General features: G+C 58.1%; 50 protein-coding genes and 1 tRNA gene (2 of these 51 cut by a window edge). 25 read left to right on the forward strand and 26 right to left on the reverse strand.

The window, feature by feature from the left end; translation table 11 throughout:
• The 5 genes from AACZ86_RS00570 to AACZ86_RS00590 form a co-directional block, all read right to left on the reverse strand.
• Positions 1-2,499, reverse strand: partial view of a TonB-dependent receptor gene (locus AACZ86_RS00570; RefSeq protein WP_339688587.1) — the 5' portion only. 18 nt of this gene lie to the left of the window's left edge; the window shows 2,499 of its 2,517 coding nt (coding positions 1-2,499); the start codon lies at positions 2,497-2,499; its stop codon lies beyond the left edge, outside the window.
• Positions 2,500-2,761: 262 nt separating this feature from the next.
• Entirely contained in the window at positions 2,762-3,373 is a 612-nt protein-coding gene (gene udk / locus AACZ86_RS00575) for a uridine kinase (protein ID WP_339688590.1), read from the reverse strand.
• Positions 3,370-4,314: a 2-oxoglutarate and iron-dependent oxygenase domain-containing protein gene (locus tag AACZ86_RS00580; RefSeq protein WP_339688592.1), complete on the reverse strand. Its 945-nt coding sequence runs from the start codon at positions 4,312-4,314 to the stop codon at positions 3,370-3,372. Before AACZ86_RS00580 ends, udk begins: the two co-directional genes overlap by 4 nt.
• Before the next feature lie 44 nt (positions 4,315-4,358).
• A complete protein-coding gene (locus AACZ86_RS00585; RefSeq protein ID WP_339689354.1) occupies positions 4,359-5,591 on the reverse strand; it encodes a NupC/NupG family nucleoside CNT transporter in 1,233 nt (410 codons plus the stop codon).
• Between the two features lie 40 nt (positions 5,592-5,631).
• Entirely contained in the window at positions 5,632-6,201 is a 570-nt protein-coding gene (locus tag AACZ86_RS00590) for a TIGR00730 family Rossman fold protein (protein ID WP_339688595.1), read from the reverse strand.
• A gap of 127 nt (positions 6,202-6,328) precedes the next feature.
• Between AACZ86_RS00590 and AACZ86_RS00595 the strand changes: the two genes are divergently transcribed.
• Positions 6,329-6,970 (forward strand): queuosine precursor transporter, encoded by a 642-nt coding sequence (locus tag AACZ86_RS00595; RefSeq protein ID WP_339688597.1) that lies wholly within the window; start codon positions 6,329-6,331, stop codon positions 6,968-6,970.
• Between the two features lie 18 nt (positions 6,971-6,988).
• On the opposite strand, the gene AACZ86_RS00600 is transcribed toward AACZ86_RS00595, so the two are convergent.
• The 5 genes from AACZ86_RS00600 to AACZ86_RS00620 form a co-directional block, all read right to left on the reverse strand.
• Entirely contained in the window at positions 6,989-7,591 is a 603-nt protein-coding gene (locus AACZ86_RS00600; protein WP_339688599.1) for a nucleotidyltransferase family protein, read from the reverse strand.
• Positions 7,588-8,052 (reverse strand): c-type cytochrome, encoded by a 465-nt coding sequence (locus AACZ86_RS00605; RefSeq protein ID WP_339688601.1) that lies wholly within the window; start codon positions 8,050-8,052, stop codon positions 7,588-7,590. Before AACZ86_RS00605 ends, AACZ86_RS00600 begins: the two co-directional genes overlap by 4 nt.
• A 13-nt stretch (positions 8,053-8,065) precedes the next feature.
• Complete coding sequence (locus AACZ86_RS00610; protein ID WP_339688604.1) at positions 8,066-10,273, reverse strand: molybdopterin cofactor-binding domain-containing protein; 2,208 nt, start codon at positions 10,271-10,273, stop codon at positions 8,066-8,068.
• 3 nt (positions 10,274-10,276) lie between these two features.
• Positions 10,277-10,756, reverse strand: a complete 480-nt coding sequence (locus AACZ86_RS00615) for a (2Fe-2S)-binding protein (protein ID WP_339688606.1) — start codon at positions 10,754-10,756, stop codon at positions 10,277-10,279.
• Positions 10,757-10,858: 102 nt separating this feature from the next.
• Entirely contained in the window at positions 10,859-11,617 is a 759-nt protein-coding gene (locus tag AACZ86_RS00620; protein WP_339688609.1) for a hypothetical protein, read from the reverse strand.
• A gap of 47 nt (positions 11,618-11,664) precedes the next feature.
• Between AACZ86_RS00620 and AACZ86_RS00625 the strand changes: the two genes are divergently transcribed.
• The 9 genes from AACZ86_RS00625 to AACZ86_RS00665 all read left to right on the forward strand — a co-directional run bounded on the left by AACZ86_RS00625 (position 11,665) and on the right by AACZ86_RS00665 (position 21,896).
• Positions 11,665-12,408 (forward strand): hypothetical protein, encoded by a 744-nt coding sequence (locus tag AACZ86_RS00625; protein WP_339688612.1) that lies wholly within the window; start codon positions 11,665-11,667, stop codon positions 12,406-12,408.
• The gene (locus AACZ86_RS00630) at positions 12,405-13,685 is read left to right on the forward strand and encodes a DUF4350 domain-containing protein (protein ID WP_339688614.1); all 1,281 of its coding nucleotides are present in this window, start codon (positions 12,405-12,407) and stop codon (positions 13,683-13,685) included. The genes AACZ86_RS00625 and AACZ86_RS00630 overlap by 4 nt, the downstream gene beginning before the upstream one ends.
• Entirely contained in the window at positions 13,682-14,638 is a 957-nt protein-coding gene (locus AACZ86_RS00635; protein WP_339688616.1) for a MoxR family ATPase, read from the forward strand. Before AACZ86_RS00630 ends, AACZ86_RS00635 begins: the two co-directional genes overlap by 4 nt.
• Positions 14,635-15,957, forward strand: a complete 1,323-nt coding sequence (locus tag AACZ86_RS00640; protein WP_339688618.1) for a DUF58 domain-containing protein — start codon at positions 14,635-14,637, stop codon at positions 15,955-15,957. The genes AACZ86_RS00635 and AACZ86_RS00640 overlap by 4 nt, the downstream gene beginning before the upstream one ends.
• Positions 15,954-16,976: a stage II sporulation protein M gene (locus AACZ86_RS00645; protein ID WP_339688621.1), complete on the forward strand. Its 1,023-nt coding sequence runs from the start codon at positions 15,954-15,956 to the stop codon at positions 16,974-16,976. The genes AACZ86_RS00640 and AACZ86_RS00645 overlap by 4 nt, the downstream gene beginning before the upstream one ends.
• Positions 16,973-17,920 (forward strand): RDD family protein, encoded by a 948-nt coding sequence (locus AACZ86_RS00650; protein ID WP_339688622.1) that lies wholly within the window; start codon positions 16,973-16,975, stop codon positions 17,918-17,920. Before AACZ86_RS00645 ends, AACZ86_RS00650 begins: the two co-directional genes overlap by 4 nt.
• Positions 17,921-18,040: 120 nt before the next feature.
• Positions 18,041-19,237, forward strand: coding sequence for an acyl-CoA dehydrogenase family protein (locus AACZ86_RS00655; RefSeq protein WP_339688625.1), 1,197 nt, complete (start codon positions 18,041-18,043; stop codon positions 19,235-19,237).
• Positions 19,238-19,261: 24 nt separating this feature from the next.
• Entirely contained in the window at positions 19,262-20,395 is a 1,134-nt protein-coding gene (locus AACZ86_RS00660; RefSeq protein WP_339688627.1) for an acyl-CoA dehydrogenase, read from the forward strand.
• Between the two features lie 199 nt (positions 20,396-20,594).
• The gene (locus tag AACZ86_RS00665) at positions 20,595-21,896 is read left to right on the forward strand and encodes an MFS transporter (RefSeq protein ID WP_339688629.1); all 1,302 of its coding nucleotides are present in this window, start codon (positions 20,595-20,597) and stop codon (positions 21,894-21,896) included.
• Here AACZ86_RS00665 and AACZ86_RS00670 read toward each other — a convergent pair.
• Positions 21,885-22,625: an SDR family oxidoreductase gene (locus AACZ86_RS00670; protein ID WP_339688632.1), complete on the reverse strand. Its 741-nt coding sequence runs from the start codon at positions 22,623-22,625 to the stop codon at positions 21,885-21,887. The two genes, AACZ86_RS00665 and AACZ86_RS00670, sit on opposite strands and share 12 nt — an antisense overlap.
• A gap of 88 nt (positions 22,626-22,713) precedes the next feature.
• Here AACZ86_RS00670 and AACZ86_RS00675 point away from each other — a divergent pair, with 88 nt between their 5' ends.
• Positions 22,714-23,484 carry an SDR family NAD(P)-dependent oxidoreductase gene (locus AACZ86_RS00675; protein ID WP_339688634.1) on the forward strand — a complete coding sequence of 257 codons (771 nt, stop codon included), beginning with the start codon at positions 22,714-22,716 and terminating at the stop codon, positions 23,482-23,484.
• Positions 23,485-23,553: 69 nt separating this feature from the next.
• Positions 23,554-24,867, forward strand: coding sequence for an MFS transporter (locus tag AACZ86_RS00680; protein ID WP_339688637.1), 1,314 nt, complete (start codon positions 23,554-23,556; stop codon positions 24,865-24,867).
• Between the two features lie 4 nt (positions 24,868-24,871).
• Here AACZ86_RS00680 and AACZ86_RS00685 read toward each other — a convergent pair whose 3' ends face one another.
• The 4 genes from AACZ86_RS00685 to AACZ86_RS00700 all read right to left on the reverse strand — a co-directional run bounded on the left by AACZ86_RS00685 (position 24,872) and on the right by AACZ86_RS00700 (position 29,615).
• A complete protein-coding gene (locus AACZ86_RS00685) occupies positions 24,872-25,645 on the reverse strand; it encodes an SDR family oxidoreductase (protein ID WP_339688639.1) in 774 nt (257 codons plus the stop codon).
• 25 nt (positions 25,646-25,670) lie between these two features.
• Positions 25,671-27,296 (reverse strand): FAD-dependent oxidoreductase, encoded by a 1,626-nt coding sequence (locus AACZ86_RS00690; protein WP_339688641.1) that lies wholly within the window; start codon positions 27,294-27,296, stop codon positions 25,671-25,673.
• A gap of 87 nt (positions 27,297-27,383) precedes the next feature.
• Positions 27,384-28,304, reverse strand: coding sequence for a hydroxymethylglutaryl-CoA lyase (locus AACZ86_RS00695; protein WP_339688644.1), 921 nt, complete (start codon positions 28,302-28,304; stop codon positions 27,384-27,386).
• A gap of 192 nt (positions 28,305-28,496) precedes the next feature.
• On the reverse strand, positions 28,497-29,615 hold the full coding sequence (locus AACZ86_RS00700; protein ID WP_339688647.1) for a glycosyltransferase family 4 protein: 1,119 nt from the start codon (positions 29,613-29,615) through the stop codon (positions 28,497-28,499).
• Between the two features lie 256 nt (positions 29,616-29,871).
• On the opposite strand from AACZ86_RS00700, the gene AACZ86_RS00705 reads away from it, so the two are divergent.
• Positions 29,872-30,918, forward strand: a complete 1,047-nt coding sequence (locus tag AACZ86_RS00705; protein WP_339688649.1) for a DUF1702 family protein — start codon at positions 29,872-29,874, stop codon at positions 30,916-30,918.
• Between the two features lie 50 nt (positions 30,919-30,968).
• Here AACZ86_RS00705 and glk read toward each other — a convergent pair whose 3' ends face one another.
• Together glk and AACZ86_RS00715 are read right to left on the reverse strand one after the other, a co-directional pair.
• The gene (gene glk / locus AACZ86_RS00710; RefSeq protein ID WP_339688652.1) at positions 30,969-31,940 is read right to left on the reverse strand and encodes a glucokinase; all 972 of its coding nucleotides are present in this window, start codon (positions 31,938-31,940) and stop codon (positions 30,969-30,971) included.
• A 79-nt stretch (positions 31,941-32,019) separates the two neighbouring features.
• Positions 32,020-34,554, reverse strand: a complete 2,535-nt coding sequence (locus tag AACZ86_RS00715; protein ID WP_339688655.1) for an exo 1,3/1,4-beta-D-glucan glucohydrolase — start codon at positions 34,552-34,554, stop codon at positions 32,020-32,022.
• A gap of 330 nt (positions 34,555-34,884) precedes the next feature.
• Between AACZ86_RS00715 and AACZ86_RS00720 the strand changes: the two genes are divergently transcribed.
• Both AACZ86_RS00720 and AACZ86_RS00725 read left to right on the forward strand, forming a co-directional pair.
• Positions 34,885-37,875 (forward strand): TonB-dependent receptor, encoded by a 2,991-nt coding sequence (locus tag AACZ86_RS00720; protein WP_339688658.1) that lies wholly within the window; start codon positions 34,885-34,887, stop codon positions 37,873-37,875.
• A gap of 119 nt (positions 37,876-37,994) precedes the next feature.
• Positions 37,995-39,551 carry a tryptophan halogenase family protein gene (locus AACZ86_RS00725; protein ID WP_339688660.1) on the forward strand — a complete coding sequence of 519 codons (1,557 nt, stop codon included), beginning with the start codon at positions 37,995-37,997 and terminating at the stop codon, positions 39,549-39,551.
• A 27-nt stretch (positions 39,552-39,578) separates the two neighbouring features.
• Here the strand turns inward: AACZ86_RS00725 and AACZ86_RS00730 are convergent, their stop codons facing one another.
• On the reverse strand, positions 39,579-40,868 hold the full coding sequence (locus AACZ86_RS00730; protein ID WP_339688662.1) for an MFS transporter: 1,290 nt from the start codon (positions 40,866-40,868) through the stop codon (positions 39,579-39,581).
• A gap of 10 nt (positions 40,869-40,878) precedes the next feature.
• Positions 40,879-41,904 (reverse strand): LacI family DNA-binding transcriptional regulator, encoded by a 1,026-nt coding sequence (locus tag AACZ86_RS00735; RefSeq protein ID WP_339688664.1) that lies wholly within the window; start codon positions 41,902-41,904, stop codon positions 40,879-40,881.
• 183 nt (positions 41,905-42,087) lie between these two features.
• Between AACZ86_RS00735 and AACZ86_RS00740 the strand changes: the two genes are divergently transcribed.
• Positions 42,088-43,413, forward strand: coding sequence for a mannanase (locus AACZ86_RS00740; protein WP_339688666.1), 1,326 nt, complete (start codon positions 42,088-42,090; stop codon positions 43,411-43,413).
• Positions 43,414-43,492: 79 nt separating this feature from the next.
• Here AACZ86_RS00740 and AACZ86_RS00745 read toward each other — a convergent pair whose 3' ends face one another.
• From AACZ86_RS00745 to AACZ86_RS00755, 3 genes are all read right to left on the reverse strand, one after another.
• Entirely contained in the window at positions 43,493-44,179 is a 687-nt protein-coding gene (locus tag AACZ86_RS00745) for a DUF4386 domain-containing protein (RefSeq protein ID WP_339688668.1), read from the reverse strand.
• Between the two features lie 144 nt (positions 44,180-44,323).
• A complete protein-coding gene (locus AACZ86_RS00750) occupies positions 44,324-45,487 on the reverse strand; it encodes a helix-turn-helix transcriptional regulator (RefSeq protein WP_339688670.1) in 1,164 nt (387 codons plus the stop codon).
• Positions 45,488-46,010: 523 nt separating this feature from the next.
• A tRNA-Leu gene (locus AACZ86_RS00755) sits at positions 46,011-46,099 on the reverse strand.
• A gap of 241 nt (positions 46,100-46,340) precedes the next feature.
• Between AACZ86_RS00755 and AACZ86_RS00760 the strand changes: the two genes are divergently transcribed.
• Positions 46,341-46,595, forward strand: coding sequence for a hypothetical protein (locus AACZ86_RS00760; protein ID WP_339688672.1), 255 nt, complete (start codon positions 46,341-46,343; stop codon positions 46,593-46,595).
• Between the two features lie 32 nt (positions 46,596-46,627).
• Here AACZ86_RS00760 and AACZ86_RS00765 read toward each other — a convergent pair whose 3' ends face one another.
• Positions 46,628-47,434 carry an MJ0042-type zinc finger domain-containing protein gene (locus tag AACZ86_RS00765; RefSeq protein WP_339688674.1) on the reverse strand — a complete coding sequence of 269 codons (807 nt, stop codon included), beginning with the start codon at positions 47,432-47,434 and terminating at the stop codon, positions 46,628-46,630.
• A 147-nt stretch (positions 47,435-47,581) separates the two neighbouring features.
• Here AACZ86_RS00765 and ftsE point away from each other — a divergent pair, with 147 nt between their 5' ends.
• The 7 genes from ftsE to AACZ86_RS00800 all read left to right on the forward strand — a co-directional run bounded on the left by ftsE (position 47,582) and on the right by AACZ86_RS00800 (position 52,807).
• Positions 47,582-48,295: a cell division ATP-binding protein FtsE gene (ftsE, locus tag AACZ86_RS00770; RefSeq protein ID WP_339688676.1), complete on the forward strand. Its 714-nt coding sequence runs from the start codon at positions 47,582-47,584 to the stop codon at positions 48,293-48,295.
• 12 nt (positions 48,296-48,307) lie between these two features.
• Entirely contained in the window at positions 48,308-49,204 is an 897-nt protein-coding gene (locus AACZ86_RS00775; protein ID WP_339688679.1) for an FtsX-like permease family protein, read from the forward strand.
• Positions 49,205-49,213: 9 nt separating this feature from the next.
• Complete coding sequence (locus AACZ86_RS00780) at positions 49,214-49,747, forward strand: YdcF family protein (protein ID WP_339688681.1); 534 nt, start codon at positions 49,214-49,216, stop codon at positions 49,745-49,747.
• A 1-nt stretch (position 49,748) separates the two neighbouring features.
• Positions 49,749-50,438, forward strand: coding sequence for a lysophospholipid acyltransferase family protein (locus tag AACZ86_RS00785; RefSeq protein ID WP_339688684.1), 690 nt, complete (start codon positions 49,749-49,751; stop codon positions 50,436-50,438).
• A 202-nt stretch (positions 50,439-50,640) separates the two neighbouring features.
• Positions 50,641-51,615, forward strand: coding sequence for a hypothetical protein (locus AACZ86_RS00790; RefSeq protein WP_339688687.1), 975 nt, complete (start codon positions 50,641-50,643; stop codon positions 51,613-51,615).
• Between the two features lie 144 nt (positions 51,616-51,759).
• Positions 51,760-52,365: a hypothetical protein gene (locus AACZ86_RS00795; protein ID WP_339688690.1), complete on the forward strand. Its 606-nt coding sequence runs from the start codon at positions 51,760-51,762 to the stop codon at positions 52,363-52,365.
• Positions 52,366-52,411: 46 nt separating this feature from the next.
• On the forward strand, positions 52,412-52,807 hold the full coding sequence (locus AACZ86_RS00800; protein ID WP_339688693.1) for a cupin domain-containing protein: 396 nt from the start codon (positions 52,412-52,414) through the stop codon (positions 52,805-52,807).
• Positions 52,808-52,891: 84 nt separating this feature from the next.
• On the opposite strand, the gene AACZ86_RS00805 is transcribed toward AACZ86_RS00800, so the two are convergent.
• The 3 genes from AACZ86_RS00805 to hisC all read right to left on the reverse strand — a co-directional run bounded on the left by AACZ86_RS00805 (position 52,892) and on the right by hisC (position 56,914).
• Positions 52,892-54,376 carry an MFS transporter gene (locus tag AACZ86_RS00805; protein WP_339688695.1) on the reverse strand — a complete coding sequence of 495 codons (1,485 nt, stop codon included), beginning with the start codon at positions 54,374-54,376 and terminating at the stop codon, positions 52,892-52,894.
• 529 nt (positions 54,377-54,905) lie between these two features.
• Positions 54,906-55,814: a prephenate/arogenate dehydrogenase family protein gene (locus AACZ86_RS00810; protein WP_339688697.1), complete on the reverse strand. Its 909-nt coding sequence runs from the start codon at positions 55,812-55,814 to the stop codon at positions 54,906-54,908.
• Positions 55,814-56,914: a histidinol-phosphate transaminase gene (gene hisC, locus AACZ86_RS00815; RefSeq protein ID WP_339688699.1), complete on the reverse strand. Its 1,101-nt coding sequence runs from the start codon at positions 56,912-56,914 to the stop codon at positions 55,814-55,816. The genes AACZ86_RS00810 and hisC overlap by 1 nt, the downstream gene beginning before the upstream one ends.
• Before the next feature lie 115 nt (positions 56,915-57,029).
• Between hisC and AACZ86_RS00820 the strand changes: the two genes are divergently transcribed.
• Positions 57,030-57,671: the 5' portion of a homoserine O-acetyltransferase gene (locus AACZ86_RS00820; RefSeq protein WP_339688702.1), read on the forward strand. It continues 483 nt past the right edge of the window; the window shows 642 of its 1,125 coding nt (coding positions 1-642); the start codon lies at positions 57,030-57,032; the stop codon falls past the right edge of the window.

Here is a 57,671-nt window from a genome sequence, read left to right on the forward strand (position 1 = left end):
CGAGATGCTTGCCGCGCGTGGCGCACCGATTTGGACAAATGGCGAATTGCCGTCCAGATCGCCACCAAAGCCGCCTACATATAGCTTGTCGAGCAGGTTGGTCACGTTCAGCTGGACTGCAACATCGTCGCCGAACTGGTTCTGCGTGATGTTCCACCGCAGGTCGAGGTCGACCAGCGTGTAGCCGCCAACAGACCGTGTGTTGGTGTCATTGACCCAGCGTTTGCCGGTGTGCTTGACCTGGGCACCCAGTTCGAAGTCGCCGAACTGCTGCTGAACACGAGCACCAACGGTCCAGAGCGGGGCTCCGCTTTCATTCTTGCCGGCAGTAAGAGCAAAGATCGGATCGCCAACCGCGGTGCACTGGGCAACGCCGTTTGTAATATCAGCGGCCGAGCAAACGTCGGTCTGAACATTGTCCTGGATATCCGATTCATTGATCGAACCGAAAACATATACCATTGTTTCAGGCGTTGGTGACCAAGCGATCGAGGCATCGAGACCATATTTGTCTACACGGCCGAGGTTCCGGAATACCGATTCATCAAGGATCGGATCATAAGATGACGCGAGCCGGTTATTGTAGCGGGTATACCATCCAGCGAACTGGGCCTGGATGTTGCCGGTCCGATACCGAAGGCCCAAATCGAGACTGTCGGTTGTTTCGGGAACTGGCTGAACGCCCGGTGCGTTCTCCGGGAAGTAAAGCGAGTCATAAAGCGGATCGGTAGCCGGTACCGAAAGCCCCTTGGCATAGTTTGCAAATACGGATGCGCTGCCGAAAGCATAGGTCAGACCGATGTTTGGCAGGATGTCATCATATTTATAGGTACGTGACTGAGGAATTGCAGAGCCGGTAACGGTGTTGGTTGCTGCATCATAGCTGTATGGATTCGCCGCTTCATAGGCTGCGCTGACGCCGCCAACGCAATCGAGAAAACCGCTTGCAGATGTGGTGTAGCAATTCTGGTTCAATTCGCGCTTGAAGAACGGTGCCCGCAAACCGAGCACTGCGGTCAGACCGCCAAATGTACCGCGATATTCGCCTGAAATCTGATGCAGTGTCGCGTAGGACTGGCGATCGCGTTTGTTGAGTTCAAAACCGTCTACCGTAACCAGTCCGTTGTTAACCGGGAACACGTCGGCAATTTCGCCGTTGAGAAGCGCAACCGAGGTCTGGCCGGTCTGGCGATGGTTGGCATCGTCATAAGTATAGGCCAGACGGAAACGGTGGTCCGGGTTGAGCTCGTAAGAGAGGTTTGAAATAACACCGAAACGCCGGGTGCGGGTCTGGCTTGGATCGTGACCCGTTACTTCGTCGAGCGTATCGCCGTCACCGTTGAGGTCACGACCGAAATAATAGCGCCCGCTAATGAAGCCGGTCATTTCAACACCGCCAACGTTGCGGGTCTGCTCGAGCAGTTCTTCGTCGCCGCCGCCATTCGCCTTCACATACTGGTAGCTCGGATCGACCGAAAGAACCAGACCGTCCGTCAAGGTGAAGCGCGATGCGCCACGGATGTTACCGGTATTCGACGGGTTGTATCGGCGATCAAATTCCGCGCCGCAATTGTTGTCGCTCTGGGCGGTTCCGGCTTGAGGAGCCTCGACCGTGCAAGGGAAGTTGATGTCGTAAAAGCGGTCCGCTTTTGTCGCCGGGAAACTGTCCAGCGAGAAGGAACCGAAGAAGTTGTTGCGGTTTTCGTTATAGTGACCCGCGACAGCGATGAAGTCGCCATTGCTGCCGATATCCTGCCAGATGCGGCCGTTATATTGCTGCTTTTCGACAATGCCGTAGTTGTTGAACGGGTTGTTGTAACGCGTGTAGCTGGCGGAAACGAAAGCCTTGGTGCCGAAACCGGTGATGTCGCCGGTGTCGATCATGCCGAAGCCGCGCATGTAAAGCCGGCTGCGGTTGTCGGTGTCGCCATTGGCAAAGGTGCTACCGGCTGAGAGCGTGCCGGTCAGCTTGAAATCGTCGCTGGGCTGGCGGGTACGAAGGTTGATCGTGCCGCCCACAGCGGAAGCGGTCGGGCTGTCGACGTCGGTCACGCCGAGGTTGACGTTGACCTGCTCGATGATTTCCGAATCGACCTGCTGGTTGGTGTACAGCGCATAGTTGCCCGAATCGTTGAGTGGCAGACCGTCAAGCGTCTGCGAAATGCGATCATCGCTGAAGCCGCGGATCGTGAATGAACCGCCGGAAGAACCCCATGGGTCATTGTTCTGGAAGCTGACACCGGGAACGAGATTGACGATATCATTGACCGTCTGGCCGGGGCGTTGACGACGGATGATTTCTTCGTCGAGAACCTGCTTTGCCTTTGGCGTGTTGGGAATTTCAACGCCACCGACATCGACGGTTCTTCCGCCGGTTACGATGATGACATCATTCTCAAAATCGACGGTACCGGTCGACTGGGCCGAGGCGGATGTTGCCATCAGGCCCGCCGTTGAAAGGCTGACTACGCTGGTAGCCAAGAGATATTTAATCTTCATGATAAGAATTCCCCGTTGTGCGCCGCAATGGTTTGTGCACCGCAATAAAAAAACTGTCTAAAGCCTGAGCGACGGCACATCATGTGCACCGCCGGATCAACGCCGGTCGTCTGTAGGTGCCATTAATGACAGTTTTGTCTCAATTGAAACGTCATATGCCGCACTGCAGCATTTTTATTATTTTCCGGTTCGCGAATTTGCCACGATATTGGTCGAAAAGAAGTGGTTTGGGGACCGAATATCCAAAATTAGAATATTGTTTTCAATATTTTATTAGCGAAGCGATCTTCTCAAACAGCGCACCGAAAGCGGCTTCGCACTGTTGCGAATTTATCACAATGTCGGCGTGGGTTTTGGATGGTTCGACATGGAGATCGTGCATCGGACCGACCTGTTCGGCGAATTGGTCGTGCACCGACCGGGCTGTGCGCCCTCGTTCGCGGACATCGCGTTCGAGTCGGCGGGCAAAACGGGTTTCGGAATCGCATTCGACGAAAATGCTCAAATCCAGCAACTCGCGCAACGGCTGGTGCTGCAGGATCAATATGCCGTCGATCAAGATTAGCGGCCGCGGTTCGGTCCGCTCGGTTTCCGTCTTCGGCAAATGGGTGGGAAAATCATAAAGCGGCCGGTCAATCGCCTCGCCGCTCTTCAACTGGCGCAATTGCGAGCACATTTGGTCGAAGTCGACGGCATCGGGGTGATCAAAATTGGGACCGCCCTTGCCTTTTGGCGCATCGCCAAAGCCGAAAAAATAGTCATCCTGCGGCAGAACGACGCATTGATCCGGTCCCAGCTTCTCGAAGATTTTGCGGGTCAGTGTTGTTTTTCCGGAACAGCTGCCGCCGCTGATGCCAACCACCTTCGGAGTCATATGAGGCCGATCTCGCGCAGGCGCTGCATCAGATAGTCATGCGCGGTGATTGGTTCCGGATAGAGATCGGGGTGGGTGTCATCGATGCAGCTTGGCAGGGTGTCGATCGCATAATCGGGCCGGAAGTGGAGGAAGAAGGGCATCGAGTAGCGCGAATGGCCACGCCGTTCCGGTGCGGGATTGACCACGCGGTGGGTCGTCGAGGGCAGGCGGTTGTTGGTCAGCCGCTGCAGCATGTCGCCGATATTCACCGCCAGCTCGCCCGCCTTCGGGGTCACCGGCCGCCAATGGCCATTCCTGTCGAGCAGTTCCAGACCGGCCTCTTCGGCGCCGATCAGCAAGGTGATCGTGTTGATATCCTCATGCGCTCCGGCCCGGACGGCTGGCGAATCTTCGGGGACCGGCGGATAGTGGATCAGCCGCATCACCGAATTGCCGTCGCGTACCGTATCGACGAAGAAATCCGGGGCGAGTCCGAGAAAGCGCGCGATCGCCTCCAGAATACGCGCGCCGGCTTTGTCGAAGGCGGCGAACATTTCGAGATAGGTTTCGCGGAACCCGTCGAGTTCCTTTGGCCAGATATTGGGCGGCATGAAGGGTTCGAAAGCGTGGCCAACTGGCAGGTCGCGGCCGATATGCCAGAATTCCTTGAGATCGCTGATATTGCTATCCTTGGCGCTTTCGGTGCCGAACGGCGTGTAACCGCGAGCACCGCCGCCGCCGGCTATGTGATAGGATCGCTTCACCTCTTCGGGCAGGGCAAAAAAGGCGCGCGACATGGCTTCGGCGCGTTCGATCAGTTCGTCGGGGATGCCATGGTCGGCGACTACGGCAAAGCCCCAGTCGGAGAAGCTGCGGCCGATCTGTTCGGCAAATGCGTCGCTATCTTCGTCCGCCATGGCGAGCGAGACGGCGGCCAATGTGTCTGGGTTCTGGGTCATGCTCTTAAAATGCGCTCCGGTGCTGCTTTGTCAATCGGGATGAATCAGCCGAGCGACAGCAATATGCCGGCGAGCGCCGCGCTCATCAGATTGGCGAGCGAGCCTGCGGCCAGCGCGCGCAGGCCGAGCCGGGCGATGACCGGACGCTGATTGGGTGCAAGGCCGCCGGTCACGGCAAGCTGGATGGCGATGCTGCTGAAATTGGCAAAACCGCATAGCGCGAAGATGACAATGGCATTGGTCAGCGGGGAAATGCCGTCCTGGATCTTGCCCAGTTCGATGAAGGCAACAAATTCGTTGAGCACGACCTTGGTCCCGAACAGGCCGCCCGCTCCGAGGGCTTCGTTCCAAGGGACGCCGAGCAGGAACATGACCGGCGCAAAAATATAGCCGATGATCATCTGGAAGCTGAGATCCGGCATGCCGAACCAGCCGCCAATGCCGCCGAGCAAGCCATTGGCCATGGCGACCAGCGCGACAAAAGCGAGCACCATCGCGCCGACCGCCACTGCCAGTTTGACGCCGGTTTGCGCGCCCATGGCCGCCGCCATAATGATATTGGCAGGCTTTTCCTCTTCATATTCGACCGCGACCACCAGCTCCTCCGGAGCGGGATCAGCGGGATTGTCCGGCATGATGATCTTGGCCATCAAGATGCCGCCGGGTGCCGACATGAAGGCAGCAGCGAGCAGATAGTCGATGCGGATGCCCATTGCGGCATAAGCAGCCAATATCGTGCCCGCGACACCGGCCATGCCGACGCTCATCACGGTGAACAGCTGCGACTGGGTCAGGCTGGCGAGATAGGGGCGGATGACCAAAGGCGATTCGGACTGGCCGACAAAGATATTGGCGGCTGCACAGAGCGATTCGACCTTGGAGATGCCGGTGATCTTCTGGATGCCGCCGCCGACCCATTTGATGATGAACTGCATCACCCCGAGATAATAGAGGATCGAGATCAGCGCCGAGAAGAAGATGATCACCGGCAGCGCGGCAATCGCGAAACTATTGCCGCCAATCGACGGGTCGGCGAGCGGGCCGAAGATGAAATTGGTGCCGGCCGAAGCATAGCCGAGCAGGTTGGATACGCCGAAAGCCATGGCTTCGATGATCCGCTTTCCGGCCGGTACATAAAGCACGATCACGGCTATCCCGGCCTGCAGCGCAAAGGCGGCCCCCACCACCCGGAACCGGATGTTCTTCCGCCCGGTCGAAAGGCCAAAGGCGATCAGCAGGATCAATGCCATGCCGGCCATGCTTGTCAGGATCGGTATCATCGGACTCTTCCAGTCAATATTTCGGGCCGGATCTGGCTCACCAGGTGAAACTGCCGGTTTCGCTATTGCAGGCGGCAGCCAAGCGGTCGAGGCAGTCGTCGATATCGTCGGAGACGATCAGATGTTTGCGCCGTTCTGCGGACACGAAACCCTGTTCCGACATTGTGTCGAGAAACGCGATCAGTGAATCCCAATAGCCGGCGATATTCAAAATGGCGAAGGGCTTGTTGTGATAGCCGAGCGCGTTCCAGCTCCAGGCCTCGAACAGTTCGTCCATCGTGCCGACGCCGCCCGGCAAGGCTACGAAGGCATCGGTCAGATCGGTCATCTTTGCTTTGCGCTCGTGCATATTCTGGACGATGTGCAGCTCGGTGACGCCCTGATGCGCGACTTCCAGATCTTTCAGCATCTCGGGAATGACACCATGAACCCGGCCACCCTCGGCGAGCACCGTGTCGGCGATAATCCCCATCAGACCAAGCCGCCCGCCACCATAGACGAGGTCAACATGGCGTGCCGCCATGGCCTTGCCGAGCAATATAGTCGATTCGGCATAAGCCGGGTCCTGCCCGGCATTGGCGCCGCAATAAACTGCCAGTCTCTGCAAACTATCCCCCGATCGCGCGACACAAGGGGCCGCGATCTGCTGCGTTCAATATTCTTTGTCCCTATAGAAAAAATCACACTTGTGACTATTTCTTTTTTTTCGTCGCAGACCGCGCTAGGCAATCGCGATGAACGAAATTTCCAAAACCAACCTTATCCCGCGCTCCCTGTTTGTGTTCGCGGTCCTCTATGGCGGGATGACCTGCATCGCCGGAATCCTGGGCGCGAAGCAGGTGGCGCTCGGGCCGCTGGCCGTCGAATCGGGGATTTTCCCGTTTCTGCTGCTGGTCGTATTGTCGAGTTCGGTCGCCGAATTGCATGGCCGGGATGTCGCCAACCGGCTCGTCCGCTTTGGTTTCATTCCGCTGATCACCGCGATCATCCTGATCCAGATCGTATTGGCGCTGCCGACCGATCCGGGCATGTACGAACCGGCGAAAGAAGCTTTCCCGATCATATTGTCGCAAGGCGCGCGGCTGATGTTCGCCGGAATCATCGCTTATGGCGTGTCGCAGTTCCTCAACGTCTATATCTTCTCCCGCCTCGCCAATATGAAGGGCGCGATGCTGGCCTTGCGCGCCGCCATTGCCAGCGCATTGTCGCAGATTGTCGACACGCTCATTTTCATCACCATCGCCTTTTACGGCGAGCGGCCGATCGGACAATTGTTGCTCGGTCAGGGTTCGGCCAAAGTGGTATTGTCCTTCCTGCTGGTGCCCTTCCTGATCATATTTTTCGTGAAACTGGGGCGGAGACTGGATCGCGACTGACGCCTTTTTGGCCAATAGCTATTCGTTCTGTTTTGCGATTCGGTTAGCTTCTGCCAAATCTTCCGGTGTGTCGATATCCGTCAGCAGATGATCGCTGCCCGCAATTAGAAGAGCATCGCCCAGCAGCTTTCTGGCGCCAGTATCGCCTGTTAGTCCCAATAGCGTTTCCAGCGCGCCGGAGGGAAAAATTGCCGGTGGCATCGGTTGTTCGTGGCGGGTGGATGCAGTGGTGCGGGTCCCGCCTTCTTGCTCGAAGGCAGCAATCAGTCTTCCGATATGCCCGTTTGTCACAAAAGGCATGTCGGCCAGCATGATGCACAATGCGCTGGCTCCGGATGCAATCGCCTGGGCAGCGGCGAGGCGGACAGATGTTGCCTGGCCTTGTGCGGCGGCATCATTGGCGATCATCTGATAGCCGAGCGCACCCCATTGTGGCGCGCAATCATGTTCGGGCGACCCGATCACAAGCTTTCGGGCGAAGGGAAGGCCGGCGGCGGCCTCGGCTGCGTGCAGGCCCAGCATTCTGTCGCCCAGCGATGCGGCCAGCTTGTCCTGATCGCCAAATCTGCGGGACTGTCCGGCAGCCAGCAGCGCCAGCATGATGCCGGAGCTCTCGTTCAATTGGCGGTAACGCTTTCAATATAGGCGATGACTGCCTGTCGTTTGGCCTGATCCGCAATTGTTCCGGCAACCATCGTCGTGCCGGGAATTTTTGCGGCTGGATCGGCGATATAGCTATCCAGTTCGGCTGCGGTCCAGGTGACGCCCGATGCTTTCAATGCGTCGGAATATTCGAAGCCGGCAACTTTTCCGGCCGCTTTGCCAACAATCCCGAAGAGATTGGGGCCGGCGCCATTGGGAGCGCCCTGTTGCAGCGTGTGGCAGGCGGAGCAATTGGCAAAAGCCGCCTTCCCTTCGGCGATCAGCGCATCGCCCGAATCTCCCGCGACGGCAGCGGTTTCCACCAGCGCGGCGCCCGGTTCGCGGACGATGATCTGCTCCACTGGTCCCGGCGCAGGGTCAGCGCCGCATGCGGCGAGCAGGAAAACGGAAAGGCAGGCAAGGTTTCGCGCTGTGGTCATGTCGTGACTCCGATCAGGCAAAGCTGTGTTTGGACAAAGGCAATTCGCGAATCCGCGTGCCGGTGGCGGCAAAAATCGCGTTGGTGACGGCAGGCGCGATCGGCGGCAGGCCGGGTTCGCCGCCACCGCCGAGACGCTCGTGATCGCCATTGATCAGCGCCACTTCCACCTCGGGCATCTCGTCGATCCGGAGCATCGGATAGTCGTGAAAATTGCTTTGCTGGACGGCGCCGTCCTTGATCGTGATATCGCCATAAAGCGCTGCGGTCAGGCCATAGACAATCCCGCTTTCCATCTGCGCGGTAAAGCCGTCGGGATTGATCGCAAAGCCCGGATCGGCGGCGACATAGACTTTTGTCACCCGTGGCTTGGGTCCGCTCATGTCGACTTCGGCGACCTGTGCAACGATCGACCCGAAGGACGGGACAAAGGCGATGCCGCGGCCATGTTTTTCCGGCAGAGCGCTGCCCCAGCCGGACATTTTCGCGGCGGTGTCGAGCACTTTCAGATGACGCGGCGATTCCGCCAGCAGTTCGCGGCGGAAGGCATAGCCATCCTTGCCGGCGGCATGGGCCATCTCGTCGACAAAGGATTCGATGAAGAATCCGTGCTGGCTGTGATCGACCGAACGCCACGGGCCAAAGCGCAGATGCATCGGCACGTCGACCTTGCGGATTCTGTGGCTGGCAATGTTGTAATGGGGTATGGTTGGCGCGTCTGCGGGATCGAACAGGTGGGTGTGGATATTGTCCCAGCTGACCGCCTTGCCATCCTTGTCGAGCCCGCCGCGGAAGCGACTGGTCGCCGACGGGCGATAATGATCCTGCGCCGTGTCTTCTTCCCGCGACCAGATCATCTTGACCGGATAGCCTGTAGCCTTGGCGATCCGGGTGGCCATGATGATGGCGTCACTGTCGGACCGGCGCCCGAAACCGCCGCCGAGATAGGCGTTGTGATAGGTCACATCCTCGAATGGCAGACCGGCGGCATCGGCAGCCGCCTGGCGGGCATTGACCGGCGCCTGATGGCCCGACCAGACATCGCATTTGCCATCGCGCACCCATGCGGTGCAGTTCATCGGCTCCATCGTCGCGTGGGCAAGGAAGGGCACCTTATATTCCGCTTCGACCTTGGTTGCTGCCTCGGCGAAGCCCTTGGTGACATCGCCCGCTTCGGTCTGCATGTCTCCGCCATCTTCACCGGCCTCGTCGAGATGGCTGGCATAGCGGGCGAAGATCGCGTCCTGATCAAGGCTGTCGCCTTCGGTTTTGCTATATTGGGCGTCGATCGTACCCAGCGCTTGCTGTGCCTGCCAATAGCCGTCGGCCACCACGGCGACAAAATCGCCCATGTTGAGGATCTGCAGCACGCCGGGCATGGTTTTGGCGGTGGTTGCATCCATCGATTCAACCGTGGCGCCGATCACCGGAGGGGCCTTGACCGCCGCATATTTCATCCCCGGGACATCGGCATCAATCCCGAAAACCGCGCTGCCATCGACTTTTTCGGGAATATCATGGCGGGCCTTTGGCTGACCCATGATCTTGTAATTTTCCGGTGATTTGAGCTTGGGTTTGGCGGGCAGGCTTTGCTCGGCGGCGGCGAGGGCGAATTTCGCGAAGGGTTCGGACTTGCCGCTTTTGGCATGGATGAGCATGCTGTCCGCTGTGCTGATTTCGCTCTTCGGAACCTGCCATTCGCTTGCTGCAGCTGCGACCAGCATTTCGCGGGCTGCGGCGCCGGCGGTGCGCATCGCGCGCTGGCCGGTGGCACGCACCGAGTAGCTGCCGCCGGTGAATTGCAAGCCCATGGCCTGCGCCAGTTCCAATATGCCGCCCGCGACCGTCGGTTCGAACAGCGCCGGCACCTGCAGATTGGGAAACAGGAAATCGCGACCGATCGAATCGGATACATATTGCATGTCGGCAGGCGCTTCGAGAATCTGCACCTTGTTCCAGTCGGCATCCATCTCGTCCGCCAGCATCTGGGCCAGCGCGGTATGGACACCTTGCCCCATTTCGACATGCGGAATGACGGCGGTGACGACATTGTCGGTATCGACCTTCACCCATGCATTGAGCAGCTGCTCATTCTCGCCATTAGTGAGTAGCGGGCTCAGCTTGTTGATCGGATTGCCCTGACGGACCGCTACGCCGACAACCAGAGCGCTACCGGCAACGACACCGGCGCCGATGAATGCGCGTCTTGACCATTTGCCCATGATCTAAGCCTCCACTTTCGCGGGTTGTTCGATGCCTGCAGCCGCCTTGATCGCCTTGCGTATCCGGCCATACATGCCGCAGCGGCAGACATTGCCGGCCATGGCTTCGTCGATCTGCGCGTCGGTCGGCCGGGGATTTTTCTCCAGCAGCGCAGTGGCCGACATGATCTGGCCGGACTGGCAATAGCCGCATTGGGGAACCTGCGCTTCGATCCAGGCCTGCTGGACCTTGTGCAAAGTGCCGTCTTCGCTGGCGATGCCCTCGATGGTGGTTACTGTCTTTCCGTCGGCGGCGGAAACCGGCGTCGAACAGCTGCGGACCGGTTTGCCATCCAAATGCACGGTGCAGGCCCCGCACTGGGCGATGCCGCAGCCGAATTTGGTGCCGGGCATTTTCAGATTTTCGCGGACAACCCACAATATCGGTGTCGCCGGGTCGACGTCGACCTCTCTGGCCTGGCCGTTGACGTTCAGCTTGATCATGAGAATTTCACCTGGATGATTGAATAGCAATATGCAACTTATAGGCAATTATGCGTTATATGCCAATCAATCTGTTCGCCGGTACGGGCCGCTCGGTTCCATTCAGGCAAATACATCTGCCAGTGCGTCCGTATTTCCGCCCTCTTTCGCGATGCGAAGATCGACATAGACCGCGGCAATACCGGTTCCCTGTATCGCGCCGGTCAGCGTGTTGATGACCAGACCGATGATCGTGACTCCGACGGTGCCGGCAAAGGCGAAGGGTATCATGAAAAGGCCCAGAACCGTTGCGATAACCACATAAACCACGAACAAAAGCAATATCCAGCGCTTCGAACCCTTGGTCAATTCCGCGCTGCGCTTCAGGGAATCAATGATCCCCTTGTCTTCGGCCATCATGACCGGCGAGGCAACGATCCACATCAGGGCCAATATCAGGCCGGGGATAACGAGCAATATCAGGCCCAGCATTATGCCCAATGTCATCACTATGCCCAGACCGATCAGAGGCAATATTTTGCCGATCGCCTGGCTAACGCATTCGCCCAGGCTGACTGTCTGCCCGTTGAGGTCCTTGACCGTGGCGATGATGAAGGTGGCCTGCAGCAAAATCGACAATATGATGAACAACAGCCATCCTCCGAATGCTGTTGCAATCATCGACGGGGAACTGAACATCGTCATCATTGCGGTTGCATCAACGCCAGCCGCCGATGCGCCGGTCGCCATCTGGATAAGTGCCTGTGGCAGAGCGACCATCAGGAATGACAGGCCGAGAAACATCAACGGATTGCGTTTGATCACGCCGAAAGTGTTGTTGAGTACTCGCCCAATATCCAGATGCTGTACTGTGTCTGCCATCTCAAATCCCCCCAAATTTTCTATGCCTGATCAAATTGTCACAAATTGTGCAGAAGGTAAAGCTTTACAAAACAACGATCTTCGCTCTTGCCCGATCATCGGGATTCTGCGAGACTTTGGCGGTGGTAAAAGCAGCGCAAGACAAGGGAAATGAAGTAGGCGCTTCTTTTGATGGCGCGTGGGACGACGTGCGCGCCGATGCAACGATCCAGTTTGTCCCCAGCCCGGCACCCCGGCCACCGGAAATTCCGCAATGGTGGCAGGATTTTCTCGACTGGCTTGGCGACTTGCTCAGACCGCTGTTCGAAATGGTCGCGGCGGCCTGGCCGATATTGCGTATCCTGTTGCTGGTGCTGCTTGCCGCAGCTGTGCTGACTTTGCTCTGGATAATTATCGCGCCTTATGTCGAGCAATGGCGCGGCCGGAAACGTCCGCCGGAGGATGCCTGGCAACCGCAACCGGCGGCAGCGCGGGAGCTGCTCGCGCAAGCCGAGGCACTGGCCGCCGAGGGCCAGTTTGACCAGGCGGTCCGCCTGCTGCTCCATCACAGCATCGCCGATATTGAACAACGCCGGCCAGACCTGCTGCGCCCGTCCAATACGTCGCGGGAGATCGAGCGATTTGACAGTTTGCCCGAAACCGCACGGTCGATGTTTGCGGTGATCGTCGGTCAGGTCGAGCGCGGCATATTTGCGGCTCTGCCGATTGACGAGAGCGGATGGCAGGTATCGCGCGATGCCTATGCCGGTTTTGCGCTCAAGGAAAGCTGGCGGAGCGCAGGAAAAGGATGAGCGCTCAGGCCAATCCATTCCAGCGGACCACGATCGTCATCATGTTCGCGGTCGGTTTCGCGGCGTTCGTAGCGCTGCTCTACGGGCTGGGGATGGGTGACCCTCTGGCCTCGGGCAAAAATGGCGAAGCCCACGGCGCATCCAACAGCATCGTCGGATATAAGGCCTTTGCCAATCTGCTCGAAAAAACCGACGTTCCGGTGCAATATTCGCGCTCTCCGGGGGGGATGGACAACGAGGGGCTGCTGATTCTGACGCCGGGACCGTTTACACCCACCGAAGACATTGATGCTGTCGTTCAGCAGCGTTCCTATGTCGGGCCGACGATGATAATCTTGCCGAAATGGCAAGTGGTCCAAAACCCAAAGCTGGAGAAAGGCTGGGTTACACGCGGAGACTTGTGGGGCGGCGACCCGGGAGAGGCAATGCTGAAAGACCTTGCGGACGTCAGTATCACCGTCGATGACAAGGCGCGTCCCGGAAAAGCATTGGCTTCGGCCGTTGGCGCGCGCGTGAAAACGCCGGAAATGCCAGTCACCATCAAGGGCGATTTTATCCGCACGGTGGTCCGGGGGCCGTCGTCAGGGAGTGCGCTGGTCGCCTATCGCGATGATGGCGGTGTCTATGCCCAACTGGACCGGCTCGATGAATCGCGCATTGCCGACGAAGACGAGATAGATGCATCCTTCTATCCGGTGGTGATTGTTGCCGACGCTGATCTGCTCAGCAACGGGGGCATGGCAGACAAATCGACCGCCCGCCACGCGCTCGCGCTGGTCAAGGCGGCTTCCACAGCCAGCGATGGCGGCGTGACATTCGACCTCACGTTCAACGGTCTGGGGCGTTCGGAAAATCTGCTGACTCTGGCTTTCGCGCCGCCGTTTCTGTCGGCGACCATTTGCCTGATCACAGCAGCTCTGGCTGCGGCCTGGATGGCGTTCAACCGCTTCGGGCCGCCGGTCATGGAAAAGCGCAGCCTGGATTTTGGCAAAAGCGCGCTGGTCAATAACAGCGCTGCCTTCATCAGCCGGATGCAGCGCGGATATCTGGTCACCGATCCCTATGCCGAGATGATCCGTACGCAATCGGCCGAGGCCATCGGTATCAGCCCGCATGCCGACGAACAGGAAATCCATCAAAAACTGGACGCGTTGGGGGAAAGCGGCGGCAACCGTTTCTCCACCCTGTTCCAGCAACTCGTTCGCGCCCGCAAACCGCAGGAAATTGCCGACGGGGCCGCGGCCCTCCACGCCTGGAAAAAGGAATTTATCGGATGAACATCGACGAACTCAAGACGCTGGCGGACAATATCCGTGGTCAGGTGGCCAAGGCGATCATCGGGCAGGAGGAAATTGTCGACCATCTGCTGATCGCGCTGTTCTCGTCCGGCCATGTGCTGCTCGAAGGGCCGCCGGGCACGGCAAAGACCTTTCTGGCGCAATGTTTTTCGGCCACGCTGGGTCTGGATTTCGGACGCATCCAGTTCACTCCCGATCTGATGCCCGGCGACATTATCGGGTCCAATCTGTTCAACTTCCAGACCAGCAGCTTCACCCTGACCCGGGGGCCGATTTTCTGCGACCTGTTGCTCGCCGACGAAATCAACCGGACCCCGCCGAAAACACAGGCCGCGATGCTGGAGGCTATGCAGGAGCGTTCGGTGACCATCGATGGCGAGACCCATGCGCTGGGTTCGCGTTTCATGGTGGTTGCCACCCAGAATCCGATCGAGCAGCAGGGCGTCTATCCGCTGCCCGAGGCCCAGCTCGACCGCTTTCTGTTCAAGCTGCTCGTCGAATATCCCGACGCCGAGGAAGAGAAGCGGATCGTTGCCCAATATGGCGAGCGCATCGGCGCGCCGGTGCCAAGGGACTTCGGCATCGAAACACAGGCCGACAGCGCGACGCTGACTGCCGCGACCGAGGCGGTGAAGTCGGTCAAGCTGGTCGAGGATGTGGTCGACTATGTTGTCCGTCTTATCCGGGCGACCCGCGAAACAGCCGAACTGGAAAATGGCGCCAGTCCGCGCGCCGCGATCATGCTGGCCAATGCCGCGCGGGCGCGGGCAGCGATTTCCGGCCGGGACTATGTCATCCCCGATGATGTCAAAGCGCTTGCGCCCTCGGTGCTCCGTCACCGGACCATGCTTTCTCCCGCAGCCGAGATTGAAGGCCGGCAGGTCGATAATATTATCACCGGGCTGGTCGAACGGACGGAAGCCCCTCGTTGAATTTTTACCCGACCGCACGGGCCGTCTGGCTGATCGCGCTCGGCGCGCCGATTGCCGCGATACTCGCGGCGATCATTCCGTCGCTATGGGCGATCGGTGCGGGATGGGCGGCTATGCTTTTGCTTTTGCTCATTCTCGACGGACTGGTCGCCGCGAGGGCGAACGAGGTGCGTTTGACGGTGTCTGGCAGCGCCGAGATCGGTGCACCGCTGTCGCTCGGGCTGGCTGCGGATTTCTCCGGAAAGACCGGGCCACGGAAACTGTTTGGCAATCTCGGACTGGATGAGCGGCTGGCGGAAGACGGAACGGTCGCTTTCGTCCTGGACCGCACCACCGCAGACAGCCAGGGTTTTTCCGGGCAGGCGACCACGATTCCCGTCAGACGGGGAACCGGAGAGATCGGCAAGCTGTGGCTGAGGTGGACGGGGCCGCTTGGTCTGGCGTGGCGACAGATCCAGAAGCAGAGCAGCCAGAGCGTCGCCGTGATGCCCAATATTTCGGCCGTCCGCAGTCCCTCGGTGCAAATGTTCCTGCGCGATTCCCTGTTCGGCCTGCTCGCCCGGAAAATTCGCGGCGAAGGCAGCGAATTTGAAGCGCTGGCCGAATATCAGCCGGGCATGGACCGGCGCAGCATCGACTGGAAGGGATCCGCCCGGCACAGCAAATTGCTGGCCAAGGAATATGATACCGAGCGCAACAACCAGATTGTTTTCGCGCTGGATTGCGGATCGGCCATGTGCGAGCCGATTGACGGCTTGCCGCGCATCGACCGGGCCGTGTCGGCGGCGCTGCTGACCGCCTATATCACGCTCAAGGCCGGCGACCGGACCAGCCTGTTCAGCTTTGCCGCCAAACCGGAATTGTCGACGCCTTTCCTTTCGGGCAGTCGTAACTTCTTCCGCTTGCAGCAGGAAGCGGCGACCATCGACTATCGCCATCAGGAGAGCAATTACACATTGGCGCTGTCGAGCTTGCAGAACCGGCTGCAGCGACGTTCGCTGATCATCATCTTCACCGACTTTACCGACCCGACCGCAGCCGATCTGATGCTCGAGGCGGCGGGGCGGCTGATCGACAAGCATCTGGTGCTGTTCGTGGTTTTAGAGGACCGGGAGCTGACCTCGATTATCGACAAAGCGCCCGAGAGCGCCGAGGATGTCGCGCGGGCGGTGACGGCCCGGAACCTGCTCGACCAGAAAAAACTGGTCCTGACCAGATTGCGGCATATGGGCATTGATGTGATCGAAGGCGCCCATCAGGATATCGGTACGCGCCTGATCAACTCCTATCTCAATATCAAAAGGCGGGGCGCGCTTTGAGCACAGAGCAGGCATTGAGCGCAGCGGTGTTGCGCAGCGACCGTTTCCGGCTTGAGCGGGAGGCGGACTGGATCCGGCTCGAAGACATTGTCACAAAAATGGAGAAGGGCAAGAGCAGGCGGCTGTCGGATGACGATGTGCTGGCGCTGCCGACGCTGTACCGCACTCTGTTATCCAGCCTGTCCATCGCCCGGGAAAATTCGCTCGACGCCGGGCTGATCGACTATCTCGAAGGGCTGGCGCTGCGGTCCTATTTTCTGGTCTATGGTACCCAGACCAACTTCCGCCGCTGGCTCGGCAGCTTCTTTGGCGGCGGCTGGAGCCGGGCAGTCCGGGCAATCCAGCTGGATATCTGGATCGCCTTGTCGGTGATGATCGCCGGCGCGGTGATCGGCTATATACTGGTCGCGGGCGACAGTGACTGGTTCTATGCGCTGGTGCCGGGCGGTCTTTCCGAAGTCCGGGTGCCCGGTGCGAGTGCAGAAGCGTTACGCGGAACGCTTTTCGGTACGGAGGATTCGGACGGATTGGGTGTGTTCGCTGCCTTTCTGTTCAGCAATAATGCGCAGGTCGCGATCCTGGCCTTTGCGCTCGGTTTTGCTTTCGCCATCCCCAGCATATTGCTGCTGATTCACAATATGGCGTTGCTCGGTGCGATGCTCTGGGTCTTTGCCCAGCGAGGCCTGACGGTCGATTTTATCGGCTGGCTCTCGATTCACGGCACGACCGAGCTATTTGCCATATTGCTGGCCGGAGCAGCGGGGATTCATGTCGGCCGTTCGATTGCCTTTCCGGGCGCCAGATCGCATCTCAAGGCGGCCAGTGACGCGGGCAAGCGAGCCGCTGTCGTCATGGTTGGCGTTGTCATCATGCTGATCTGCGCTGGCCTGCTGGAAGGCTTTGCCCGGCAATTGGTCAACAATACCGCTGGCCGCTTTGGTGTCGGCGGCGGGATGTTGCTGCTGTGGCTGCTCTATTTCACCGGCTTCGGGCGCGAACGGCGGAGGCCGGGCGCATGACCGAGAGCAAAGCTGTCGAGCCATGGATCCGGCGATCCGCCAATCCGAAACTCGACCGGGTCATGGTTACACCGGAAGGCGTGTCGCTCAACGTCACGGTTGCTGCCGCCGGCGCAAGAGCCGGCGCGCTTGCGCTCGATATCGTGATCATTCTCGGTTTGATTCTGGTGGTCACGATCGCCGGGTTGCTGATTCTATGGGGCTTCGGACTGACCATTGAAGGAAATCTCGATAATACGAGCGGTCCGTTGCAAATATTGGCGGTCCTCTGGATCATCTCCGTCTTTCTGTTTCGCAACGCCTATTTCCTATATTTTGAACTGGGCGATCGTGCCGCGACATGGGGCAAGCGAGCCGTCGGCATCCGCGTGGCAGCGCGAGACGGCGGACGGCTGACCGCAGAAGCGGTTATCGCCCGCAACATCGTGCGCGATGTCGAACTCTTCCTGCCGCTGATGTTTCTGACGTCTGGCGAAGCCAGTGGAACAATGTCGGACTTCACCTCCTGGGCGGGTTTCCTCTGGGTGCTGATGTTTCTGCTCTTTCCCTTGTTCAACAACGACCGGCTGCGCGGCGGTGACGTGATCGCCGGTACCTGGGTTATCCAGAATGTGAAAAAGAATCTCGGCGACATTGTCGCTCCCTCTGCAGCGCAGCTTTCGGCCGATGGCGCTCCGGCGACCGCGCGCTATCAATTTTCCGACGAGGACTTGTCGGTCTATGGCGAATATGAATTGCAGACACTGGAAAATGTTCTGCGCAGCGACCAGAATGAAGCGCTGGAAAAGGTAGCCGCGTCTATCTGCGAGAAAATCGGATGGGAACCGGGCAGCGGCGATGAACGGATCTTTCTCGAGGCTTATTATACCGCGCTGCGCGCCCGGCTGGAGCGGAGCATGAAATTTGGCAAGCGGCGCAAGGACAAGTTTTCCCCGCACGAGTAATAAGACGGGGTGGCACCGATCCGGCGGTTCCGTAGCGTCACCTTAATTGCTTGGTTAATTGCTTGTTTTCGGCGGGTTTCGCCCTATAGTCCAGCCAAATTCTGACCAAGGAGCGTTCCCATGAATCTGGAATTCACAGAAGAAGAAAAGGCCTTTCGCGCTGAAGTGCGTGAATTTATTGAAAATAACTATCCCGAAAACATCGGGACTCGCGGCGTGCAGGATGACATGAGTCCCGAGGACATGGTCGCCTGGCACAAGATATTGGGCAAAAAGGGCTGGTCGACTCCGGCCTGGCCGAAGGAATATGGCGGTACCGACTGGACGCCGACCCAGCGCTACATCTGGGGCGAAGAAAATGCGCGGAAAAGTACCGTGATGCCATTGCCGTTCGGCGTCGCGATGGTCGCGCCGGTGATCTACACATTCGGCAACGAAGAACAGAAGGCACAGCATCTGCCGGGTATCCGTTCGGGTGAAGTATGGTGGTGCCAGGGCTATTCCGAGCCTGGTGCCGGTTCCGATCTGGCCTCGCTGAAGACCACCGCGGTTCGCGACGGCGACGATTATATCCTCAACGGCCAGAAGACCTGGACCACATTGGCACAACATGCCGACTGGGGTTTCTTCCTCTGCCGTACCGACCCGGATGCGCCCAAGCCGCAAATGGGTATCAGCTTCATTCTCGTCGACATGAAGACACCCGGCATTGAAGTCCGCCCGATCAAGCTGATCGACGGCGGCTATGAAGTCAACGAAGTATGGCTGACCGATGTCCGTGTGCCTGCGACCAATTTGATTGGTCAGGAAAATCAGGGCTGGACCTATGCCAAATTCCTGCTCGCGCACGAACGCTCCGGCATTGCCGGTGTGGCGCGCTCGAAGCGCGGTATCGAACAGCTCAAGGAAATTGCGAAGGCGGAAATGCTCGATGGCAAGCCGCTGATCGAGGATATGGGTTTCGCCCAGAAGATCAGCCAGCTGGAGATTGATCTCTCGGCGCTTGAAATCACCGAACTCAGAACATTGGCAGGCGAACAGGCTGGCAAGGGTCCGGGACCGGAGAGTTCGTTGCTCAAGGTCAAGGGTACGGAAATCCAGCAGCGGCTGACAGAGCTGACACTGGAAGCGGTTGGCCATTATGGCGCACCCGATTTCCGCAGCTTCCCGGATGACGGGTCGAACGACTTCCCGATTGGTCCGGACTATGCCCATCACGCGGCACCGACCTATTTCAACATGCGCAAGACGTCGATCTACGGCGGGTCCAACGAGATCCAGCGCAACATCATCACCAAAATGATCCTCGGCCTTTAACCGGACCGACAAAGGGGAACCAATATGGATTTCGATTTTACCGACGAACAAAATATGGTGCGCGACGGAATTTCGCGCCTGATCCGCGAGCAATATGACTTTGATACGCGCCGCAATGTGATCGCCAGCGAATCCGGCTGGCGTCCGGAGCTCTGGGCGCAGCTGGCCGAGCTTGGCATGCTGGCCGCTCCATTTTCGGAAGAAGACGGCGGATTTGGCGGCGCTACCGAAGCGATGATCATCATGGAAGAATTCGGCAAGGGCCTCGCGGTCGAGCCGTTCATCCCGAGCGTGGTCTGCGCTGGCGGCTTGCTGAAACATGGCGGCAATTCTGCGCAGCGTGAAGAATATATCGGCGGGATCATTTCCGGCGAGATGATTTTTGCCTTTGCCTATGCCGAACCACGCGGCCGCTATGATCTGGCAAATCTGGAAACCTCGGCAAAGGCCGATGGCGGCGATTATATCCTCAACGGTCACAAAGCCGTCGTGATTGGCGCACCGTGGGCGACGCATCTTGTCGTGACCGCGCGCACATCGGGCGGGCAGACTGACAAGGACGGTGTCTCGGTATTCGTCGTCGACAAGGCGGCCCAGGGCGTGAGCACCCGCGACTATGCCACCGTCGACGGCCGCCGCGCTTCGGAAGTCTATTTCGAGAATGTCAAAGTCTCCGGTGATGCTTTAATTGGTGAAGCAGGTAATGGTCTGCCGTTGATCGAGAAAGTCGTCGACGAAGCAACCGCTGCGGTCTGTGCCGAAGCGGTTGGCGCGATGAAGGTGACCAACGAAACCACGCTCGACTATTCGCGCCAGCGCAAGCAGTTTGGCACACCGATCGGTTCTTTCCAGGTGCTTCAGCACCGGATGGCTGACATGCTGATGGAATATGAGCAGTCGGTTTCGATGTGCTATCTTGCCACGATCAAGCTCGATGAAGACGACGCGACGCGGAAGAAAAATGTTTCTGCAGCTAAAGTCCGCATCGGTCAGGCCGGACGTTTCATCGGCCAGTCGGCTATCCAGACCCATGGCGGCATGGGCATGACCGACGAGCTCGCAGTGGGCAGCTATTTCAAGCGTCTGTCGATCATCGAAGGCGAGTTCGGCAGCGTCGATCATCATATGCGGCGGCACATTGCGCTGACCGCGGGTTAGTCGAACAAAACCGTTCGTCCTGAGCCTGTCGAAGGATGAACGCGGCGCAGAGCGGGCTCCAATGTGCTTCGACAAGCTCAGCACGAACGGCATCGCGGGTCGATATGATTTTTGACCCTATCATTTAAGGGGATAGAGCCACGCTGGTTCTGTCCCCTTTTTCACGCTAGATCATTGCCATCCGTTGGAGAGGATGTTGATGAGCAAGTTACCCGAGCAGACTTCCGGCGGCGTCTATCGATATTATGTCCTGATCATGCTGATGCTGACCTTCATGTTCAACATCACCGACCGGCTGGTGATGTCGATCCTGATCGAGGACATCAAGGCGGAGTTCCTGCTGAGCGACACGCAGATCGGGCTGCTCGCCGGGACCGCTTTCACGATATTCTATCTGCTCCTTGGCATTCCGGCCGGTCGGCTGGCGGATCGCACCAATCGGCGGACCATGGTCGCAGTGGCCGTCTCGCTGTGGAGCATCATGGCGGCCTTATGTGGCGCGGCGACCGGTTTCTGGACGCTGTTTCTGGCGCGCCTTGGTGTCGGCGTTGGCGAGGCTGGCGGTGCGCCGCCGTCGGTGTCGATCATCACCGACTATTTCGCGCCGCACGAGCTTTCCCGCGCGATGGGCATCTTCACTGCCGGTGCTGTGCTCGGTCCGGTTCTCGGTTATTCGGCGGGCGGTTATCTTGCTGCGGAATATGGCTGGCGCTGGGCCTTCATCCTGCTCGGCCTGCCGGGCGTACTGCTTGGTATCATACTCTATCTGACCGTCAAGGAGCCGGTGCGCGGCCGGTTTTTCCCGGCCGATGCGAGCGTCTCCGGTGTCACCAAACAGGAACCGTTCAGGACCGCGATGCTCTCGCTCTGGCGCAATTCGATTCTCGCCCGGGTGATCACGGCCAATGCCTTCGCCAATGTTCCGGCCTTCGCCTTTGCCATCTGGCTGGCGCCGATCCTGATGCGCAAATTCGAGATCACCCAGGGAGAAGCGGGCTTGTATCTGGGCGCCGTGCTGTTCGTCGGCGGCGTGCCCGGGATGATATTCGGCGGTTTTCTGGCGGACCATCTGGCAAAGAGAACCCCGAAATGGCGTCCGTGGTATTGCGCTTTGGCGCTCGGCCTGACGCTGCCTTTCTGGGCCTCCTGCCTGCTCGCCGACAGTCTGCAATGGACGTTGGGACTTTATATCGTCGGATATATTCTGCTCGTTTCAACGCAAGGCGCGGCCTATTCGATGATGCAGGCTGCGGTAAAACCGACCGAGCGGGGCACGGCCTCGGCTGTGGGCAGCCTGCTCGCCAATCTGCTCGGCTACGCGATCGGGCCGGCGCTGATCGGCGTGATGAGTGACGGGTGGACCGACAAATATGGTGCAATGTCGCTGAGCTATGCCGTCATGGTCACGGCCGTGGTCAGCCTGACGATCTCGGTTAGCCTGTTCTGGTGGACCAGCAAGGCGATGACCCACCAGCCTTCCGGGCTTGCGCTACAGCAATAGCCCCCCGTCAGCGATAATCGTCTGTCCGACGATATAGCCGGCCAGTGGCGAGGCGAGGAACAGGACCAGACCCGCCATATCGTCCGTATTACCGATGCGGCCGAGCGGGATCGACCGGATCGTCGCTTCCCGCCGCTTGGGATTGTCGGTGGTGACCTTGGTCATCTTTGTGGCGATCAGGCCCGGTGCGACACCATTGACCCGGATGCCGTCCGGTGCCCAGGCCTTGCCCAGGGTGCGGGTCAGTCCGGCGGCACCAGCCTTGGACGCGTTGTAACCGGGATTGCCGACGGTTGCATGGAAGGCCGCGGTCGAACTGATGATGATCAGCGATCCCTTCGTCTCTTTCAGCAGATCGTAAAATTGTCCGGCGCAGGTCATCAGGCTGTTGAGATTGACCTGCACGACCTTGGCGAAATTTTCCGGTTCAAATTCGGCGCGCTTGTACATCACCATTCCTTGCGAACAGACCAAAATGTCGAGCCTGGTGAATTTCTGGCGCAATGCGATGATCGCTGCATCGTCACCGGCATCGAGCTGGTGATAGGTCAGGCCCGCCAGATCGGATCCCTCGTCGGCATTATAGTCGGCTTCGCTGCTTCGGGTGCCGGTGACATGCACCTCTGCACCACGGGCGCGAAAGGCTTGTGCGCTGGCATTGCCGATGCCGCTTGATCCGCCGATGATGCAAACGGTTTGGCCACTATAGTCGAGCGATGGGTCGATCATTTGTTCTTCTCCTATGCAATTGACTATTGGCCGAGCATTTGCCGATCGTCTAGAGCCTGTCTCCTAATCTAGCCGGAGCACTGACATTATGGATATCCCCTTTTCGCTTGAAGGCCGCACCGCTCTGATCGCCGGTGCCTCATCGGGTTTCGGCGCGCGTTTCGCCAAGCTTTTTGCAGCGGCTGGTGCCAATGTTGTTCTGGGCGCGCGGCGCACCGACCGGACCGATGCTTTGGCGAAAGAAATTATTGATGCAGGCGGTCAGGCACTGGCGGTTCCGCTGGACGTCACCGACGAGGCATCGATTATCGCTGCCTATGATGCGGCGGAAGCGCAGTTCGGCACGGTCGATTCGATCGTCGCCAATGCCGGTGTCGCTGCGACCGGACGATCCACCGAAGTGCCGGCGGACCGATTGCAGATGCTGCTCGATACCAATTTCAAGGGCGTCTATCTGGTGGCGCGCGAAGGGGCCAAGCGTCTCATCGCCAGCGGTAGCCGGGAAAAGGAAAACGGGCGAGTGGTGATCATCGGTTCGATCACCTCGCGGCTGACCGGCGAAGGCGACAGCGCCTATGCCGCCAGCAAGGCGGGCGTGACCCATCTCGGACGCAATCTCGCGCGCGAATGGGTGCGGATGGGCGTCAATGTGAACACGATCCACCCCGGCTATATTCCGACCGAGATCCAGGGCGACTGGTATCAGACCGCAGGCGGCGAAGCGCAAATTGCCGGTTTCCACCGCCGCCGCTTGCAGGATATCGAATCGCTCGATCCGATGATGCTCTATTTTTCCTCTGACGCATCGCGAATGGTCACGGGGTCGGATATCATCGTCGACGACGGGCAGTCTCTCTGAGAGGTCAGTCTATAAGCCCTAGCTAAACAAAGGGTGCCGCGAGCAAAATAATCCTGTCATATCTTTTCGATGGTAGAGGATATCCGCCCCAACGAGGGCATCGAGAATAAGGCAGATATTGCATCTGCTTCACGGCGCGCGAACTATGCACTCGCTGTATTGTTTGTCGTCACCATGCTCAATTTTCTCGACCGGCAGGTGATTTCGATCGTCGCCGAACCGATCAAGCGAGACCTCGGCTTGAGCGATACGCAACTCGGCCTGATGACCGGCCTGTCCTTCGCCGTCTTTTACACCACCTTGGCGATCCCGCTCGCTGCCTTGGCGGATCGCTGGAACCGCAGCCGGATTATCGCCATCGCGATTGCGGTCTGGTCGCTGATGACGGTGCTGTGCGGGCTGGCTGGCAATTTTGTGCAGCTGTTTCTGGCGCGCATCGGCGTCGGCGTTGGCGAAGCGGGCTCTTCGCCGGCATCGCACAGCCTGATCGCCGATCTGTTCCCGCCCGAACGCCGTGCCGGCGCGCTCGGCATCATGGGTGCGGCGGTTCCGGTTGGTGCGTTCATTGCTTATGCCGGTGGCGGCTATATTACCGAAATGTTCAGCTGGCGGGCCGCATTTTTGCTGGCCGGCCTGCCGGGGATTATCATCGCCCTGGTTATCTGGTTCACTGTGCCCGACCCGCGCGGCAAGGTGAGTCTGGCAAAGGCCCTGCAACCGGTGCCGGGCGAGGTGACGTTGCGCAGCGCCCTGCTCGACCTGTCGCGGAAACCGGCCTATTGGCATCTGGTTGCCGCCGGCGTGCTGGTGCAATTTGTCTCTTATGGTCTGGCCAGTTTCTATGGCAGCCTGTTCGTGCGCGTGCACGGTATGAACTATGGCGAGCTTGGCTGGAAACTCGGGGTGATGGTCGGATTGACCGGCGGCTTCGGTGCCTGGTTCGGTGGCAAGGTCGGTGATATTATCGGCAAGCGTGATCCGCTCATGTCGCTGTTGGTCAGCGGACTGGTTCTGGTTCTGGCTGCCCCGGGAATGATTGCCGCCATCTATGCGGACAATGCCAATGTCGCGATCATGCTGCTCGGCTTCCCGACCTTTGCCGCGACCTTCTATTTCGGTCCCAGTTTTGCGGCGGTGCAGACATTGGCTGGCGACCGGACGCGGGCGATGGCGGTGGCAATCTATCTGATGGTGGCCGGTCTGATCGGACTGGGTCTCGGCCCGGTCTTTGTCGGTGGCCTGTCCGACTATTTTGCCGGTGGGGCTGCCGGACTGGAAGCCAGCGCACTCCAGCAGGCGCTGATGATACTCGCTCTGTTCAACCTATGGGCTGGATTTCACTATTGGCGGGTCTGGGTGTGGATGAAACGCCAGCGGACCTAGGCAGCTATTTGCCGCCCGTCACATAGAGGCACTGGCCGGTCACCCAGTTCGACGCCGGAGACGCCATATAGACAACCGCAGCAGCAATATCCTCTTCCCGGCCAAAGCGGGCCAGAGGGATCTGGAATTGCTTGAGCAGGGCCGCGCGTTTTTCTTCGGAATCGATACCCATGGATTCGTCAAAATTCTCGGTAGGAATCGGGCCCGGAGCGACCGCATTGACCCGGATTTTTGGAGCCAGCTCGAGCGACAGGGTCGCGGTCAGGCTGTTCACTGCCGCTTTCGAGGCTCCATAGGGTCCGTTCTTGGCCTGGCCGCCGATCGCAGCGCGCGAGGAAATATTGATGATCGCGCCGCCATTATCGCTCATGTGATTGGCCGCAGCAACGGCGCCCATCCAGACGCTTTTCAGATTGAGCTCAATCTGCGCGTCCCAGCTGTCTTCAGGCGTGCGTGTCAGATAGCGCGGTGTGCCGTCGGGCAAGCCGCCGGCATTGCTGACCCAGATACTCAGCCGGCCGAGTTCCTCGACCGCCCGATTGGCAAGGTTTTCCAGCGCAGCGCGGCTGGTTACGTCGGTGGGCACCGCGATAGCGCGGCGACCCAATGCGCGGATTTCGCTGGCAACCTTTTCCAGATCATCGGCGGAGCGCGCCGCGACGGCGACATCGGCGCCCGCTTCGGCCAGGCCTAGCGCAATCGCCCGTCCGATTCCCTTGCCGGCACCGGTGACGACAGCAACCTCACCGTCGAGTTTGAATTGATCCAATATGCCCATGATCTCGTTCCCTTGAATGGTTTGTTCATTGATTGATCCGCTTGGCCGCCGCGCGGCCTGCGATATAGCCGAATGTCAGGGCAGGCCCCAAAGTACCGCCTGCGCCGGCGTAGACGCTGCCGGTCGGCGCGCTGATCACGTTGCCGGCACCGAACAGTCCGGCAATCGGCTGGCCATCGACATCCACTATCTGCGCCTGTGCGTTGGTTTTTGCGCCGCCATTGGTGCCGAGCGCGCCCATCCTGATTTCCACTGCGTAATAAGGCGCTTTGCTCAAGCTACCCAATGTGGCCCCTGCGCCTTCTCTGGAGCGGTCGCCGTAGAAGCGGTCATAGTCGGTCTTGCCGCGACCGAAATCCTGATCGTCCAGTTGATCGGCCTGTTCATTGAACCGGTCGATCGTGGCCGTTAGATTCTCTGCATCGACCTCGATTTGTGCCGCGAGCTCTTCCAATGTATCGGCTTGCGCCACCCACTCGGGCAGCGGCGTTCCGGGCATGAAGGAGGACAGCGGATAGCGTTCCCGATATTGCGAATCGAAGATCAGATAGGCTGGCAGATTGGGATAGGCATAGGTCGCCGGATCGAAGGCGTGAAAGGCCCCCGCCAGTGCCGAATAGTTCGCCGCCTCGTTGCAGAATCTCTTGCCGTCGCGGTTGACCAACATGCCGTGCGGCAGGGTGCGCTCGATCAGCACCGGCATGTTTCGTGTCTCGCCGGTCTGCCATTGTGCTTCGGGAATCGCGAGCGTCGGCACCCACCATGCGCTGGTCATATTGCCCAGGCCCGCGCCTGCCGCCATCGCCATTTTCAGGCCATCGCCCTGATTGGTCGGCGGCGAGGCTGGCGCGTCGAGCGGCCCGCGCAAAAAGGCGTGTTTCAGCGCGTCATTCCATTCGAACCCGCCGGTGGCCAGTATCACGCCCTGCCGCGCAGAGATCGTTTCTCGCTCGGTACCGCGTTCGACAATCGCACCGGTTACCCGGCCTTCTTCCACGCAAAGCCGGTAGCCGCCACAACCGAGAACCGGCTCGATGCTGCGTTCCAGACAGGCCTTGAGCAACCGTCCGACCAAAGCCTGTCCCCAGCCGCGCAAATCCGCGGCATTGCGCCGCTGCAATTCTCCCGGCTCGACAACACCGCTGCCGCCACCCAGAGGAGTCTCCCGCAGCATCATTCGCGGCGACGGACCATGTTCGAATATCCGGTCTTTCCATTCGCCGAGCGAATTAAAATCGAACAGATCGTTGTCAAGCGACCGGCCACCGGTTTTCGCGCCGGGACGATCCTCGTAATAATCCGGATAGTCCGGCATCATCGTCAGCCTGATCGCGTCGATATCGCTGAGGAAGGAGAGCATTTGCCCGGCTTCGGAGACAAAGGCCTCAAGCACCGCATGGTCCATCTCGCCGTGGTCGAGCGACAGGAAATAGGCCAGGGCTTCGGCGGCACTGTCCTCTTTACCCTGCGCCGCCATCTGCTCGTGATCGGGTAACCAGACCACGCCGCCGGAGATCGCGGCGGTCCCGCCGAGCTGGTCCTGCTTTTCGATCAGCCGGACCGAGGCACCGGATTCGTGCGCTGCCAGCGCCGCGGTCAAGCCCGCTGCACCGGCGCCGATAACCAGAACGTCTATCTCGCTGTCGACCATTAAATAACCTCTCCGTCATCGGACTGGGACAGGGTCTAAAGCCTCGCGGATATTGTCACAAACCGCACTTTGAATAGCGGAGCGGTTTCAGGCGTCGGCCCTGGCGACCAGCGATGGCAGGCGACGGCCGAGGATATTTTCGAACCAGTGGTTGGTGGCTATGGCTTTGCGCAGATCGAGATCATGGTCGATACCTGACCGGTTGAGCAGATTGACCAGATCTTCCGTTGCAATATTGCCCGTCGCATTGGGCGCAAACGGGCAGCCGCCAAGGCCGCCGAGACTGGAGTCCAAAGTCTCTACGCCGGCCTGAACCGCAGCCCAGGCATTGGCTATACCGGTGTTGCGCGTGTCATGAAAATGCGCGCGCATAGAAATTTCGGCAGGCAATATTTCCCGGAGCCGGCCGAACAGGTCGGTGACCTGAGCGGGTACGCCGACGCCGATGGTATCGGCGAGGGCGATCTCCAGGGGGCCTTCTCCTGCCATTTCTTCAGCAATATTCAAGACCGTTTCCGGATCGACCGCACCTTCGAACGGACAGCCAAAGGCCGCCGATATGGTGACCTGCGCTTTCAGCCCTTCGGCTTTGGCAAAGCGGATCATCTCCCGATTTTCCTTTATGCCCTGTTTTATGGTCTGGCCCTGATTTTTCTGGCCGAATGTGTCGCTCGCCACGACCACGCAGCCGACTTCGTCAATCCCTCGCTTTTTGCCCTCTTTTGTTGCCAGACCGCGGAGAACGCCGCGCTTGTTCAGGCACAGGCCGATATAGGACACATCGTCGCGGTCGGGCAGGCCGGCAATCACGTCCTCGGCATCGGCCATTTGCGGCACGCGCCCCGGATGGACAAAGCTCGCCACTTCGATGCGCTTTACCCCAGCATCCAGCATATGATCGATCAGACCGAGCTTGTCCGCCGTTGCGATAATTTCGGATTCATTCTGCAGGCCGTCGCGCGGACCGACTTCCAGAATATTTACAAAGCTCTGGGTTTCTTGTGCCATATTATGCGTAAACAATCATGCTCCTCCTTTGTATAGCAGAAAATTTACGCAGATGTATTTTTCGTGATGCAAGGGATATTGGCAGGGTTGCCGCTGATCGGAAAGACGGCAGTATAATTTGAAGAGCAGACCGCGGCCCCGCTCCACTGCGTGACTAGCGCAGTCAGAACGGTATATCTATGACCGGACAACCTAGGCCCGTGACGGCTGGCCATTGGCGGTGCCTTGAGCATCGTCGACAAATAATTTCTCATAGACGCGTATCGTCTGCTCCGCGATTTCTTCCCATTGCGGAAAGCGATCGCAGTCTACGCGGAAAACATCCGGATTGGCGTGCGCACGGTCCAGTGCGCTTACCATGCTCCGCATATCCTCCGGGCTAAAATAATGTTTGGCGTTCAATCGCAAATCCCGGTTTTCCGGAAGATCGCTCAGCAGGACCGGACAACCAAGGCTGATCGCTTCGAGCAGTGTATTGGAATGTCCTTCGCGGATTGACGGGTTTACGAAAAACCGCGCACCGCGATAGAGCGAGGCCAAACGCGACCGCGGCAGGCTGCCCAGCATCTTGATCCGCTCGTCCCCCAAAGCCTCTATTTGTTTGCGTCCGGCATGTCTGTCCCAATGGCCGACGATCACCAACTGCATTTGAGGATAGCTTTTGGCAAAGACCCGAAAGGCGGCAATCAGACTATGAATATTTTTCTGCTGGGAGATCTGACCGACGAAAAGAATATAGTCCCCGCCGATCGGCGCGCCAGAATCTTCCGGCGAATTCTCCGGGAGATTTTCCGCCCGGTCGAGTGCGTTACCGATGACGTGAATGTCTTTCCCGATGCCGGACGCGCGCAATTTTTTTGCCAATGCCGGTGTCACGACGATGATTTTATCCGCCCAGCGCAATTGATATTTGGCGCATCGCATGAACCATTTTCCTGTCCAGCTCCAGGGACGTTGTCGGCAATCGGCACCCAGGCGCACGACAATTTTGCAGCCGATCAACTTATAGGCCCAAAGCAGAAATACCGGTTCCAGTCCGGCCATATGGACAATATCCGGACGCATCCGCAAAGCTTTGAACCATGTCAGAATCGAATAGAGCAGCCCGTCGATTTTCCCGAAACCGGGGGTCGGCGCGCACCACAGCGATACGCCGCGAAAATCGTCGCTTTTTATATGGGGTTTCCAGCCTGCGACGCATATTTTCCAGCCCTGCGCGGCGATCAGAGGGAAGAGGCTTTCCGCGTTTTTTTCGACGCCGCCTTCCACGTCAGGCATGCCGCGGACGCCGACGACTAATATCGTTTTCATTAACGTCCCTCTGCCTGCCCCTAATAATCGAGGTCATTTGAGCCAAGCCTGGTTAACAAATGCAACTGTGATCCCGTGACTTGGCCGATATAGCCAAATTTTTACGGCCAAGCGCGGCGAACCACAGTCAGCTGATCCATTTTGGCTCATTCCGTAAAGATATTTTGCGGGAAGTGGTTGATTGGGTTATCGATATGCGATCACAGTTAATGACCTGTTGACCACGAATGCAACGAGCAAGACGGAGTGGGCTACAATGTTTGAAGATCAGACCGATCAACTGAAGCCGCTTCCTGCTGTTATCGGCAAGTTTCTGGCACTGGATCCGCGTCGCGTTGAATTCAGGATCCGGGGCTTTGACCTTGCCGAGAAAAGCCATGAAGAACGGCTGGAATCGATCGGCAAGACATTTCTGCGCGGTTATAATCTGATATTGTCGCTTCGTTCGCTTGCCGCGTTCGAACAGGCGATGGCAGAGGAGCCGGCCTTACTGCGCGGCTTTTTCGTCGAAGGTGGAGCGATGGGCAGCGCGCTGGTCGATTCCATTCCTTTTCGCCGTCCGATGCTCGGGAAATTCCGGGAACGGTTCGAGGAGCGCTATCCGCTGCTGGTCAATGCCGGCACCGGACTGGCCATGTCCAAGCTCTCCTGGCGGGAAAAGGCGATCGTTGGTGCGCTGGACCCGTTCTATCGCTGGATGGCTTATGACGGCATGGGCTATCACAATGTCTATTTTCAGCAGGAAAAGACCCTCAACAGTCCCAAGCGGATATTGGAAGGCTATGCCTCGCGCGCTTATGACCAGGGCGTCGGCCGCGGCATCTGGTTTGTCAGCGGCGCCGATATCGATAAGGCGGCGGCTCTGGCCGGCTCCATGGCGGCCGATCGGCAGGCGGATATCTGGTCGGGCATCGGGCTGGCCAGTTGCTATGCGGGCCCGGCGGACGACAGCGTATTTCTCGACGGTTACCGGCTCGCCGGACCGAACGGCGAGTGGTTTGCGCAGGGGATAGCTTTCGCCTGCAGCGCGCGCATCAGCGACCAGAGCATGCCGGAAGCCATCCGCACGGCAATCAATAGTTTGTGGGGCATGGAACCCGAAGCGCTGGCGGCGCTGGTGGACGAGTTCCGGCAAAGCAATGCAGCCGGGGCCCGATCGGATCGTCCGCGATATGAAGCATGGAGACATTGCATCGCGGAAGCTTTTGTTCAAAACATTACCGAGCGGTCGCGCGGCGACGGCGAGGGAATTTTCTCTCCGCAGGAAGCTGTAGGACGGGATATCGACAAACAGTCCGCCTGAGGGCCATGGTCCGGCTGAGGGTTGCGCCGGACAGGCAGCAATGTGGCGTCTCATGTCCGATATTCTATTGCAAAGGCCGCCGCTGCGCCGAGCAGACCGGGTTCGGGATGGGTTATCATCTTGACCGGCAGGCTTTCCATCAACCCGCGGTAGCGCCCTTTCGATACGAACCGGTCAGCAAAGCCGGAGCTGGCAATATGTTTGACCAGCCGCAGGCCCAGGCCTCCTGCCAACACAACCGGGCCCGGTCCATGGGTCAGCGCAATATCTCCGGCGATGGATCCCAGTGTCTGGAAGAAGCGATCGAGCGCCGCCGTTGCAATGCTATTCTGCCCTGCCAGCGCCATAGACCAAAGAGCCCTGTCGTCCCCCGGCGGCATTGCGCGGCCTTCCATTTCGGACAGGACTTCGAATATCGCCCGCAGGCCCGGTCCTGATACGACGCGCTCCACTGCGACCCGGCCGTATTTGTTACGCAAAGTCTGGAGGATGCGATCCTCGACCGCATCCAGAGGCGAAAAATCCGCATGGCCTCCTTCAGTGGCGAGCACCTGCATTTGATGATCATTGTAAACCAGAGCAGCGACGCCAAGGCCGGTGCCCGGACCGATAACGCTGATGACACCGGTGCGTGTCAGCGGCAGATCGGGGCCGGTGATATGGAACAGCTGTTCGGCCTCAACCAGGGCAACCGCATGGGCGACAGCGGCGAAGTCATTGATCAGGATATGCCGGTCGACGCCCAGTTTGTTCGGGATCTGCGATGGCCGGACGATCCACGGATTGTTGGTCATCTTGATCAGGTCGGACCTGATCGGAGCGGCCATGGCAATTGCAGCGGCGCGGGGAAGCGAACGACCGAGATGTGCGCTGAAGACTTCCCATGCGATTTGAAAGCTTGCATGATCTGCGGTTGCCAATGTCACAGGGGAGGAGAGTGACAGGATTCTGCCGTCCTCTATTTCCGCTATAGCAAAGCGTGCGTGGGTTCCGCCAATATCGGCGACGACAATGTCATCCATGGTTCAAAGCACTGCGCCCCGCAAGGCACCGGAGTTTCTGTACATCAGAGGCTGTCTTGTCTTGCACAGCCGGATTACCTTATTCGCAGCCCAATATCGTATCGGCCACCGTACCCAGCGCCACGCGCGACAGGCTGAAATTGATCGATCCTGTTGTTGAGATTTGAAACGGAGCGTCCAGTTTGCTGACATCCGCTCCGGCATTGGCAAAGCATTTGATCGGCACGCCGACGGTTTGCCATTTTCCCACATCAAGCGTGTTCAGGTCGGCTGGCGCGATTTCTCCACCGCAACCATCGCCGCATCGCATCGATAATTTGACCGGCGCACTGGATCGTTTGTCATAGCGCATGGTCATCAGCAGCAAGACATCGCCATTGGCTTCGCGACTGACGTCTATCGGCGCATGTGTCACCAGTTCGACGACGGTCGGTCCGCCGCCCCCGGAAATGAATTGCCGCGCCCCTTCCTGCGTTAGATGATCGACCGCTCTGACCAGAACCCGTCCTCCGATTGCCTCTGCCGGGGTGGTGGTGATACGAGTCCTGTCGGATTGGCCGTCAGATACAAGCAACGACCATGATGCGGTCGGAAGGCCCTTGTCAAAAAACAAGCCGGCGCTGGCTTCCTCGTTCGCGACCCCGGATTCTTCGGACAAAGTCCCCAGGTTCGTGGCACTGCCAGTGGTCAGGCCATAGCCGAGATCGAACAGACGTGGTCCTTTGGCATCGGCGGTCATCGGCCAGGTGAAACTCAGCTTTCCTTGAAATTCATGCGCAACATTTCCGTTCTTGTTGCGGAAGAGCATATCTGCAACGCCGCCGCCTTCTGATCCCGGCAACCAAGCGGTTACAAAAGCATCGGACGCGTTTATTTCCGGATTGGTCCATAATGGCCGTCCGGTCAGAAAAACTGCCACCACCGGTATACCCTGCGCCTTCAATTTGCGCATCGTCGCCAACGGCCCCTTCAGCTCGGATTTGAGCTGCAATGTTTTCAGGTCGCCCTGAAATTCCGCATAAGGCGTTTCACCAAAGATGACGATGGCCGCATCCGGCTTGTCTGTGAAACTGCCGTCGGGTGCATGGCGTGCCGTGCCACCGGCGGCGGTGACTGCATCTTTTATCCCCTGCCAGATTGATGTCGCCCCGGGGAATTTGTCATTGTCAATGCCGGTCCCCTGCCAGGTCAGCGTCCAGCCTCCCGAAGCCCGGCTGATATCGTCGGCACCGTCGCCGGCGACCAGGATATTGCTGTTGGCAGCCAATGGCAGGATCTGTTTGTCATTCTTGATCAGCACCAGCGACTTGCGCACGGCCTCGCGCGCGAGCGCCCGATGGTCGGCGCTGCCGAGCGTCTCGAAACGGCCGGAATAGGGCCTGCTGGACGGCCGTCCGGCTTCAAACAGTCCGGCGCGAATTTTGACGCGAAGGATATTGGCCACCGCATCCTCGAGCCGGTCCATAGGCACGATGCCGTCTTTCGCCTGTTGCACGAGGCTATTATACAGCGGTTTCCATGTATCGGGCGCCATATACATGTCGAGCCCGGCATTGATTGCCTGAGGGCAACTGGCATTGGTGCAACCCGATATCTGGCCATGGGCATTCCAGTCACTGACGATGAAGCCGCCAAAGCGCATTCTTTGTTTCAGGACGTCGGTCAGCAATCCCTTGTGACCGGTTATTTTCTCGCCATTCCAGCTGGAAAAACTGGCCATGATGGTCTGGACGCCAGCATTGATCGCCGGGACATAGGGGCTGCCGTGAATATCCCGCAGTTCGGTTTCGCTGATCTTGGCATCGCCCTGATCGCGCCCTTGATCAGTGCCGCCGTCGGCCAGAAAATGTTTGGTGCTGGCCAATACATGGGGTCCAGATAAAATCGGCCTGTCGCCAGGCTTTCCCTGCAGACCCTCGATGAACCGGCCGACATAGCTGGCGACCAGCGCGGGGTCCTGCGAGTAACCTTCATACGCGCGACCCCAACGGCCATCCTGCGGCACGGTGATGGTTGGCGCAAAAGTCCATTCCATTCCGGTTGATCGCAGCTCGAGCGCTGTCGCCTCGGCGATTCGTTCGAGCAGATCGGGATCGCGCATCGCGCCCAGTCCTACATTATGCGGGAATATGGTCGCCCCGACGATATTGCTGTGACCATGGACAGCATCGGTGCCCCAGATAATCGGAACAGCCGTCCTGCCGCCTTTGGTGTCGACAGAGGCATCATAAAAGGCGTCCGCGAGTGCCAGCCAATCGGCGGGAGGCGCAAATTCGTCATTCCCCGGGGCCGAATTGCCGCCGTTCAGAATCGAACCAAGATGATAGCGCCGTGCTTCGTCGGGCGTCACGCTGGCGATATCGGCCTGAATGACCTGGCCGACCTTTTCTTCGATTGTCATGTGCGCGATGATTGCATCGATGCGCGCTTCAACCGATGCGTCCTCGGGATAGGGCCATTCCGCACGCGGCCAGATTTCCGGATGGACGGTGGCCGCCGAATTTTCAGCAGGCGCTGCGATATTCTTGCCGGGCGAGGGCAAGGCAACGCACGCCGTGGACAAAGTCAATGCCAGCAACGGGCTAGCCAGATGGCGACGTGCTTTAAAGGTCAATTTTGATTCCTCTCACAAGGTCTGTGCCACTCATCGGTAGCTTTCCTCTCTGCCAGTAAATATATTTGACAGCGTTATCAACTATTTTTGACAAGGTTGTCAATTAGTCGTTGACAACCTTGTCAATTTTTTGCAGATCAGAATGCGAGATGGAGACTATTCAAATTTTTTGACTCCATTGGTGCATCGGGGCTGTGCAGTTTGGCCCTTTAAGGCTTGTTAAGTCGTAAAGACCGCAAGTGAATTGGATTTAAGTGATCGCGCTGAAGGCGTGACATTTGGGAGGATAGCAGAATGATCGGTCGAAAGTTTATATCGCGGCATAGTTTGATGGCAGCCGCATCCTTATACGCCATCGGCAGCGCAAGCGTCGCCATGGCTCAGGACGTTGATGCGCAAGGCGCAGCTACTCCCGAAGCCGGCACGAATGCCGCTTCGGATGACGTCATTGTCGTAACCGGCTTTCGCGCCTCGCTGGAAAATGCACTGGCCGCAAAACGCGACTCCAACCTGATCATTGAATCGGTCACGGCCGAAGATATCGGTAAATTCCCGGATCAGAATATCGCCGAATCGCTTCAGCGCCTTCCCGGCGTCCAGATTGATCGCGAAAATGGTCAGGGCACCAAGGTCCGTATTCGCGGACTCGAGCAAAATGTGACGCTTCTCAACGGTGATCTGTTTGTAAGCGGTCTGGAAAACTTCAAGGTCGGCGAAGGCAATTTCGTTCGTCAGGATTCGCTCGAAGGCGTGCCTTCTGAACTGATTGGTGGCGTCGAAGTGTTCAAGTCGCCGAATGCATCACTTATCGAAGGTGGGCTGGGCGGTATCGTCAATCTGAAGACCCGCAGCGCGCTAGATATGAAAGATGGCCTGACACTCGCCGGTAACGCGCGTTTGAACAAAGGTTCTGAAATCGGAGGCTGGGAGCCGACCGGCGCGCTTATCGCCGCTTATAATTTCAATGACACATTGGGTATCATTGCTTCTCTTAGCTATGACAAGACCAACGATCATCATAATGTTCTGGGCGGCGAGAATCGTGGCAACTGGGCTTTTGCTGACGGTCGTCGTGATCAGGCAACAACACCGAACAATTATTACGCGCCGGAATATCGCTACATCACCGATCGTGATCAGTATCGCAAGCGGTGGGGCGCGTCTTTGGGCATCAACTACCGGCCGACCGACGAGCTTGAGCTGAACGTGAACTATATACACTCGGAATTGAAAGTGGACACACGGGAAGTGTCCCTCAAATTCCCGTTTGGCCAGGGTGAATTGTTGCAACTCCGTCCGGGCGCGAGCATCGACAGCGATGGCATTCTGCAAAGCGGTACCGTTCAGGCCAATTCGGCCGAGGCGATCTCGTTCGTCGATATTTCCGATATCAAATCCGACAATCTTCAGTTCGGCATTGATTATGACAATGGAAGCAACTTCCGCGCAAATATCGCGGCAAATTATTCTACCGCCGATCTGACCCGTGAAGTGGCGAATAATGATGTTCGTCAGACCGCTTACACTGTCCGGCAGAACGGAGCCGGTGGCGCTCTGGTTGACGGGGTTGCGGGCAATCCTGCGGCTCCGGCGACTTGGGATTTCACCTATCAAAATGCGAAATTCCCCGTCTTTGGTTTTGGCGCCGGAACGCCGACAGATCTGTTTTCCAACCCGGCTTACGGACTGTTCAAGTCGCATTGGGCCTTTGGCGATCGCTCGAAAGTGGATGGCCATTCGATCAAGGCGGATTTTGCCTATGATATCGACGATAGCGCTGAAAACGGAATCACGTTGAGCGCCGGTTTCCGCTATGGCCAGCGCCAAGTCGAATTTGCTTCCGGTCGTTATCTGGCAGATTATTCCGGCAAGGGCGAAATTGATGCGTCGGCGATCCCCGATGCGGAACGGGTACCGGGTTTCTCCTATAACTGGACGCCTTACGGATATTTCCAGGATCCGGGTATAGGCTTCAAGATCTGCGATTTGCCGGAAGCCAACAAACCGGCCGCATTCGCGGGCTGTAGCCGCTTCGGTAATTCACCCGTCGTGATTTCGCCGGTCCAGTCTTTCCTATCCAATCCGGAGCGTCTGGAAACGATTGCCAACTTTGCCGGCGGCCAGAATATTCCCGGCGGATCACTGACGGTTCAGGACCGGGCTCAAATGACGGATGCTCTGGCCTGGATTCAGGCTCTTTATCCCGACACGCCGTTCAGCTTTTTCGAGGATCCTCTGCAGGCCTATCTGGTCAAGGAGGAAACCAAGTCTGCCTATGTGATGGCCGACATGGGTAGCCCCGATGATCCCTATCATATCAATGTCGGGCTTCGTATCGTTAACACCAAATTACGGGTCGACCAGAATCAGCCGTCAAATGCCGATCCGGTCTATTGGGGCACCGACAGCTGGAATGGTGTGCTGCGTGATTTCCAGACCGATACCACGACCCAGAGCACGACCGACTTCCTGCCAAGCATCAATGCGGTCGTGGACGTGAATGATGACTCCAAGCTCAGATTCTCGGCAGCGCGCGTTGTTGCTCGCCAGAAACTGGATGATCTGGGCCGGGGTTTCGCAACGAATTTCACCAGAGATTCCACGGTTGGTTCGCCGACGCAGGATCTGTTCCTGTTCACCAACGGCTCGCGCGGTAACGCAGGGCTGGAACCATTTCGTGCCTATCAGTTTGATCTGGCTTACGAACTCTATCTGGGGCGGCAGGGTCTGATCTCGGTCGGTGCGTTCTGGAAAGAAGTGGACTCGTTCATTGTAACCGAAACCATCCCTGTCTTCGTCAATGACCAGGGCGGCGGGCGATTGGGACCGGTCAACCAGCCGGCAAACGGAACCGGCGGCCGGGTTCGAGGCTTTGAAGTTGCGGGGCAATATGCCTTTGACTTCGGTCTCGGCTTCACCGCGAACTATACCTTCGCGGATACTTCTACCGATGGCTCCAATGACTTCGATACCGACCTTCCATTACCGGGTGTTTCGAAACATTCGTTCAACAGCCAGGTCTATTTTGAAAGAGCCGGTTTTGCCGCGCGGGCCTCTTATACATGGCGTTCGAAGCAATATGTCGGCAACTTCGGCTTCGGCGATGGCGGGACGACCCGAACGCTCGGCATCTACCAGCGCTCATATGGTCAACTCGACGGGCAATTGTCCTATGACTTCAACGAGAATTTCGGCGTATTTGTCGAAGGGATAAACCTGACCAAGGCGGACCAGTCTGCCTATCTGCAATTCCCGGAATTGCCGTTCCGGTATGAATCCGGCTCTCGCAGGATCTATGTCGGCGGCAAGTTCAAGTTCTAGGCTCCCTTGATACGGGCCCGTATTCACACGGATACGGGCCCGTTTTTTTTTGCCAATTTGTTTGCCGGTCCGACAACTGCTAAGGCTTAGTCCGGCCTTCGGGAGTGCGGAACACGGTTATGAGTGAAACGCGTAAGATCAAAAAAATTGCTATCGTCGGCGGCGGCACTGCCGGCTGGTCGGCGGCCTGTTTGCTGGGCCGGATTTTCGCCCGCGACGGTACCGAGATCACGTTGATCGAGTCATCGGCTATCCCGACCATCGGTGTCGGCGAGGCAACGATCCCGCCGATCTTTGAATTTCTCAAACTGCTTGAAATCAATCCCGTCGATTTTGTAAAGGAAACCCAGGCCACCTTCAAACTGGCGATCGAGTTTCGGGACTGGTTGAAGGTCGGTCACAGCTATTGGCATCCGTTCGGCAATTTTGGCGTTACCATCGATCGCCGTCCCTTTCACCATTATTGGTGGAAGAATGAGGCAGAGGGGCATGAAGGCCGGGTCGCGGACTTCTGCCCCTCCATCGCTCTGGCCGAGCGGGACAAATTTCTTTTCCCGCCTGCAGATGGCCAGTTTCCGGGCGGTGCTCTCTCTTATGCATTGCATTTTGATGCCGGCCTGGTTGCCGCCTATCTGCGCCGGGTCTCCGAACAGCTCGGCGTGATCCGCCTCGACCGCAAGGTCGAACGGGCGACGGTCGATGATCGCGGCCATATCGACCAGCTATTCTGCGACGATGGCTCGACCGTTTCGGCCGATCTCTACATCGATTGTTCGGGCTTTCGCGGGTTGTTGATCGAACAAAGTTTGAACGCCGGTTATGAAGACTGGACCAACTGGCTGCCCTGCGACCGCGCCGTGGCCGTGCAGAGCGAGGCGGTCGGGCCGCGAACGCCCTATACGATATCGACTGCGCGCGAAGCGGGCTGGCAATGGCGCATTCCGCTGCAAAACCGGGTTGGCAATGGTTATGTCTATTCCAGTGCTTTCATCAGCGATGCCGACGCGCAAGAACGATTGGTGGGATCGCTGGATGGCAAGCCGCTGGCGGACCCACGGGTGATCGGCTTTACCGCGGGCCATCGCAAGAAATTCTGGGACGGTAATTGTGTCTCGATCGGTTTGTCGGCGGGGTTTCTGGAGCCGCTGGAATCCACCAGCATCCATTTGATCGTGACCGGGCTCAACCGGCTGCTCGACTATTTCCCGGATCGCAATTTCGATCCCGCGCTGCAGGCGTCCTATAATCGGGAAACATTGACCGAGTACGAGCATATTCGCGACTTTCTCATGCTTCATTATTACCCCAACCAGCGCGTCGGCGAACCTTTCTGGGATCATGTCAGGCAGGCACCGCTGCCGGACAGCCTGGTGCAAAAAATGGAATTGTTCGAGAATAGCGGCCGGATCATATCGCGCCGGCGCGAGCTGTTTCATGACCTGAGCTGGTTTTTTGTCGCACGCGGCATGGGTTTGAAACCCAAAAGCTATGATCCATTGACCGATATCCCGGATTTCAATGATGTCCGGGACGTGATGGGCCAGGTGAGTGCGGCGGTCGGGCAACTGGCCAGCGCCGCGCCGTCGCATGATCAGTTTCTGGAAGCGCTGATCACGCCAGGCGATCACCGGCGTCCGGTTTTCCACGCGCCCTCGGCCAGCGGATTCGGGCGCTAGCAGGCGTTTAGCCAACGCGGACGGCTGCTAGGGTCGCGAAACCGCCTGTGCGCTGTTGCGCCCGCCACTTGTCGGACGATAGATCATGATGGTAATCGCGCATATCATCGCGGCCAGAATCATCCCGGGGAGAACCGCTCCACCCTTTAACGTCGCATCGCCACCACCCGTCAGGGCAAGGCTCAAGGCAATTATTTGTGGTGCCAGCGCCTGCCCCAATTTGCGGGCAACATTGGAAAGGGCATAGACGTGCGCAGCGCAACCCGTCCCGTCGGGCGCGGTTTCCAGATTGCGGATAGCGATCGGCACCATTGACCAGAACATCACCGACATCCCGCATGTGGCAGAGATGGCAATCGCCAATATCACGGTCGCGACTGCCAGCCCGTGTCCATAGAAAATTGTCAGCATCACCAGAGCCGTGGCGTGCAGCAGGACCGCCGATATCAGGGTCGTCACCAGCCCGATGCGCGATGACAAGGCGACCCATAACGGGGTCGTGATCAGCAAGGCCGCCGACGGTAACAGGGCCGCCCAATAGCCCCATTGCGGGTTTTGCAAATCACGGTCGAACAGGAACAGGATAGACTTTGCCGTCACGGTCGTGCTCAATCCTGCCACCACGATCGTCACCAGCAAGCGGCGCAACCCGCTATCGCGTCCGATCAGTCCGAAATAATGCGAAATTTCCTGAACAGGTGGCAGCGATGATATCGGCGGCGAGGCAACGCGCTCCCTGACCCCCAGCCAGGTAATCAGGAAACAGGGCTGGGCCAGAACGCCCAATATCAGGGCACCGACCAGAAATGGCGTGTCGCCTCCCGAGGCGAGCGCATAAATCGTCGCTGCGGTCAGTCCGCCCAGTGCGGCTCCCTGCATTCTCATGCCCGTGAGCTTTAGTTGCTCGGACGGATCATCGGTGATCCGCGCGGTCAGCACCGCGTAAGGAATATTGCCGCAGCCATAAGCAAATCGCAGTCCGATATGCGTCGTGGCCGCGTAAATCGCGAGATCCATTCCCGCCAGGGGTGGAGATCGAAAGGCCAGCCACAAGGCTATGGCGATCAGCGGGCCGCTCAGCAGGACCCATAATCTCATCGGATATCGCGCCGCCTTGCGATCGGCAACAGCGCCGATGAGAGGATCAAAAAGCCAATCGACCGCAGCGCCGACGAGAAAAATGCCGGCCGCAATACCGAGCGGCAGATGCAATATCTGAATATAGAAAAACAGCAGATAGAGTTCGATCGATTGCCAGACGAGGTTGAAACCAAGGTCGCCTGCCGCATAGCTCAGCCGTTCGCGACGCCGGATCACGGCTTGGCCATCACCGGCTTGCGGGCGGTGCTGTTGATTGCCGGATAATCAGCTCGCACGCATGGGTTTCCAGCATATTGAAAGGCTTATTCTCGAGCTTTGCGATCAACGCGTCGGTCGCATCGCGCGCCATGTCAAAGACGGGCTGGTGAACGGTTGTAATCCGCGGCCAGACGATTTGCGCGATCGCGCTGTCATCGAAGCCGGAGATGGAAACGTCATCGGGAACATTGAGCCCGAGATCACGGGCGGCCATGATCGCGGCGGCGGCCATGTCATCATTCTGGGCGAAAATGGCCGTCGGGCGATCCGTCCGGTCCAGCAATTTATGGGCTGCAGCGAGACCGGATTCATAGGTGTAATAGCCTTGCTCGAGCAGATCCGGTGAATGTGACAGTCCGGCGGCTTTCAGAGCTTCCAGAAAGCCGGTCAATCGCGCTCCGCTGGAAGGGTGGGTCGGATCGCCTTTGATGACTCCGATCCGGGTGTGGCCGAGCCCGAGCAGATATTCCGTCATCTTTCGCGCCGCTTCGATATCATCGGTTGTCCGGCAGGGGCCAATATCGAGAGACTGGGTCGGCGCAACGCGCGAAAACGGGAAGTCATATTGACGGAGTTCGTCCAATATTCCGGGATGATCGGAAGCTGGCGGAGAGAGGATGACGCCATCGAGCGCGGCCGCGCGCAAGACGCTCATTATTTTTCCCGCGACCTCGATAACCGAGCCCACTGGCAATACGAGCAGCCGGTATTTCTCTCCGTGCAACCGGTCGAGTGCGCCGTTTTGCAACTCGACAACATAGTTGGGACTGGGGTTTTCGTAGATCAGACCCAGCAGGTAAGACCGTCGTCCGACCAGACCGCGGGCCATGATATTGGGATGATAGTCAAGCTCGGCCGCTGCCTGCAATACCTTGTCCCGCAATATCTTGCGGACATGCGGTTCGTCGTTGAAAACTCTCGAGACCGTTTTCGTCGAGACATTGGCTGCTGTCGCGACGTCAATGATCGTGGCCCGCTTTCTGGACTCCGACATTATGCGGGCAATCTTTCGTTGATCTTCTTGCTCCTCGACGCGACATCCGACATTGGCAGACCCACAGGTTTCTAGGTTCTTTTCGGCTGTTTTGCAACCGAATCAGTCTGACTCGTGACAGGAATGACAACGAAAGCCATATCTGATAAAACCGGTCCATCCATGGGAGAGGGAGCAGCGGATATGGTCAAGACAACAAGACGTCAGATGCTGGCGGCCGGGGTGAGCGCTGGCGCTCTTTCTCTTCTTGGTTGCAATGGAGCAGCCCCGTCTGCTCCGTTCTTTGTCAGACGGGAAGGCGGGCGCCTGACGTTGAAGGATGAGACCTACCGGTTTGCGGGCGCCAATCTCTGGTATGGCGCTTATCTCGGCGCGGATGCTGCTTATGGAGACCGGCCAAGGCTGGGCCGCGAACTGGACCGGCTGAAGGCGCTGGGCATTACCAATTTGCGGATCATGGCATCGTCCGAAGAGGGACCATTGAAGGCCGGCATAAAGCCCGGCTTCCGGACGAAGGAGAGCTGGAACGAGACCCTGTTCGAAGGTCTGGATTATTGCATGGCGGAAATGGCAAAGCGCGACATGAAAGCGGTGTTGTGCCTGACCAACTTCTGGGAATGGTCCGGCGGCATGATGACCTATCTCTATTATACAACCGGTCGCTATGTCGACATGAATGACCCGGCGCATCCGTGGCCGGAATTTCCCGATCAGAACAGCGATTTCTATCGCTCCGGGGCAGCAATCAGCCTCTATCACGATCATGTCCGGCATATGGTGGGACGGACGAATGTCGTGACCGGACAGCCATATCGCGACGATGTGACGTTGATGAGCTGGCAGCTTTGCAACGAGCCGCGCCCGGGTGTCACCGCGGCCGTGATCGACCGGGCATTGCCGGACTATTATCGGTGGATTGGCGCCACGGCAAAGCTGATCCGGTCGCTTGACGGCAACCATCTGGTGTCACTGGGGCAGGAAGGCACGACGGCCAGCGGCGGCCGCGAGGATGTGTTCGTCGAGGCGCACAAGGAGATGGACTATCTCACGGCCCATATATGGCCGCTTAACTGGGGTTGGGTCGACGGCAAGGATCTGGCCGGCACCTGGGATGCCGGCGCGGCCAGGGTCGCCAGCTATATCGAAACGCATATTCGTCTCGCCAAAGAAATGGACAAGCCGCTGGTGTTCGAGGAATTCGGCTTCCCCCGTGATGGCGAGCTTTATGATCCCGCAATACCGACCGCCTTTCGCGAGCGCTTCTATGCCATGATATATAAAGCGGTCGAGGCCAGCGCTGCGGTCAATGGACCGGTAGTGGGCAGTAATTTCTGGGCCTGGAACGGCGAGGCGCGCTCCGCCCATGACGATCATCGGTTCCACCCCGGGGACACCGCCTATATGGGCGACCCTCCACACGAGCCCCAGGGCTGGTACGGCATATTCGACAGCGATGCCTCCATGCAGGAAATCATCAAGGCGCATGCGGCCAGGGTTTCAGCCGGCTAGGTATTCGGGAAACCGGATATCGGGCAACAAGAGCCGAAATATTCGCCATCTCCTCGCTGCAACCAACCTACCTCGATTTTCAATCAGGTAAATTGGCTTTGACAGCATCCTCCCAATGCTGCGTGTTTATCCCTTTAAAAAGCAGCCACAGTGCCACCACCCATTCGAACAAGGCCCCCGGCAAAAAAAACAACATGACGTTGTTTCTAAAGTCCGGAAAAAGAAGAACAGTAGCGGCAACACAACCAATAATTGCATAGGTCATCACACCCCATGCTGCGAGCCACCTAGGGATAAAGCGAGAACGGAGAAACAGGCTGAAGAAGAGCACGCCGCCAAAGGCCATGGGGATGAGAAGAAAGAAAAGGGCTGAGCCGGATAAGTGGCCAAAGAGGCCCATGAGGGCGCTACGTTCAGCGTCTGAAAATGTTGTCAGTAAATCCCGGTTGGTGATGGCCGCGAAGGCTGCGTATTTAAAGACGATGAAGGTTGCGCCCATGGCGGCCTCTATGAGCCGACAGAAGGCTCCCATAATAGCGACGCCCGGACTGACCGCGCGCAGGACGACATACATTGCGGCCGCTGAGATACCAACGAAAGTGTAAAGCAGCGCTTCGGCAAGCAGGCCTGTCCTGAAAGGAAGCTCGAGTTCAACCACCGGACCGTCCGCGCCGAGGAAAGCGCTGAATGCGGGGATCGGACCGAAGGTAATGTATAACCCAGCGATAGTATACATTATGTAAGAAAATCCTGCGATCCGGGCCATCAGAATTGCAGATCGTTGAGATTGGTTGAGTTGAGACATAGGTCAGTGCGCCTCCAAAGATACGTTAAGAGGTCGCGCTGGAGTCCAACGCGAATGACGGAATGAATAAGGGAATCCACCCAGCTTGTCGTCCGGATGGGCCTATTAGGACACTGTAGGAGAAATCTTTTTTGCGCTGTTCAAAACGGGCAGCAATTCCTCGCGCTCCGCAGCTCGATAGGCGCTGGGCGTTGAACCGCCATGTTTCTTGAACGCCTCATTGAATGTCGAGCGTGAATTGAAACCAACCTCATATCCTATAGCCAGAACGGTTTCATCAGTTTCAACCAGCAGGCGTTTTGCTTCATCGACCCTGCACCTGTTGACGAAGTCAAAGAAATTGACCTCTAGATGCTGCGAGAGGGTTTCAGAGATGTGGTTTTTGGTCGCACCGGTAACGTCGGACAGATCGCGCAAGGAAAGATCACTGTCTGCGTACAAGCGATCGGTATTCAGCGCTGCGGTGATCTTGGCGGCTATTCGCACCATATGCGCATCGGTGAGAAAAGGCATTCTTGGAGACGGCGATGGAAGGTTTTCGTCGAAGTTCAAAGGCGGTTGGCGAACCCCAAGATAGGCAAATACAGCAATGGAGAGCATCTCGACGAGCGCCAAGGTCACGTAGAATCGCGGCACGGATATTCCGCTTACCCATAGCACCTGTTTTATCCCCAAGAACAGCCAGACTCCGCAGAACATCAAGAGCACGTTCCTGAGCCAATTCAATGAACGCCGATCAATGCTCGCAAACTGCTGCATCATGTCTGATCGATGCTTGGCTTGGAGTTTTAGAGCGCCAATGAGGTAGAAGGTGGTGAATGCCAGGAAGAGCAAAATCCCGGCAGTGCAAGTGAATAAAGCGATCTGGAAATGGACAGGATTTCGGGTCGCCGGATCAACGAGCGCGAGTTTTTCTTCTGCACTGAGGAATGAGAACGGGAGACTTATCAGGATAACGAGTGCCGGTCCAAGAAGAGCAAACCAGTCCCGACCACCAAAGCTGAATTGAGTCGGTGAGACCAGGGCGCGAGTGTAGAACAAAACAGCTGGTCCAAGAGCCATTCGGACGGAAAGCTCAACACCCACAAGATGCGGCGCGATTTCATAAGCACCGGATATGATGAGCAATTCGCCGAGAACGTGGGCGAGCAAAGCGAGCAGCAAAGCTGCGAAACTGATTGACTGGTCTTTTCGATCCTCGCGCTGGCCGAACGTCATTGCCAAAGAAAAGACAATAACTGCTGCCGCTGCTGCGTAAAAGATCGTCATGAGAGTTGCTGGCATCGGGCCAGTTATCTGACGAGTTTACGATCTTGTCAAAGGGTGAGGTACCGCCACAGCGGCCCTCTTGCTCAACGCGGTGTATGAGAAAAATCGATGAATCCGGCTTGCCACTTCAACTCGTCGCCAACAGCAATCCAACTTGTGGAGAGGTGCAGGTCCGGTTTCCGACCAATTGCCATCATGGCGCATAACGCAATCTGATATGAGATCAGTTGACCATATCAGCGCAATCGCATTAATTTTGGTTCAATTTTTCTAACGTCCGCTTTGCGCTGGTTCCTGCCGTTGTAGGCCATATGATTTAACGACCGCGATTGGGGCGATAGCCGCCATTGCGATGTGCAACGGCTCAATGTCCGTTCGTCATCGATAATTATTCAGGATTGGTCGGTCAGCTAACAGCCCAGAAGTGAAAATGGCACTCTGAGGTCAACTGATCCCAAATTGGTGCCCATCCTTGACCGCCATGATTCCGCAAAAATGGCGGTTTCCCGTTAAATGTCTGAAATGGTGCGGTCGAGAAGACTCGAACTTCCACGGGGTATTAACCCCACAGCGACCTCAACGCTGCGCGTCTACCAATTCCGCCACGACCGCACTGTCTCTAGCTTGGGACACTTGTGCCCCGGGTAGGCGCGAGCCTCTAGCAAAGGGGTTGGGCAGCCGCAACAGATATTCGCTGCCGTGTGACTTCTGTTAACCGGGACAGCGATTTTGTCCCGTAACCGCACGATAGAGGCCATCATGCCCGCTACGCCTACGAAAACTTCGACAAAGGCGGCTGTTAACCTTCTATTTACCTTGTCCGGGCCGGCTGGATTGCGTTTTACTCTGCTCTATGGACGGCCTGCTTCTCATTTTTCTTCTTCTCGGTGCAACGCCGGGCGTGTCATCGGACGAGGCGGCCAGCTCCGGTACCCGCGCTCAGGCCGTTGCGAGCGCGAATATCCTGAGAGGCGAAGTGATCCGTTTGGGAAATCCGGCCAGCCGGGTTGCAGCGAAGGACAGCAGCAACCGGTTTGCTGTGCAACGATCTGCCGGGCAGATCGCCGATATTGACGGCGGGACCATCCAGATTCTGGAATTTCAGTAACGCGCTCGGACGGCATGGTCCGGGCAAGGTGGCTATTCCCTGATTGTGTCAGCCCATCCGACTTCCAGCTGGCTGGCGGCGCGCGGCACATCAAGCTTGGCTTCGTTGAAATTAATCTTTGCCCCGGGCGAAAGCGATTGCGCCGGTGCTTTCATTTTCCAGCTATAGACGATCCGGCCACCGGCATCGCGCAGGATCACCAGCATGGACGGGACCGTCTGGTCGGTTTTGGTCGGGTTGATGATCGTGCCGCTGGCGGCAAAATATTCGGTACCGTCCGGCAGCGTCCGGCGGTCCTGCTTCTGGCTCAGCTCGATCAGTAGCGGGGTTTCTTCGGCCGAGGCGAATTGATAGTCGGAAATCCATTGCGGTGGTCCGAATATGAACAGCGCAGCGCCCGCCGCCAGAACGACAGCAGCGAAAGCAACGGCGGCGATGGTCCATAATTTCGCCGGGTTCCGGCGGGGCTTGAACGGCGGCTCGTGCGCGAAACTGCTTGTTTCTGCGGCATAGTCCGGTGTGACGGAAATCGGTGGCGGTGGTGCTGAACGACTGACCGGAGAGGCCGGTGCTGTGGGGGCGGCGGTCTCGTCAGAAACCGGTTCCGGCTTTGGGATCGCGGGTGTTTCGCCCGAGGCGCTTGCGGTCACCAGTTCTTTTTCCGGAATCGCGGCTTCCTGAAACCAGCTGTGACGACAGGAAGCGCAGCGTACCGAACGGCCATTGATACCAATGGCGCTGTCGGGCACGAGATAACGAGTTTTACAAGCCGGGCAGTTCAAAATCATGACATAACCTCTAAACACGCCATGACGCCAAACTGCAAGTGGCTGCATCATCGATTTGAGACCGAAGCCTTTTTTTTCGCGTTTTCCCGCAAAATAAAGTCGTGCGCAAGATAGCGGAGTTGATTTGGATGGTCTTCCCGGCCTATTGATTGCGGGGCCGGGCAATATTGGGCCAGAATATTGGAATGTAGCATATAAATGGACGAAATTGTTCGATTTGAAAATGTTGGTCTGCGCTACGGTGCGGGCGCAGAAACCTTGGCCGATCTCAATTTCACCCTTTATCCCGGCAGTTTTTATTTCCTCACCGGCGCGTCCGGTGCGGGCAAAACATCACTGCTGAAACTGCTATATCTGTCACAGCGCCCCAGCCGCGGCGTGATCCGGCTTTTCGGCGAAGATGCCGTCACCATGCCGCGCGAGCGCCTGCCCGGTTTTCGGCGCCGGATCGGGGTGGTTTTCCAGGATTTCCGCCTCGTTCCGCATCTGTCGGCCTTTGACAATATCGCGCTTCCCTTGCGGGTTGCCGGTGTTCGCGAAAAGGATCTCGAGACCCCGGTGACGGAGATGCTCGAATGGGTCGGTCTCGGCGACCGGGCATCTGCCCGGCCAGCGACATTATCAGGCGGCGAGCAACAGCGCGTGGCGATAGCCCGGGCGGTGATCGGCCGGCCGGAGATATTGGTAGCCGACGAGCCGACCGGTAACGTCGATCCCGAAATGGCGATCCGCCTGCTGCAATTGTTCGAGGCGCTCAATACGCTCGGCACAACCATCGTCGTGGCAACCCATGATATCCATTTGCTCAGCAAGATACCCGGCGCCCAGATGATGCGGCTGGAAAAAGGCATGCTCGCCGATCCGACCGGTTCGCTGCGTCATCCGCCACTTCCCCAAGACCAGACGCAATAGGGCGCAGGGGGCATGTTCAAATTCTTTGTCATTCCGGGCCATGACCGGCGCCTGATTCCCGAGGGGCGCTTGTCCGGGCCGATGCCCTGGGTCATAGCGATCATGATTTTTCTCACGGTTCTGACCGCGGCGGCCGGTCTCGCCATGACCCGGGCGATGAGCGACGTGTCGGACGAACTGTCCAGCCGGGCGACGGTGCAGATTATCGAAGCCAATCCGCAAGTCCGAAACCGTCAGGCAGGTGCGGTTGCCGCACGATTGCGCACATTGCCGCTTATCGAAGAAGTCCGGGTTCTGCCGCCCGAAGAGATCGATGCGCTGATCGAGCCGTGGTTGGGCACGCAGGATCTGGCGGATGATATTCCCCTTCCCGCGCTGATTGATGTGAAACTCGCCCGCACGGCGACCGACGCCGAATATCAATCGCTGCGGAGCACGTTGCAATCGATTGCGCCGGGAGCCCGTGTCGAGCCCAGCAGCGGCTATATTGCACCGGTAATTTCTCTGGTGCGTTCGTTCCAGTGGATCGCTTTTGGTCTGGTGGGCCTGCTTGCCCTCGCGACGGGGGCAGCCGTTATCATTTCGGCGCGATCGGCGCTCAATACCCATACCGAGACCATTGCGGTCGTGCATTTGCTGGGGGGGACGGACCAGCAGATCAGCCGTCTGTTCCAGCGGCGCATCGCGCTGGATGCGCTTCTTGGCGGGTTGATCGGTCTGGCTGGCGGTGCGGTGATCATCTGGCTGATCAGCGGGCAATTGTCCGCGCTTGGCTCCGGTCTGGTGCAATCGGTTGGTCTCGACTGGTGGAGCTGGTTGATAATTGCTGCCATTCCGATATTGGGAATGTTCCTTGCCATGGTGACCGCCAGATTAACGGTCACCGGCGCCTTGAAAAAGATATTGTAGACCCGCTGGATGATTTTGCGCTTTTTCTCTTTCCTGATCCTGTTGTGGATCATCGGTTTTGCCTGGTTCGCCATCGATTTGCCGCGTCCGGCGGATGATGATGCGCATACCGGCTCTGTGGTCGTGCTGACCGGCGGAGCAGGCCGTATCGATCGCGCGCTGGATATACTCGAAGCGAAAACAGCGGGTAGGCTGCTTGTCTCCGGGGTCGATCGCGATGTGAAGCCTGCGGAGCTGGCAGCGGAATATGACCGGCCGGACGCTTTGTTCGATTGCTGCATTGATCTCGGCTTTCAGGCGGTGGACACCCGCTCCAATGCGCTTGAAATTGCCCGCTGGGCGGCGAGACGGGGCGATAAATCGGTGCGACTGGTGACCTCTGACTGGCATATGCGGCGCGCCCGGCTGGAACTGGAAAGAGCGATGCCGCCGGAGGTACGAATATTGTCCGATGCGGTGCAGACCCAGCCGTCGCTGCGTACTTTATTCACCGAATATAATAAATATCTGATGCGCCGTCTCGCGGCATTGGCAGGCGTCTGAAATGCTCGCGTTCATCCGGTCCCTGATCTTCATGGCGGTCTTCTATCTCGGCTCCGTCCCGATCATCATTGCCACTTTCGTCGGCGCCTTTTTCTGGCCGAAGACCATCTATTATATGGCGCAATATTGGAGCCGCTATCATTATCTCTGTGCCCGCCTGATCCTCGGCATCCGGGTCGAGGTCAAGGGCGAGATCCGCAACGAGCCTCTGCTCTATGTCTTCAAGCATGAGAGCATGTTCGAGACGATCGACCTGCTGCGCCATTTCGACAGGCCGGTGGTGATTGCGAAGAAAGAGCTGCTGGTCATTCCTCTCTGGGGATGGATCGCGACCAGACATGGCCTGCTCGGCATCGACCGCGACGGCGGTGGCGCGGCGATGCGGCAAATCATCAAGCAGGCCAAGAAAGCGGTCGCGGAAGGCCGTCCGATTGTCATTTTTGCCGAAGGCAGCCGCGCTCATCATGGAGAGCGACCCGAACTGCAGACCGGATTTGCCGGCATCTACAAGCTGATGGGCATCCCCTTGGTCCCGGTCGCCCTGAACAGCGGAATCGTCTCTCCCCGCGATACATTCGTCCAGAAAAGCGGTGTGATCACCTATGAGGTGCAGCCGGAGATCGAGCCGGGCCTGGACCGCGACGATATCCGCGACCGGGTGCACGCCGCGATCAACATGCTGAACGACTGAGTAAAGCTGAAGCCCCCGCGAACAGGCTGTCAGCCGATCATGTCTGAACCGGCCCGTCTGCATATTGCAAAGCGGTATCTAAGGGAGATTACGTGGTTCTCGACAATTGATGATGGCTTATGGGAAACAGGCATGATTCCGAACGGGCGGCTATCAGATATTATCTCATTTCCCCCCTCGGAGCTTATCCGGAGAAGATGAAATGACAGAACAAGAAACCCCCATTGTCCGCGAAGCGGTTGGCGTCTTTCAATCCGAACGCGCGCTGCAGGCTGCCGTCGATGACCTGTTATCGCACGGTTTCGATCGGTCGGAACTCAGTCTGCTCGCGCCGCTGTCTTCCGTGGAAAAGGAACTTGGGCACGGCTTCACCTCGGTGAGGGAACTGGAAGATGATCCGGTGGTTCCTACCACGGCCTATATCTCCACGGATGTGATCGGCGATGCAGAAGGCGGCGTTTTCGGCGGTTTCATCTATGTCGGCGCGCTGGCGACGCTCACCGCAGTGGTCGCGTCGGGCGGTGCCATTGGCGCGGCCATTATAGCAGCCGCGGCCGGCGGGATCGGCGGTGGTGCCATTGGCGCGGTTCTGGCGAAGCTCATCGGCCAGCATCACGCCGATTATGTCGAGGACCAGCTCGAACGCGGCGGCCTGCTTTTGTGGGTGCGGACGTGGAATGCTGCCGATGAAAAGCACGCCGTGGAAATTCTGGCCAATCATAGCGGGGCGGATGTTCATGTTCACGACCTTCCCGCGACCCATGATGTTCTGGACGAGCGCTATGGCGGCGACACATTCGCCGGCGAGCTGCAAGCATATCGTGGCGTGCCTTATACTTACCTACCGGATGGGGAATATTATATCTCCGGCGAAGTTCTGCCAACCGAACGCGACGTCAAGGCGCGGATTGACCGGGATATTTATCTCGAAACATTGCAGTCCGAGGCAAAAGCACAAGGATGGGATATTGAAATAGTCCTGGCCGATCCCGCCGGCGTATTTCACACGCCAGCCAAGCTGTTGGCAGGGGACCTGCCGGATGCCATCAAGGCCGATATTCTCAGGCGCTGGGCCTATGGCGAGAAGCAACTCGAAATCGCGTCAGACGACGGAATGCAACCGGCCCGTAACGGCGATCGCCTGCAGGAGATCAATCTGGCGCTCGAGCGGCTGTAAGCTGCGTGAAAGCGCCTTCAGGATTGGAAATTGTGGGAATTACGTAGTTACAAAGCAGCGCCCATATTGTCTTGAGACATCTCCTCAGGCGAAGGACAGAGCCACGCTCCATCGATTCGCCGACCACAGATCGGAGTCCAAGTCATGACGAAAACCATATCCACCATTGCCACAGCATTGGCCCTGTCCCTGGCGATCCAGGGCTGCACCCAGAAAAATGATTCCAGTGAAAAGGCGGAATGCGTCACATCCGAAGATGACGCCATGGGTGAGGCACAACAGAGCATGGACGACGCGAAACACGCTGCCAGCAAGGCGGCGCTGGAAGCGCATAATGCCGCAAGAATGTCGGTGACGGCGGCCAAGCTGGCGGTCTGTTCCGAAGCGCAGAAGGACAAGGAGGCTGCCGCTCAAATGGCGATCACCGCGGAGGCGGCAGCCAAACGCGCACAAACCAAGATTTTGACGGCCAATAGCAAACTGGATCTGGCGGCGAATGAAAATGCCCGGAAAGCCCAGGATCTGGTGAAAGAAGCCGTGACCGCAACCGGTGAAGCCGTTCGCGAAACCAACACGTCGCTGATGGCGGGACTGGAAGCCGATACGGCTGCGGCGAAAAAGGCTGCAGATTCAGCGCAAAAAGCGGTGATCAAGGCTGCTGCTGCGACCGCCGACGCCAGCAAAGCTGCGCAAGTTGCGGCAAAGGAAACCTGGGAAAAAGAAATGGCCGAAAGCGACGAAAACGAATAGTCATGCGAACAACGGAACCGGTTCACCCACGAAAGGAAATATCCACATGCAAGGATTTGTCGATAATATTGAAACGCTGACGGAAGAGAATGATGATTTCCGCCGTGTGCTCTACACCGGACATAATCTGCAACTCGTATTGATGGCCCTTCAACCAGGCGACGAAATCGGCGAAGAAGTCCATGATGACCGCGACCAGTTTTTCCGGATCGAAGAGGGCAGCGGCCAGATCTGGATCGACGGAAAAGCCAATGAAGTAAAAGCCGATGACGGCATTATCGTGCCTCAGGGTGCCAGCCATAATGTGGTGAACACCGGCAAGGAACCGCTCCGGCTTTACACCATTTACGGTCCGCCCGAGCATATCGACGGAACCGTTCATGCGACTGCCGCAGACGCGCAGAACGAGCATGAGCATTTTGACGGCAAGACCACCGAATAGCGGGGACTTCTCTTCCGGAATCAGGACCGGCTGACGGAGACTTTGCTATAGCCAGCAAATTGTCCCCGTCATCCGATCCGGATATTAGCGGCCCATGTCGCGCTGAATGGTGCGGCTGGCCATGTAGAAGTGGAAAACTGCCCAGATATAGAGACATTTGAACAGGACCATCGACCACTGCAGTCCGTCCGCATTGGCCGAATCACAAGCGGCTTGCGCAGCAACGGCGAGATTGCTTGCCTTGCACGCCTCCAGCGACAGTGCCGGATCCAGTCCTGACAGGAATGTCGCATTCAATATCGTCGACAGCCCGCCGATCAGTGGCGGACCAAGGCCGTAACCCAGCAGGTTGACGATGAACAGGGTGACGGCGACTGCCGTGGCTCTCATCCGGCTGTCGACCACGCCGCTGGGGACCGCATAGAGCGGGCAGAGATAGGTATAGAGCAGCATTTGACCGACCATCATCAGTGGAATGGCCAGCCACAGGGAATCTGCCAGATAGCCGACCACATGCATAGGTATGACGCCTATCAGCGCAAACATCGGTATCAAGGCCAATGCCTTGGGAAAGCGTTCTGCATATTTGTCCGCCAGATAGCCCGACATATAGGTGCCAATCGATGCCATGACCGCCAGTGCCAATGCGAATTTTACCGAGGCGTCAAATATCGACAGTTCATGGGTGCGGATCAGGAAGGACACGAAAAACTGGCCGACGCCATAATTGACGAACGAGGCAATGGTGACACCCATGGTGACGTGCCAATAAGCCGGTTTCGTGGACAGGATCTTTAACACCGCGCGAAACCCGACCTGTTCCCTGTTCTGCATTTCCGCCGGGTCGGTATAGCCGCGAGGCGGTTCCTTGATCGTCATCTTCACAATCAGTGCGACAATAAGGCCCGGTACGCCGACAACCACGAATGCAACGCGCCAGGCTTCGATATTCTGCCAGTCCAGAGCGTTCACTGCCCAGGTCCAGTTCCAGCTGTCGAGCATTGCGGCGACCGTGGGACCATCCAGACTGCCGACGATGAAGCCGCCGAAAACATAGGCGACCATGCCGCCGAGCGGGATTCCCAACGCATAGACCGAAACGGCGGTCGAACGTTCCTTGGGCACAAAATAGTCGGCGATGATCGAATTAGCCGGTGGCGAGCAACCGGCTTCGCCGATACTGACGCCGATACGGAATATGAACAGCGCGATAAAGCTGGTCGCAAAGCCGCACAAAACCGTCATCAGGCTCCACAAGGCCACTGACCCGGCGATGATCCAGACCCGGTGGTTCTTCTCGGAAAAGCGAGCAATCGGGATGCCTACAAATGTATAGAGAATCGCGAAAGCCGGGCCGCCGAGCAGCCCCATTTGCCAGTCTTCAACCCCGAAGCTTTCCTTGATTGGCTCGGTCAATATGTTGATGATCGTGCGATCGATGAAATTGAAAATATAGACGGTGAGCAAAATTCCGAGAATATAATTGCGGTAATTCTTGGTACCATATCCCGTTTCCGGGCTTCCACCATTATTGGAATGCGCGACATTATTCGCTGTAGTTTCGGCCAAATTCAGACTCCCATAGCGTTTCCCAGCTGATTGTTGCCGCTGGGTATTCTCGCATGGTACCGAATTTTATGGCATTGTATATGCCATTGTAAAATTTGGGTTTGAAGGTTTGACGATTGGGAAGGGTGTTGGTCACAGGTGCAATTGCCCTGACATCCTCATCCACAAAGCGCTGTCCTACACCCGGCTCGATCGCATATTATCGCTATTGATCCTGCAGCAGATGCCGGACAGGCTCTTTGATAATTTGAATAGGAAAGCCGCGTTTATCACCGTCTGCAAGTTGCCGGCAGTCTGATGCGAGGAGCAGTTTGAAAGATTACACTCGAAGCCGAAATATGACCGGTAAAGACCAGAAATCCGGGGCTTCGGGGCAAAGATTACAGAAAACAAAACCGGCCTCTGCTGTAAAGTTTGGTGGACTGCAGCAATGATCAGACTGGCGCGCAGGATGGAAACATCACCGCGGTCACTTTGCGCCTTCGTGCGCGTTCGATCGCTCCGCTGCCATGAGCGTGCCAAGCGGCCTTTAATCGTGGGTGCGACCGAAATCGGGTGCGGCGTCGTCCTGGCCTTCTTCGATGATCCTGCGGCGGATCGCGCGGGTCTTGGAGAACAGGTCGAACAGTTCGTCGCCCTTGTCCCAGCGGATGGCGCGTTGCAGCGCGGTCAGGTCTTCGGAGAAGCGCTGGAGCATTTCCAGCACCGCATCCTTGTTGGACAGGAAGACATCGCGCCACATGGTCGGATCGGAGGCGGCGATTCTGGTAAAATCGCGGAAACCGCCTGCGGAATATTTGATCACCTCGCCGCGGGTCACATCTTCCAGATCGGACGCGGTGCCGACAATCGTATAGGCGATCAGATGCGGCAAATGGCTGGTCACGGCGAGGACCAGGTCATGATGTTTGGCGTCCATGATCTCGACATTGGCGCCGAGCCTTTCCCAGAAGGCCTTCACCCGTTCGACATCGCCTTCGGCAGCATCTTTCGGCGGCGTCAATATGCACCAGCGATCCTGAAAAAGCGTCGCAAATCCGGCATCCGGACCGCTGTGCTCGGTACCTGCCACAGGATGGGCCGGGATAATCCGGGCATCGGGCAGCGCCTTGGCCAGAGCGGCCAGCACGCTTTCCTTGGACGATCCGACATCGCTGATGATGGCATCGTCCGGCAGGTCTTCGGCGATCTCGGCGGCAACCTCTGCCATCACGCCAACTGGCACGCAGAGGATGACCAGATCGGCGTCGGTGACCGCTGCCCCGGCACTGTCGCTGACATCGTCGCAAAAGCCGAGCTCGATAACCCGGGCCCGGACCTCCGGATCGTTGTCAAAGCCGGTGATTCGCGCCGACGGCATGCTCTGCCGGACCGCATGGGCGATGGAAGAGCCGATCAGTCCGAGACCGATGATCGCGATATTGGCAAAGGGCAGCATCAGCTGGCGGTGTCCAAAATTTCGCGCAACGCCCGGGCGAGACCGCGCGTTTCTTCTTCGGTACCGATGGTCATTCGCAGGCCGTTGACCAGCCCCTGTCCGGGCAACCAGCGCACGGCATAGCCTTTTTCCATCAGCGCTGCATTGACCTGTTCGGCGGTGATTTTGCCCTCGAACAGGACGAGCAGGAAATTGGTGTGGCTCGGCACGATCCGCAAGCCGTGATTGCCCAGCGCACTGATCTCGTCGCTAAGCCATTGCCGCCATTTTGCGTTATGCGCGCGGCTGGTGGCAATAAAATCATCGGCTGCCAGAGCGGCGAGGGCCGCTTCCTGGCCTGCTGTTGTGACGTTGAAGGGCAGCCTGATCCGGTTCATCGCACCGATAATCTCCGCCGAGGCATAGCCCCAGCCGATCCGTTCGGCGGCCAAACCGTGGATCTTGGAAAAGGTGCGGGTGACCAGAACATTGGCTTTTGTTTCGGCCAGCTCCAGCGCACCATCATCCTCGTCCGCCACGAGATATTCGGCATAGGCGCCGTCGAGCACCAGCAGGACGTGCTCGGGAAGCTCTGCCTGCAGGCGCGTGATTTCTGCGCGGCTGGAAAAGGTGCCGGTGGGATTATTGGGATTGGCAATGAAGACGACCCGCGTCCGGTCATTGACCTTGGCGAGTATCGCATCGACATCGGTGCCATAATCCTTGTCGTCGGCAATAACCGGCGTTCCACCATAGCGCCGCGCGGCGATATCATAAACGGCGAAGCCATATTTGACGTAGATCACTTCATCGCCGGGTCCGCTGAATGCATTGGCGGCGAGATGGAGCACGTCGTCCGAACCGGTGCCGCAAATGATCCGCGCCGGATCGAGGTCAAATCTGGCGGCAATCGCGGCGCGCAATCTGGTCGAGCCGGGATCGGGGTAGCGGTCGACCGCGCTCGATGCGGCGTTCAACGCCGCCGTCGCGTCCGGGCTGCATCCCAGCGGGTTTTCATTGGCTGACAGTTTGACCAGCTTGCGACCGTCATCACCGCTGGATTTCCCGGGCACATAGGGCGCAATTCCCATGATCCAGTCTTTTGGTTTTGGTGCATTCATTGCGTTGGCCTGTTCGTCTGAAGATAATATCTGTCGCCGGACTAACCTTTGCGGCCTGTCAGTCAACAGCATTATCAATTGACGCTCCCGATTTCGCCGCTTAGCCCCTATTATCATGAGCGAAGATGAGCGTTATGGATTGAACAGACAGGTCCGTTTGCTGGGGCCGCTGCCACTGGACAGCGGAGCCGCGCTTGCGCCGGTCGAATATGCCTATGAAACCTATGGCACGCTCAACGCGGATGCCAGCAATGCCATCCTGATCTGTCATGCGCTGACCGGCGATCAATATGTGGCCTCGAAACACCCGCTGACCGGCAAGGACGGCTGGTGGGTAAGGATGGTCGGACCTGGCAAGCCGATCGATACCGATCGCCATTTTGTCATCTGCGCCAATGTGATCGGCAGCTGTCTCGGCAGCTCTGGTCCCGCGACGATCAATCCTGCTACCGATGAGCCCTGGGGGATGGATTTTCCGGTGCTGACCATCGCCGACATGGTGCGGGCGCAGGCGATGCTGCTCGACCATCTCGGGATCGAGCGGCTGCATGCGGTTGTTGGCGGTTCCATGGGGGGGATGCAGTCAATAAGCTGGGCCGCGCTCTATCCCGAGCGGGTCAAGTCGGCGGTGATCATCGCCTCGGCAGCACGGCATAGCGCGCAGAATATCGCCTTTCACGAAGTCGGGCGGCAGGCGATCATGGCCGATCCGCGCTGGCGCGGCGGGGCCTATTATGCCGATGATGATCCGCCAAGC

Source organism: uncultured Parasphingorhabdus sp. (assembly GCF_963975735.1).
In the GTDB taxonomy this organism is placed as follows: Bacteria; Pseudomonadota; Alphaproteobacteria; order Sphingomonadales; family Sphingomonadaceae; genus Parasphingorhabdus.

Excerpts from the sequence above, each read along its gene's own strand:
- AACZ86_RS00650 (WP_339688622.1), top strand. The coding sequence starts at position 16,973 with ATGACCGAGAGCAAAGCTGTCGAGCCATGGATCCGGCGATCCGCCAAT.
- AACZ86_RS00630 (WP_339688614.1), top strand. The coding sequence starts at position 12,405 with ATGAGCGCTCAGGCCAATCCATTCCAGCGGACCACGATCGTCATCATG.
- AACZ86_RS00665 (WP_339688629.1), top strand. The coding sequence starts at position 20,595 with ATGAGCAAGTTACCCGAGCAGACTTCCGGCGGCGTCTATCGATATTAT.
- AACZ86_RS00675 (WP_339688634.1), top strand. The coding sequence starts at position 22,714 with ATGGATATCCCCTTTTCGCTTGAAGGCCGCACCGCTCTGATCGCCGGT.
- glk (WP_339688652.1), bottom strand. The coding sequence starts at position 31,940 with ATGGATGACATTGTCGTCGCCGATATTGGCGGAACCCACGCACGCTTT.
- AACZ86_RS00785 (WP_339688684.1), top strand. The coding sequence starts at position 49,749 with ATGCTCGCGTTCATCCGGTCCCTGATCTTCATGGCGGTCTTCTATCTC.
- AACZ86_RS00610 (WP_339688604.1), bottom strand. The coding sequence starts at position 10,273 with ATGGGCAAATGGTCAAGACGCGCATTCATCGGCGCCGGTGTCGTTGCC.
- AACZ86_RS00580 (WP_339688592.1), bottom strand. The coding sequence starts at position 4,314 with ATGACCCAGAACCCAGACACATTGGCCGCCGTCTCGCTCGCCATGGCG.
- AACZ86_RS00635 (WP_339688616.1), top strand. The coding sequence starts at position 13,682 with ATGAACATCGACGAACTCAAGACGCTGGCGGACAATATCCGTGGTCAG.
- AACZ86_RS00680 (WP_339688637.1), top strand. The coding sequence starts at position 23,554 with ATGGTAGAGGATATCCGCCCCAACGAGGGCATCGAGAATAAGGCAGAT.
- AACZ86_RS00765 (WP_339688674.1), bottom strand. The coding sequence starts at position 47,434 with ATGATGCAGCCACTTGCAGTTTGGCGTCATGGCGTGTTTAGAGGTTAT.
- AACZ86_RS00695 (WP_339688644.1), bottom strand. The coding sequence starts at position 28,304 with ATGGCACAAGAAACCCAGAGCTTTGTAAATATTCTGGAAGTCGGTCCG.
- AACZ86_RS00745 (WP_339688668.1), bottom strand. The coding sequence starts at position 44,179 with ATGGCCCGGATCGCAGGATTTTCTTACATAATGTATACTATCGCTGGG.
- hisC (WP_339688699.1), bottom strand. The coding sequence starts at position 56,914 with ATGAATGCACCAAAACCAAAAGACTGGATCATGGGAATTGCGCCCTAT.
- AACZ86_RS00705 (WP_339688649.1), top strand. The coding sequence starts at position 29,872 with ATGTTTGAAGATCAGACCGATCAACTGAAGCCGCTTCCTGCTGTTATC.
- AACZ86_RS00725 (WP_339688660.1), top strand. The coding sequence starts at position 37,995 with ATGAGTGAAACGCGTAAGATCAAAAAAATTGCTATCGTCGGCGGCGGC.
- AACZ86_RS00685 (WP_339688639.1), bottom strand. The coding sequence starts at position 25,645 with ATGGGCATATTGGATCAATTCAAACTCGACGGTGAGGTTGCTGTCGTC.
- AACZ86_RS00790 (WP_339688687.1), top strand. The coding sequence starts at position 50,641 with ATGACAGAACAAGAAACCCCCATTGTCCGCGAAGCGGTTGGCGTCTTT.
- AACZ86_RS00760 (WP_339688672.1), top strand. The coding sequence starts at position 46,341 with ATGGACGGCCTGCTTCTCATTTTTCTTCTTCTCGGTGCAACGCCGGGC.
- AACZ86_RS00670 (WP_339688632.1), bottom strand. The coding sequence starts at position 22,625 with ATGATCGACCCATCGCTCGACTATAGTGGCCAAACCGTTTGCATCATC.
- AACZ86_RS00690 (WP_339688641.1), bottom strand. The coding sequence starts at position 27,296 with ATGGTCGACAGCGAGATAGACGTTCTGGTTATCGGCGCCGGTGCAGCG.
- AACZ86_RS00810 (WP_339688697.1), bottom strand. The coding sequence starts at position 55,814 with ATGCTGCCCTTTGCCAATATCGCGATCATCGGTCTCGGACTGATCGGC.
- AACZ86_RS00775 (WP_339688679.1), top strand. The coding sequence starts at position 48,308 with ATGTTCAAATTCTTTGTCATTCCGGGCCATGACCGGCGCCTGATTCCC.
- AACZ86_RS00800 (WP_339688693.1), top strand. The coding sequence starts at position 52,412 with ATGCAAGGATTTGTCGATAATATTGAAACGCTGACGGAAGAGAATGAT.
- AACZ86_RS00740 (WP_339688666.1), top strand. The coding sequence starts at position 42,088 with ATGGTCAAGACAACAAGACGTCAGATGCTGGCGGCCGGGGTGAGCGCT.
- AACZ86_RS00780 (WP_339688681.1), top strand. The coding sequence starts at position 49,214 with ATGATTTTGCGCTTTTTCTCTTTCCTGATCCTGTTGTGGATCATCGGT.
- udk (WP_339688590.1), bottom strand. The coding sequence starts at position 3,373 with ATGACTCCGAAGGTGGTTGGCATCAGCGGCGGCAGCTGTTCCGGAAAA.
- AACZ86_RS00750 (WP_339688670.1), bottom strand. The coding sequence starts at position 45,487 with ATGACGATCTTTTACGCAGCAGCGGCAGCAGTTATTGTCTTTTCTTTG.
- AACZ86_RS00620 (WP_339688609.1), bottom strand. The coding sequence starts at position 11,617 with ATGGCAGACACAGTACAGCATCTGGATATTGGGCGAGTACTCAACAAC.
- AACZ86_RS00660 (WP_339688627.1), top strand. The coding sequence starts at position 19,262 with ATGGATTTCGATTTTACCGACGAACAAAATATGGTGCGCGACGGAATT.
- AACZ86_RS00605 (WP_339688601.1), bottom strand. The coding sequence starts at position 8,052 with ATGACCACAGCGCGAAACCTTGCCTGCCTTTCCGTTTTCCTGCTCGCC.
- AACZ86_RS00735 (WP_339688664.1), bottom strand. The coding sequence starts at position 41,904 with ATGTCGGAGTCCAGAAAGCGGGCCACGATCATTGACGTCGCGACAGCA.
- AACZ86_RS00595 (WP_339688597.1), top strand. The coding sequence starts at position 6,329 with ATGAACGAAATTTCCAAAACCAACCTTATCCCGCGCTCCCTGTTTGTG.
- AACZ86_RS00615 (WP_339688606.1), bottom strand. The coding sequence starts at position 10,756 with ATGATCAAGCTGAACGTCAACGGCCAGGCCAGAGAGGTCGACGTCGAC.
- AACZ86_RS00795 (WP_339688690.1), top strand. The coding sequence starts at position 51,760 with ATGACGAAAACCATATCCACCATTGCCACAGCATTGGCCCTGTCCCTG.
- ftsE (WP_339688676.1), top strand. The coding sequence starts at position 47,582 with ATGGACGAAATTGTTCGATTTGAAAATGTTGGTCTGCGCTACGGTGCG.
- AACZ86_RS00655 (WP_339688625.1), top strand. The coding sequence starts at position 18,041 with ATGAATCTGGAATTCACAGAAGAAGAAAAGGCCTTTCGCGCTGAAGTG.
- AACZ86_RS00720 (WP_339688658.1), top strand. The coding sequence starts at position 34,885 with ATGGCAGCCGCATCCTTATACGCCATCGGCAGCGCAAGCGTCGCCATG.
- AACZ86_RS00700 (WP_339688647.1), bottom strand. The coding sequence starts at position 29,615 with ATGAAAACGATATTAGTCGTCGGCGTCCGCGGCATGCCTGACGTGGAA.